62 protein-coding genes and 1 tRNA gene (2 of these 63 only partly in view) are annotated in these 54,344 nt (G+C 58.4%); 23 read left to right on the forward strand and 40 right to left on the reverse strand.

Translation table 11 applies throughout. The annotated features are described in order from the left end of the window. On the forward strand, window positions 1–85 hold the 3' portion of the coding sequence (locus tag JJD74_RS20480) for a peroxiredoxin (RefSeq protein ID WP_200616667.1). It extends 389 nt beyond the left edge of the window; 85 of the gene's 474 nt are visible here — the last part of the coding sequence; its start codon lies off the left edge, out of view; its stop codon occupies window positions 83–85. Between the two features lie 109 nt (window positions 86–194). Here the strand turns inward: JJD74_RS20480 and JJD74_RS20485 are convergent, their stop codons facing one another. Beyond that, window positions 195–1,265 carry an AI-2E family transporter gene (locus JJD74_RS20485; RefSeq protein ID WP_042558072.1) on the reverse strand — a complete coding sequence of 357 codons (1,071 nt, stop codon included), beginning with the start codon at window positions 1,263–1,265 and terminating at the stop codon, window positions 195–197. 31 nt (window positions 1,266–1,296) lie between these two features. After that, window positions 1,297–1,536, reverse strand: a complete 240-nt coding sequence (locus tag JJD74_RS20490) for a sulfurtransferase TusA family protein (RefSeq protein ID WP_042558071.1) — start codon at window positions 1,534–1,536, stop codon at window positions 1,297–1,299. A 99-nt stretch (window positions 1,537–1,635) separates the two neighbouring features. On the opposite strand from JJD74_RS20490, the gene JJD74_RS20495 reads away from it, so the two are divergent. Continuing rightward, window positions 1,636–3,069, forward strand: a complete 1,434-nt coding sequence (locus JJD74_RS20495) for a M48 family metalloprotease (protein ID WP_200616668.1) — start codon at window positions 1,636–1,638, stop codon at window positions 3,067–3,069. A gap of 80 nt (window positions 3,070–3,149) precedes the next feature. On the opposite strand, the gene JJD74_RS20500 is transcribed toward JJD74_RS20495, so the two are convergent. The 4 genes from JJD74_RS20500 to rpoE form a co-directional block, all read right to left on the reverse strand. Further along, a complete protein-coding gene (locus tag JJD74_RS20500) occupies window positions 3,150–4,580 on the reverse strand; it encodes a DegQ family serine endoprotease (protein ID WP_042558069.1) in 1,431 nt (476 codons plus the stop codon). 207 nt (window positions 4,581–4,787) lie between these two features. Continuing rightward, entirely contained in the window at window positions 4,788–5,753 is a 966-nt protein-coding gene (locus tag JJD74_RS20505; RefSeq protein WP_047300072.1) for a MucB/RseB C-terminal domain-containing protein, read from the reverse strand. Between the two features lie 8 nt (window positions 5,754–5,761). Next, complete coding sequence (locus tag JJD74_RS20510) at window positions 5,762–6,349, reverse strand: sigma-E factor negative regulatory protein (RefSeq protein ID WP_042558067.1); 588 nt, start codon at window positions 6,347–6,349, stop codon at window positions 5,762–5,764. Window positions 6,350–6,379: 30 nt separating this feature from the next. Further along, complete coding sequence (rpoE, locus tag JJD74_RS20515; RefSeq protein ID WP_003172477.1) at window positions 6,380–6,961, reverse strand: RNA polymerase sigma factor RpoE; 582 nt, start codon at window positions 6,959–6,961, stop codon at window positions 6,380–6,382. 558 nt (window positions 6,962–7,519) lie between these two features. Here rpoE and nadB point away from each other — a divergent pair. Then, window positions 7,520–9,136: an L-aspartate oxidase gene (nadB, locus tag JJD74_RS20520; protein WP_042558066.1), complete on the forward strand. Its 1,617-nt coding sequence runs from the start codon at window positions 7,520–7,522 to the stop codon at window positions 9,134–9,136. Here the strand turns inward: nadB and JJD74_RS20525 are convergent. Continuing rightward, complete coding sequence (locus JJD74_RS20525; RefSeq protein ID WP_115147704.1) at window positions 9,105–9,557, reverse strand: protein YgfX; 453 nt, start codon at window positions 9,555–9,557, stop codon at window positions 9,105–9,107. The two genes, nadB and JJD74_RS20525, sit on opposite strands and share 32 nt — an antisense overlap. Next, window positions 9,541–9,795: an FAD assembly factor SdhE gene (locus tag JJD74_RS20530; RefSeq protein ID WP_042558064.1), complete on the reverse strand. Its 255-nt coding sequence runs from the start codon at window positions 9,793–9,795 to the stop codon at window positions 9,541–9,543. The genes JJD74_RS20525 and JJD74_RS20530 overlap by 17 nt, the downstream gene beginning before the upstream one ends. A 150-nt stretch (window positions 9,796–9,945) precedes the next feature. Here JJD74_RS20530 and ygfZ point away from each other — a divergent pair, with 150 nt between their 5' ends. Next, entirely contained in the window at window positions 9,946–10,887 is a 942-nt protein-coding gene (ygfZ, locus tag JJD74_RS20535; protein ID WP_200616669.1) for a CAF17-like 4Fe-4S cluster assembly/insertion protein YgfZ, read from the forward strand. Window positions 10,888–10,922: 35 nt separating this feature from the next. Further along, a complete protein-coding gene (locus JJD74_RS20540; protein WP_200616670.1) occupies window positions 10,923–11,744 on the forward strand; it encodes an HDOD domain-containing protein in 822 nt (273 codons plus the stop codon). Window positions 11,745–11,853: 109 nt separating this feature from the next. On the opposite strand, the gene JJD74_RS20545 is transcribed toward JJD74_RS20540, so the two are convergent. Next, window positions 11,854–13,239, reverse strand: coding sequence for a sensor histidine kinase (locus JJD74_RS20545; protein ID WP_042558061.1), 1,386 nt, complete (start codon window positions 13,237–13,239; stop codon window positions 11,854–11,856). Continuing rightward, a complete protein-coding gene (locus tag JJD74_RS20550; RefSeq protein ID WP_042558060.1) occupies window positions 13,232–13,903 on the reverse strand; it encodes a response regulator in 672 nt (223 codons plus the stop codon). Before JJD74_RS20550 ends, JJD74_RS20545 begins: the two co-directional genes overlap by 8 nt. Window positions 13,904–14,139: 236 nt before the next feature. On the opposite strand from JJD74_RS20550, the gene JJD74_RS20555 reads away from it, so the two are divergent. The 5 genes from JJD74_RS20555 to JJD74_RS20575 all read left to right on the forward strand — a co-directional run bounded on the left by JJD74_RS20555 (window position 14,140) and on the right by JJD74_RS20575 (window position 19,583). Further along, window positions 14,140–15,432 carry an OprD family porin gene (locus tag JJD74_RS20555; protein WP_042558059.1) on the forward strand — a complete coding sequence of 431 codons (1,293 nt, stop codon included), beginning with the start codon at window positions 14,140–14,142 and terminating at the stop codon, window positions 15,430–15,432. Between the two features lie 113 nt (window positions 15,433–15,545). Continuing rightward, entirely contained in the window at window positions 15,546–16,523 is a 978-nt protein-coding gene (locus JJD74_RS20560; RefSeq protein WP_200616671.1) for a Bug family tripartite tricarboxylate transporter substrate binding protein, read from the forward strand. A gap of 58 nt (window positions 16,524–16,581) precedes the next feature. Further along, the gene (locus JJD74_RS20565; protein WP_047300067.1) at window positions 16,582–17,040 is read left to right on the forward strand and encodes a tripartite tricarboxylate transporter TctB family protein; all 459 of its coding nucleotides are present in this window, start codon (window positions 16,582–16,584) and stop codon (window positions 17,038–17,040) included. A gap of 1 nt (window position 17,041) precedes the next feature. After that, window positions 17,042–18,556 (forward strand): tripartite tricarboxylate transporter permease, encoded by a 1,515-nt coding sequence (locus tag JJD74_RS20570; protein WP_042558056.1) that lies wholly within the window; start codon window positions 17,042–17,044, stop codon window positions 18,554–18,556. After that, on the forward strand, window positions 18,549–19,583 hold the full coding sequence (locus JJD74_RS20575) for an AbrB family transcriptional regulator (RefSeq protein ID WP_200616672.1): 1,035 nt from the start codon (window positions 18,549–18,551) through the stop codon (window positions 19,581–19,583). Before JJD74_RS20570 ends, JJD74_RS20575 begins: the two co-directional genes overlap by 8 nt. A 126-nt stretch (window positions 19,584–19,709) precedes the next feature. On the opposite strand, the gene ung is transcribed toward JJD74_RS20575, so the two are convergent. Continuing rightward, window positions 19,710–20,402, reverse strand: coding sequence for a uracil-DNA glycosylase (ung, locus tag JJD74_RS20580; RefSeq protein WP_042561972.1), 693 nt, complete (start codon window positions 20,400–20,402; stop codon window positions 19,710–19,712). Between the two features lie 132 nt (window positions 20,403–20,534). Between ung and JJD74_RS20585 the strand changes: the two genes are divergently transcribed. Then, window positions 20,535–21,647: an enoyl-CoA hydratase/isomerase family protein gene (locus JJD74_RS20585; RefSeq protein ID WP_200616673.1), complete on the forward strand. Its 1,113-nt coding sequence runs from the start codon at window positions 20,535–20,537 to the stop codon at window positions 21,645–21,647. Window positions 21,648–21,704: 57 nt separating this feature from the next. Here JJD74_RS20585 and JJD74_RS20590 read toward each other — a convergent pair whose 3' ends face one another. Next, on the reverse strand, window positions 21,705–22,091 hold the full coding sequence (locus JJD74_RS20590) for a hypothetical protein (RefSeq protein WP_042558053.1): 387 nt from the start codon (window positions 22,089–22,091) through the stop codon (window positions 21,705–21,707). A 358-nt stretch (window positions 22,092–22,449) separates the two neighbouring features. Here JJD74_RS20590 and JJD74_RS20595 point away from each other — a divergent pair, with 358 nt between their 5' ends. The 9 genes from JJD74_RS20595 (at window position 22,450) to JJD74_RS20635 (ending at window position 29,569) form a co-directional block, all read left to right on the forward strand. Further along, the gene (locus tag JJD74_RS20595) at window positions 22,450–23,937 is read left to right on the forward strand and encodes a sensor domain-containing diguanylate cyclase (RefSeq protein WP_200616674.1); all 1,488 of its coding nucleotides are present in this window, start codon (window positions 22,450–22,452) and stop codon (window positions 23,935–23,937) included. Continuing rightward, on the forward strand, window positions 23,930–24,160 hold the full coding sequence (locus tag JJD74_RS20600) for a cysteine-rich CWC family protein (protein WP_042558051.1): 231 nt from the start codon (window positions 23,930–23,932) through the stop codon (window positions 24,158–24,160). The genes JJD74_RS20595 and JJD74_RS20600 overlap by 8 nt, the downstream gene beginning before the upstream one ends. Window positions 24,161–24,193: 33 nt before the next feature. Continuing rightward, window positions 24,194–24,886, forward strand: a complete 693-nt coding sequence (locus tag JJD74_RS20605; protein ID WP_200616675.1) for a pseudouridine synthase — start codon at window positions 24,194–24,196, stop codon at window positions 24,884–24,886. Window positions 24,887–25,202: 316 nt separating this feature from the next. Then, entirely contained in the window at window positions 25,203–26,087 is an 885-nt protein-coding gene (locus JJD74_RS20610) for an alpha/beta fold hydrolase (RefSeq protein ID WP_047300062.1), read from the forward strand. 157 nt (window positions 26,088–26,244) lie between these two features. Next, window positions 26,245–26,318, forward strand: a tRNA-Gly gene (locus tag JJD74_RS20615). Between the two features lie 276 nt (window positions 26,319–26,594). Beyond that, window positions 26,595–26,774 (forward strand): type II toxin-antitoxin system HicA family toxin, encoded by a 180-nt coding sequence (locus tag JJD74_RS20620; RefSeq protein ID WP_042558048.1) that lies wholly within the window; start codon window positions 26,595–26,597, stop codon window positions 26,772–26,774. Window positions 26,775–26,808: 34 nt separating this feature from the next. Next, entirely contained in the window at window positions 26,809–27,216 is a 408-nt protein-coding gene (locus JJD74_RS20625; protein WP_042558047.1) for a type II toxin-antitoxin system HicB family antitoxin, read from the forward strand. A gap of 235 nt (window positions 27,217–27,451) precedes the next feature. Further along, window positions 27,452–28,180: a class I SAM-dependent methyltransferase gene (locus tag JJD74_RS20630; protein ID WP_200616676.1), complete on the forward strand. Its 729-nt coding sequence runs from the start codon at window positions 27,452–27,454 to the stop codon at window positions 28,178–28,180. 144 nt (window positions 28,181–28,324) lie between these two features. Continuing rightward, complete coding sequence (locus JJD74_RS20635) at window positions 28,325–29,569, forward strand: VWA domain-containing protein (RefSeq protein WP_200616677.1); 1,245 nt, start codon at window positions 28,325–28,327, stop codon at window positions 29,567–29,569. Window positions 29,570–29,739: 170 nt separating this feature from the next. Here the strand turns inward: JJD74_RS20635 and JJD74_RS20640 are convergent, their stop codons facing one another. The 16 genes from JJD74_RS20640 to tam form a co-directional block, all read right to left on the reverse strand. Then, window positions 29,740–30,699 carry a lysozyme inhibitor LprI family protein gene (locus tag JJD74_RS20640; RefSeq protein ID WP_200616678.1) on the reverse strand — a complete coding sequence of 320 codons (960 nt, stop codon included), beginning with the start codon at window positions 30,697–30,699 and terminating at the stop codon, window positions 29,740–29,742. Between the two features lie 42 nt (window positions 30,700–30,741). Continuing rightward, window positions 30,742–31,683, reverse strand: coding sequence for a hypothetical protein (locus tag JJD74_RS20645; RefSeq protein ID WP_200616679.1), 942 nt, complete (start codon window positions 31,681–31,683; stop codon window positions 30,742–30,744). 122 nt (window positions 31,684–31,805) lie between these two features. Next, window positions 31,806–32,384: a TerD family protein gene (locus JJD74_RS20650; protein ID WP_200616680.1), complete on the reverse strand. Its 579-nt coding sequence runs from the start codon at window positions 32,382–32,384 to the stop codon at window positions 31,806–31,808. 27 nt (window positions 32,385–32,411) lie between these two features. Then, the gene (locus JJD74_RS20655) at window positions 32,412–32,987 is read right to left on the reverse strand and encodes a TerD family protein (RefSeq protein WP_200616681.1); all 576 of its coding nucleotides are present in this window, start codon (window positions 32,985–32,987) and stop codon (window positions 32,412–32,414) included. A gap of 31 nt (window positions 32,988–33,018) precedes the next feature. Continuing rightward, window positions 33,019–34,017, reverse strand: a complete 999-nt coding sequence (locus JJD74_RS20660; RefSeq protein WP_200616702.1) for a TerC/Alx family metal homeostasis membrane protein — start codon at window positions 34,015–34,017, stop codon at window positions 33,019–33,021. A 44-nt stretch (window positions 34,018–34,061) separates the two neighbouring features. After that, entirely contained in the window at window positions 34,062–34,511 is a 450-nt protein-coding gene (locus JJD74_RS20665) for a tellurite resistance TerB family protein (RefSeq protein WP_200616682.1), read from the reverse strand. Window positions 34,512–34,556: 45 nt separating this feature from the next. Continuing rightward, window positions 34,557–35,726, reverse strand: a complete 1,170-nt coding sequence (locus tag JJD74_RS20670) for a TerD family protein (RefSeq protein WP_200616683.1) — start codon at window positions 35,724–35,726, stop codon at window positions 34,557–34,559. After that, window positions 35,726–36,310, reverse strand: a complete 585-nt coding sequence (locus tag JJD74_RS20675) for a TerD family protein (protein ID WP_200616684.1) — start codon at window positions 36,308–36,310, stop codon at window positions 35,726–35,728. The genes JJD74_RS20670 and JJD74_RS20675 overlap by 1 nt, the downstream gene beginning before the upstream one ends. Window positions 36,311–36,312: 2 nt before the next feature. Next, the gene (locus JJD74_RS20680) at window positions 36,313–37,068 is read right to left on the reverse strand and encodes an HAD family hydrolase (RefSeq protein WP_200616685.1); all 756 of its coding nucleotides are present in this window, start codon (window positions 37,066–37,068) and stop codon (window positions 36,313–36,315) included. Continuing rightward, window positions 37,065–38,015 carry an HpcH/HpaI aldolase/citrate lyase family protein gene (locus tag JJD74_RS20685; protein ID WP_200616686.1) on the reverse strand — a complete coding sequence of 317 codons (951 nt, stop codon included), beginning with the start codon at window positions 38,013–38,015 and terminating at the stop codon, window positions 37,065–37,067. Before JJD74_RS20685 ends, JJD74_RS20680 begins: the two co-directional genes overlap by 4 nt. Further along, the gene (locus tag JJD74_RS20690; protein ID WP_200616687.1) at window positions 38,015–39,109 is read right to left on the reverse strand and encodes a cysteine protease StiP family protein; all 1,095 of its coding nucleotides are present in this window, start codon (window positions 39,107–39,109) and stop codon (window positions 38,015–38,017) included. The genes JJD74_RS20685 and JJD74_RS20690 overlap by 1 nt, the downstream gene beginning before the upstream one ends. Further along, window positions 39,102–39,860: a trehalose phosphatase gene (locus JJD74_RS20695; protein WP_200616688.1), complete on the reverse strand. Its 759-nt coding sequence runs from the start codon at window positions 39,858–39,860 to the stop codon at window positions 39,102–39,104. The genes JJD74_RS20690 and JJD74_RS20695 overlap by 8 nt, the downstream gene beginning before the upstream one ends. Continuing rightward, complete coding sequence (locus JJD74_RS20700; RefSeq protein WP_200616689.1) at window positions 39,850–40,977, reverse strand: phosphoribosyltransferase domain-containing protein; 1,128 nt, start codon at window positions 40,975–40,977, stop codon at window positions 39,850–39,852. The genes JJD74_RS20695 and JJD74_RS20700 overlap by 11 nt, the downstream gene beginning before the upstream one ends. A gap of 71 nt (window positions 40,978–41,048) precedes the next feature. Then, window positions 41,049–42,188 carry a trypsin-like peptidase domain-containing protein gene (locus tag JJD74_RS20705; protein WP_200616690.1) on the reverse strand — a complete coding sequence of 380 codons (1,140 nt, stop codon included), beginning with the start codon at window positions 42,186–42,188 and terminating at the stop codon, window positions 41,049–41,051. Between the two features lie 93 nt (window positions 42,189–42,281). Then, window positions 42,282–43,283 (reverse strand): ATP-grasp domain-containing protein, encoded by a 1,002-nt coding sequence (locus JJD74_RS20710; RefSeq protein WP_200616691.1) that lies wholly within the window; start codon window positions 43,281–43,283, stop codon window positions 42,282–42,284. A gap of 166 nt (window positions 43,284–43,449) precedes the next feature. Next, window positions 43,450–44,223, reverse strand: a complete 774-nt coding sequence (gene tam, locus JJD74_RS20715; RefSeq protein WP_200616692.1) for a trans-aconitate 2-methyltransferase — start codon at window positions 44,221–44,223, stop codon at window positions 43,450–43,452. A 164-nt stretch (window positions 44,224–44,387) separates the two neighbouring features. Between tam and JJD74_RS20720 the strand changes: the two genes are divergently transcribed. Next, window positions 44,388–44,798 (forward strand): low affinity iron permease family protein, encoded by a 411-nt coding sequence (locus tag JJD74_RS20720; protein WP_200616693.1) that lies wholly within the window; start codon window positions 44,388–44,390, stop codon window positions 44,796–44,798. An 83-nt stretch (window positions 44,799–44,881) separates the two neighbouring features. On the opposite strand, the gene JJD74_RS20725 is transcribed toward JJD74_RS20720, so the two are convergent. The 7 genes from JJD74_RS20725 to JJD74_RS20755 all read right to left on the reverse strand — a co-directional run bounded on the left by JJD74_RS20725 (window position 44,882) and on the right by JJD74_RS20755 (window position 49,272). Then, window positions 44,882–45,385 (reverse strand): DUF4142 domain-containing protein, encoded by a 504-nt coding sequence (locus JJD74_RS20725; protein WP_047300058.1) that lies wholly within the window; start codon window positions 45,383–45,385, stop codon window positions 44,882–44,884. A gap of 75 nt (window positions 45,386–45,460) precedes the next feature. Beyond that, window positions 45,461–45,619 (reverse strand): KGG domain-containing protein, encoded by a 159-nt coding sequence (locus JJD74_RS20730; protein WP_080762009.1) that lies wholly within the window; start codon window positions 45,617–45,619, stop codon window positions 45,461–45,463. Window positions 45,620–45,744: 125 nt separating this feature from the next. Beyond that, entirely contained in the window at window positions 45,745–46,383 is a 639-nt protein-coding gene (locus JJD74_RS20735) for a LysE family translocator (protein WP_047300057.1), read from the reverse strand. A gap of 60 nt (window positions 46,384–46,443) precedes the next feature. Further along, entirely contained in the window at window positions 46,444–46,860 is a 417-nt protein-coding gene (fos, locus tag JJD74_RS20740) for a fosfomycin resistance glutathione transferase (protein ID WP_200616694.1), read from the reverse strand. A 4-nt stretch (window positions 46,861–46,864) separates the two neighbouring features. Continuing rightward, window positions 46,865–47,581, reverse strand: a complete 717-nt coding sequence (locus JJD74_RS20745) for a hypothetical protein (protein WP_042558040.1) — start codon at window positions 47,579–47,581, stop codon at window positions 46,865–46,867. A 38-nt stretch (window positions 47,582–47,619) separates the two neighbouring features. Next, complete coding sequence (locus JJD74_RS20750; RefSeq protein WP_200616695.1) at window positions 47,620–48,339, reverse strand: hypothetical protein; 720 nt, start codon at window positions 48,337–48,339, stop codon at window positions 47,620–47,622. A 21-nt stretch (window positions 48,340–48,360) separates the two neighbouring features. Next, a complete protein-coding gene (locus JJD74_RS20755) occupies window positions 48,361–49,272 on the reverse strand; it encodes a LysR substrate-binding domain-containing protein (protein ID WP_191624483.1) in 912 nt (303 codons plus the stop codon). 77 nt (window positions 49,273–49,349) lie between these two features. Between JJD74_RS20755 and JJD74_RS20760 the strand changes: the two genes are divergently transcribed. Then, window positions 49,350–49,838, forward strand: a complete 489-nt coding sequence (locus tag JJD74_RS20760) for a DMT family transporter (RefSeq protein WP_200616696.1) — start codon at window positions 49,350–49,352, stop codon at window positions 49,836–49,838. A gap of 148 nt (window positions 49,839–49,986) precedes the next feature. On the opposite strand, the gene yiaY is transcribed toward JJD74_RS20760, so the two are convergent. After that, the gene (gene yiaY / locus JJD74_RS20765; protein ID WP_200616697.1) at window positions 49,987–51,135 is read right to left on the reverse strand and encodes an L-threonine dehydrogenase; all 1,149 of its coding nucleotides are present in this window, start codon (window positions 51,133–51,135) and stop codon (window positions 49,987–49,989) included. 155 nt (window positions 51,136–51,290) lie between these two features. Between yiaY and JJD74_RS20770 the strand changes: the two genes are divergently transcribed. Continuing rightward, a complete protein-coding gene (locus JJD74_RS20770; RefSeq protein ID WP_200616698.1) occupies window positions 51,291–52,310 on the forward strand; it encodes a DUF4917 family protein in 1,020 nt (339 codons plus the stop codon). 142 nt (window positions 52,311–52,452) lie between these two features. On the opposite strand, the gene JJD74_RS20775 is transcribed toward JJD74_RS20770, so the two are convergent. The 4 genes from JJD74_RS20775 to JJD74_RS20790 form a co-directional block, all read right to left on the reverse strand. Next, a complete protein-coding gene (locus tag JJD74_RS20775; protein ID WP_200616699.1) occupies window positions 52,453–52,797 on the reverse strand; it encodes a YegP family protein in 345 nt (114 codons plus the stop codon). Between the two features lie 192 nt (window positions 52,798–52,989). Then, complete coding sequence (locus JJD74_RS20780) at window positions 52,990–53,295, reverse strand: ribbon-helix-helix domain-containing protein (RefSeq protein WP_200616700.1); 306 nt, start codon at window positions 53,293–53,295, stop codon at window positions 52,990–52,992. 13 nt (window positions 53,296–53,308) lie between these two features. Continuing rightward, window positions 53,309–53,890: a DJ-1/PfpI family protein gene (locus JJD74_RS20785; RefSeq protein WP_150603088.1), complete on the reverse strand. Its 582-nt coding sequence runs from the start codon at window positions 53,888–53,890 to the stop codon at window positions 53,309–53,311. A gap of 248 nt (window positions 53,891–54,138) precedes the next feature. Then, window positions 54,139–54,344: the end of a class I SAM-dependent methyltransferase gene (locus JJD74_RS20790; protein WP_200616701.1), read on the reverse strand. Its footprint extends 1,021 nt past the window's final position; the window shows 206 of its 1,227 coding nt (coding positions 1,022–1,227); its start codon lies off the right edge, out of view; the stop codon is at window positions 54,139–54,141.

A 54,344-nucleotide genomic window follows, 5' to 3' on the forward strand; every position in this document is an offset into this window, starting at 1 on the left:
GCTGCGCCAGGAATGGCGTGGCGTGAAGGTACCGGGGCATGTCGATGCAGTTTTGGCTGCTGCTCAAGCGCTGAATAAAGCCTGAGGATCAAGAGATCGCAGCCTGCGGCAACTCCTGCATGTTCGATGTTCGATCGCATATTGTGCGGTGACACCGAAAACTGTGGAGCTGCCGCAGGCTGCGATCTTTTGTTTTAAAGCAACGGCGCCACCACGGGTTCCTTACGCGGCCAGGCATCGAGCACTGCCTTGAACAGCGTCGCCAGAGGAATCGCAAAGAACACACCCCAAAAACCCCACAACCCGCCGAACAGCAGCACCGCGCAAATAATTGCCACCGGGTGCAGGTTGACCGCTTCGGAAAACAGCAACGGCACCAGTACGTTGCCATCCAGTGTCTGGATGATTCCGTAGACCGCCATCAGATAAATGAATTGATCGCTCCAGCCCCACTGGAACAGCGCAATCAGCAGCACTGGCACGGTCACCACTACCGCGCCGACATACGGCACCACCACCGATAAACCGACCAGCAACGCCAGCAGCGCGGCATAGTTGAGCCCGAGTGCGACGAAAGCGATGTAAGTCACACCGCCGCAAATCACGATCTCGATGCCTTTGCCACGAATGTAATTGGCGATCTGCCGGTTCATTTCCTGCGCCACTCGCGTGATCAGCGCCCGCTCACGCGGTAGATAGCCGCGCACCCACTCGCCGATCATTGCCCGATCCTTGAGGAAAAAGAACACCAGGATCGGCACCAGCACCAGATAGATCATGATGTTCACCAGCAGCGGCAGACTCGACAGCGAAAACGTCAACGCCCACTGGCCGAACTTGCCGATCTCGCCACGCGCCGCCTCGATCGCCTGCAACACTTGCTCATCGGAGACCAGATGTGGATAGCGCTCCGGCAGCAACAACAGCAAAGATTGCCACTTGGCGAGCATGCCCGGCAGCTCATTGAACAGCGTAATCAACTGGTGCCAGAGCAGCGGCAACACCACGACAATGAACAGCATCAGCGCGCCCATGAACAGCGCAAACACCAATCCCACCGCGACAGCGCCTGGTACGCGCAGACGCTCCAGCGTCACCACCAGGCCCTGCATCAGGTATGCCAGCACCATCCCGGCCAGTACCGGCGCCAACATGCCGCCGAGGGTGAGCACCGCGGTAAACGCCAGCACCAGCAGCACGGCAAGTACCACGGCTTCTTCATCGGAGAAGTAGCGCTGAATCCAGTCGCGTAACACTTTGAACATCAATAATCCTTAGGTTTTGGCGCTGTCGGTTTCAGGCTTTTTTCAACCAGTAACGGTAGACGCCCGCTTCGTCTTCTTCGCGCAGCAGCGTATGACCGGCCAACCTGGCAAAGGTGCGAAAGTCGCGCTGGGAGCCCGCATCGGTAGCGATCACCTTGAGCACCGCGCCGCTTGCAAGCTTGTTGAGTTCCATTTTTGCCTTGAGCAACGGTAACGGACAATTCAGGCCGCTGGCGTCCAGCTCTGCGTCATGGGCTAAAGCGTCAGTCATTGCTTCACTCCGGTTCAGGTCAGTCGAGCAGCCTAGAATATCTGGTCGCAAGCCCGGTGTCCGGCTACAGTAAGGTCTTTGTCTTCTAAGGCTTTGTGCATGACTTTTCTGCGCCCTACCCTGCTGACGCTCGCTTGCCTGCTCGCCTCACCAGGCTTTGCCGACGATCTGCCGTCACTCGGCGACGCCAGTTCTGCCATCGTCTCGCCACAACAGGAATACCAGCTCGGTCGCGCCTGGCTGGCCATGTTGCGCAGCCAGGTTTCACAGCTCAATGATCCGCAACTCAAAGACTATGTCGAATCCAGCGTTTACAAGCTGGTGGAGACCAGCCAGGTCAGCGACCGACGCCTGGAGTTCATCCTGATCAACAGCCCTCAGCTCAACGCCTTCGCGGCGCCGGGCGGCGTGGTCGGGGTCAACGGTGGTTTGTTCCTCAACGCACAGACCGAGGGCGAATACGCTTCGGTGCTGGCTCACGAATTGGCTCACTTGTCGCAGCGCCACTTTGCCCGCGGCGTCGAAGCTTCCCAGCGCATGCAAGTGCCGATGATGGCGGCGCTGCTGGCCGGCATCGTGATTGCAGCGGCCGGCGGCGGTGACGCCGGGATCGCGACCATTGCCGGTACTCAGGCAGCGGCGCTTCAGGAGCAGCGGCGTTTCTCCCGCCAGAACGAGCAGGAGGCCGACCGTATCGGCATCCTCAATCTGGAAAAGGCTGGATATGACCCACGCTCGATGCCAACCATGTTCGAGCGCTTGATGCGTCAATACCGCTTCGACGCCAAACCACCGGAATTCCTGCTGACTCACCCGGTGACCGAATCACGGATCGCCGACACCCGCAACCGCGCCGAACAGGCCCGGCCCGGTGGCATCGAAGATACCAAACGTTATCAGCTGATCCGCGCCCGCGTGCAGTTGGTCTACGAAGAAACACCAGGACTGGGCGCCAAGCGTTTCCGTGCGCAACTGGACGAGAACCCTCAAAACGACGTGGCCCGCTATGGCCTGGCCATCGCGCAGATCAAGGGCGGTCAGTTGAACGAGGCTCGGGAGAACCTCAAACAGTTACTGGCCAAAGCGCCGAACGAGATCATCTACAACCTCGCCCAGGTCGATCTGGACATCACCAACAATCGCCTGCCCGATGCCCAGTCGCGGGTTGATCGAATGCTCACGCAATACCCCGGTAACTATCCACTGAATCAGGTTCGAGTCGATCTTCTGCTCAAGCAGAACCGCGCGGCGGATGCCGAAAAAGCGCTGGAAGGATTGCTCAAGACTCGCCCGGATGATCCGGATGTCTGGTATCAGGTTGCCGAAACCCGTGGTTTGTCTGGCAACATCATTGGCCTGCACCAGGCGCGTGCCGAATATTTTGCCTTGGTCGGCGATTACCGTCAGGCGATCCAGCAACTGGATTTCGCCAAGCGCAAGGCTGGCAGCAACTTCCCGCTGTCCTCGCGGATCGATGCCCGCCAGCGCGAGCTGATGGAGCAGGAGCGCATGGTCAAGGACATGATGGGCTGACGCTTCTTCGCGATTGAAATGCTTCAGGCATAAAAAAACCGCCTCTTTCGAGGCGGTTTTTATTTACCGCTCAATCCGGATTATTCAGCCAGCTTGAAGGTGATGAAGCTCGCACGGCCTTGACGCAGAACGCGCATCGACACCGAACGGTTCTTCGGCAGCGCTTTGGCGATCTCGGCGAACTCCTTGCTGGAGCCGATGGCCTGGTTGTTCAGGTGAGTGATGACATCACCCGGTTGCAGACCGATCAGGGCGGCAGGACCGTCCTGCACTTCCTTGATTACCACACCACCTTTGAGGTCGTAGGTTTTCTTCTGCTCAGCCGTCAACTCGGCCACGGCAACGCCGAGACGGTTGCTGCTGGTTTCAGCGCCGGACTTCGGCAGCGCATCCAGCTCTTTTTCTTCATCCGGGATAGCGCCAACCGTCAGCTCGACGTTTTTGCGCTTACCTTCACGGATCACTTCCAGATTGGCTTTCGCGCCAGATTTCAGTGCGCCAACCAGATGCGGCAAATCGGCAGACATGACGATCGGTTGACCGTTCATGCTCAGGATCACGTCGCCCACTTGCAGACCACCCTTGGCTGCCGGACCGTCATCCTGAATCTGTGCGACCAGTGCACCGGCCGGTTTATCCAGCCCGAACGATTCGGCCAGATCCTTGTTCACTTCCTGGATGACTACGCCCAGCCAGCCGCGGCTGACCTTGCCACCACTCTTCAATTGATTGGAAACGTCCATCGCCACATCAATAGGGATCGCGAACGACACGCCCATGAAGCCGCCGGAACGGGTGTAGATCTGCGAGTTGATCCCGACCACTTCACCGTTCAGGTTGAACAGCGGGCCGCCGGAGTTGCCCGGGTTGATCGGCACGTCGGTCTGGATGAACGGCACGTAGTTTTCGTTCGGCAGGCTGCGACCAACGGCGCTGACGATGCCTTGGGTAACGGTGTGGTCAAAGCCGAATGGCGAACCGATTGCCACTACCCACTGACCAGCTTTCAAATCCTGGGATTTGCCGAGTTTGAGTACTGGCAGATCCTTACCTTCAATTTTCAGCAGGGCCACGTCGGAACGCGGATCGGTGCCGACCAGTTTGGCTTTCATTTCGCTGCGATCAGCCAGACGGACGAGAATCTCGTCTGCATCGGCAATCACATGGTTATTCGTCAGGATGTAGCCATCCGGGGAAATGATAAAACCCGAACCCAACGACTGCGCTTCACGCTGACGATCGCCACGCGGTGAACGCTGCTGAGGTGGCATGCCGCGTTCGAAGAACTCGCGCAGCATTGGCGGCAAGCCTTCAAGGTCAGGCATCTGCTGGTTGACTTTGCGATCCGGCAGTTTCTGCGTGGTACTGATGTTCACCACCGCCGGCGAAGCCTGTTCGACCAGTTGGGTGAAATCAGGCAGATCGGCCGCTTGCGCAGCAGGGATCGCCTGACCGAGCAACAGCACGGTGGCGAAAATGGAGAGATAAGACTTCAAGCTAGGTATCGACATACAGCTCCCGTTACGACGAGCAGGGTTAAGCGATATGGAGCAAGGAACACCGGAAACCACCGTCCGGCATTTTTGTTCCGGGAACAACAAACAAGGCCAGAGCCGTGAGGCTCTGACCTATAAAAAACTTTTGGAGTATTTGCAAATGAAAATGCTCAGCAAACATTTCCAGCTCTCGACGACGAAGTGGAAATGAATGTAATCAGCTCACTGCTTGCTGGTTGCAGAGACATCTTGATTACGCATCGACAGCGCGATTCGTTCGGCGGTGCCAATCGGAATCTCGCCGACAACCGTCACCATTATTTCGCCTTCGGGTGTCGTCAGGCGTCGGGATACCGCGACAGTCGGGCCTAACTGGGTCCGGGTGTCGGTAACGGTAGCGCCGTTCAAAGGCTCGAGGAAAACCGAAAAACGCGCCAGACCATCGTCATACATCAGGCTGTTAACCTGAACCTTGGTTTTGGGGTCTTTGTGCGACGTGCTGCTGGTCAGTTCGAACCCGGGCGGTAGCCAGTCCGAATGCCACACCTGAGCAGTCTTGACGGCAGAAGCCTTGTCACTGTCGAGGGTAATAACCTTGCAGTCGGCATCTGCCAGCAAGTCCTTATCCGTCGGGACATTATCAGTATCGAGGCTGGTGAACTGGAAACGTTCGAGCAATTGCCCCTTGTCGTTCAACAGCAACGATTTCAGCGGCAAACCGGTTTGCTTGTCCAGGTGCAACTCAAAGCCATAACGGTGCTGGTCACGAGGCGTCAGCGATACGATCACTGCGTCTCGACCAGCCACACGCGACTTGCCAACAACGGCAAGTTCATACCAGTTTTTCAGCTTTTTGGGATCGAGAGGACGAGCGGCAGCGTTCGGAGAGTCTCCCAGCCCTGCAATCAGGGTGCCGCTGACGCATTGAGTATGTCCATCAATGCGCACGACTTCCTGTGCCGAACCGTCGAGCTGAAGCAAACGCTCGCGAACCTGACCATTCTGGACACGATGCCAGATGTTATGGGTAGAAAAACTACCGTTACGCTCGTAAACGAAAGTACCGTGAAAGCTTTGCTGCTGCTCGGCCTGGCCCAGACGGATCAACCAGTCCTGGGCCTCATCAGCGTGGGCTGGAACAACGAACCAGCCACTGAGCAGAAGCGAAAGTAGAGGTATGGCGCGCATGATCCTCCTTATTGGTTTTCCAGGCTTGCGGCACGTGCATAAGGCAACGCGCTTTCAGTACCCTTGAGCGCAGCTTGCTGAGCATGCTGGCGCAGGTAGCTTGGCAGACGCTGATCATGCCAACCCGGTTGACCTTGCAATACACCGTTGGCCATAGGGCCGGTGGCTTCGGAGCTCTCACTGTAGCCTGCCAGAACAGCCGGGCCTTTGACCTGCGGAGTGGCCAAGGTTGGCTGGTTGGACTGTTGGGCCAGTTCAACACCGGCAATTTCGTCCTGGTTGTACAGGCGAACACCAGCCAGAACGGCAACAGTTACCGAGGCTGCAACAGCCAGACGACCGAGGTTGCGCCATGGGCTGCGAGATACTTTGGCCGGAGCCGTTTCGTCTTCCAGCGCAGCAGACACTGCCGCAGCGATATCCAGACGTGGCAGCAGCAGATCCTTGTGCATGGCTGCCCGAGCGATCTGGTAACGAGCCCAGGTTTCACGGGTTTCAACGTCGTCCAGCGCATTGATCACTCGACGCAATTCCAGTTCGTCCGCTTCGTTATCCATCACTGCGGACAGCGATTCCTGCAGGGCTTCACGACTCATGGCGTTCCTCTCTTGGCTGTCGCCGCTGTCTCAGTTTTCCTGCAACAACGGCTGCAGGGCTTTATCGATGGCTTCCCGAGCGCGGAAAATCCGGGAGCGCACGGTACCCACCGGACACTGCATGACGCTCGCAATGTCCTCGTAACTCAGACCGTCGAATTCACGTAAAGTTAAAGCCGTACGCAAATCCTCTGGTAGTTGCTGAATGGTTCGATGGACGGTGCCTTCGATCTCATCCCGCAACAGTGCTCGTTCTGGTGATTCGAGATCCTTGAGGCCATGATCGCCGTCGTAGAACTCTGCATCCTCAGAACTTACATCGCTATCCGGCGGCCGACGGCCGCGTGAAACGAGGTAATTCTTTGCCGTGTTGATGGCAATACGGTACAGCCACGTATAAAACGCACTGTCACCGCGAAAGTTTCCAAGTGCTCGATACGCCTTGATAAAGGCTTCCTGAGCTACGTCCTGGGCTTCATGGGTGTCGTGCACAAAACGCACGATCAACCCGAGAATTTTGTGCTGATATTTCAGCACCAGCAGATCGAAAGCTCGCTTGTCGCCACGTTGAACGCGCTCGACCAGCTGCTGATCCTCTTCCTGGGTTAGCATGAACACTCCTCGATAGGCCCGGAGGAGACTTGCATAACTAAACGACCAGACTTGCAAACATAGACTCGGGCTTTTCGCAAAAGTTCTCCCCCTCCAAGCAAGTTTCCTGCGGGCTCTGATTTGGCACGCACGAAAAACGCAGCGCGGGATAAACCGGCTGCGCGAATAATCTTGTCATCGATTTCGCCGGTAGAAACCCAGATCGCAGATTCCTCACTGAAACCGACACTGTCCCTTTTTCTGGCACGGTCTATTGATCTTGGGCCTTTGGCAAAAGTTCCAATTATTTATAGCCGCACCTGCCCGACATTGGGCAACACTGGACGGAAAAAGGCTGTTTCAGCGCCGATACAGTCGCCTTCCCCCGAAACCGACGAAAAATTCTTCCGACGAAGTACCCGGCTTTTTCCGTCACAGTAGTTTCACAATGCCATCTGGGCACGGCTATTGTGCCGACCTGCCCCTCTATATACTAGTGGGCTGTGTGGCTGTCTTGACTCGCCGATCCAGGTGTCATGCGCCAACCCCGACCCGGGTCGCTTTGAGCGGAATGCTGAAATGAGCCAACAGTTCCAACACGATGTTCTGGTCATTGGCAGCGGTGCTGCCGGTCTGAGTCTTGCGCTGACCCTGCCAGGTCATTTGCGCATTGCCGTATTGAGCAAGGGCGATCTCGCCAACGGTTCGACGTTCTGGGCCCAGGGCGGAGTCGCTGCCGTGCTGGACGACACCGACACTGTCGAATCCCACGTCGATGACACCCTGAATGCGGGCGGCGGCCTGTGCCATGAGGACGCCGTACGCTTCACAGTCGAACACAGCCGCGAAGCCATCCAGTGGCTGATCGACCAAGGCGTGCCGTTCACTCGCGATGAACAGTCCGGCACTGAAGACGGCGGTTTCGAATTCCATCTGACCCGCGAGGGCGGCCACAGTCACCGGCGCATCATCCATGCAGCCGATGCGACCGGCGCTGCGATCTTCAAAACCTTGCTGGCCCAGGCCAAAGAGCGCTCGAACATCGAACTGCTGGAACAGCGGGTGGCGGTCGATCTGATTACCGAACGACGTTTGGGCATGGACGGCGATCGCTGCCTCGGTGCCTATGTGCTCAACCGTGCGACCGGCGAAGTCGACACCTACGGCGCGCGCTTCGTGATTCTGGCCTCTGGTGGTGCGGCCAAGGTTTACCTCTATACCAGCAATCCCGACGGCGCCTGCGGTGATGGCATTGCCATGGCCTGGCGCTCGGGCTGCCGGGTGGCGAACCTGGAATTCAACCAGTTTCACCCCACCTGTCTGTATCACCCGCAGGCCAAGAGCTTCCTGATCACTGAAGCCCTGCGTGGTGAAGGCGCGCATTTGAAGCTGCCGAACGGCGAACGCTTCATGTATCGCTTCGACAAACGCGCCGAACTGGCACCGCGCGACATCGTCGCCCGGGCCATTGACCATGAAATGAAGCGTCTGGGTGTCGACTGCGTCTATCTCGACATCAGCCACAAACCCGAAGCGTTCATCAAGACTCACTTCCCGACTGTTTATGAGCGCTGCCTGGGCTTTGGCATCGACATCACCAAACAACCGATTCCGGTCGTTCCCGCCGCGCACTACACCTGCGGCGGCGTAATGGTCGATCAGCATGGCCGCACCGATGTGCCGGGCTTGTACGCCATCGGCGAAACCAGCTTCACCGGCCTGCACGGTGCCAACCGCATGGCCAGCAACTCGTTGCTGGAGTGTTTCGTCTACGCCCGCTCGGCGGCGGCAGATATTCTGGCGCAACTGGATGACGTCACAGCGCCAAGCACCCTGCCCGTCTGGGACGCCAGTCAGGTGACCGATTCTGATGAAGACGTAATCATCGCGCACAACTGGGATGAACTGCGGCGATTCATGTGGGACTACGTTGGCATCGTGCGGACCAACAAGCGCCTGCAACGGGCTCAACATCGCGTGCGTCTGCTGCTGGACGAGATCGACGAGTTTTACAGCAACTATAAAGTCAGCCGCGATTTGATCGAGCTGCGCAATCTCGCGCAAGTGGCGGAGCTGATGATCAGCTCGGCCATGGAACGCAAGGAAAGTCGCGGCCTGCATTACACCCTCGACTACCCTGACCTGCTGCCCGAAGCGCTCGACACTATTCTGGTGCCGCCCACCTACGTCGGCTGAACTTGAGCCGCACTCGCAGGCGTCGATGCAAATCCGTCGCCTGCGAGTCACGTGGCACGCAGATCGATCTGACGCGCCACTCACCGCGCAAACGAAAACGCAGCACCACGATCAGCGGCAGTGCAAGGCTGTCCGGTCGCAACTGCACCGCTTGCCAGCCATCAGCCTGATTCCACAATTGCCAGCCGTCGCCGTCTCGACGCAAACCGCGCATTGCCTTGGGATGACTGAGCAGAATCTGCCGCGGCAACACCCAAAACCCGTGAAGCAGGCAAACGAAAGCCCCGAGCAAGCTCGCCCATAAGGGAATGGAAAGCACAAACAAGGCACCCAGAGCGAATGCCTGGGCCAACAGATACGCCGCCAGCAACTGCCGTGAGGCATGCCAGCGGCATTCGAACGTATTACTTGGGCTGAACACGATCCAGGATCATGCGAACCATGCGTTGCAGCTCCGGATCTTCGGACTCGTTGCGCTCCATGAACCAGCCGAACATGTCCTGATCCTCGCAAGTCAGCAGACGGACATACAGATCGCGATCGACTTGATTCAGGTTTGCGTAAACCTCCTGAACAAATGGCACCAGCAACACGTCAAGCTCAAGCATGCCGCGACGGCTGTGCCAAAAGAGGCGATTCAGTTCAACTTGTTCGACCATGGGGCCCTCCTCAAATTTGGCGGCAAGTATACAGCCCCAATGCCGCTCGCACAGTCGGCTTTGGTCGGGCACCACCGATCCTTTATCAACTACCCATTTCAACAACGCGCCCTTATGATGTGCCCCAGTCTATTTACCCTGCGAAGACCCATGGCCGATTCTGCTTTTTTCTGCACCCTGTCTCATGAAGGCGTTCTCGCGGTCCGCGGCGCGGATGCCGGAAAATTCCTGCAAGGCCAGTTGACCTGCAATATCAATTACCTGAGCGAAACAGCGTCCAGCCTGGGCGCTCGCTGCACGCAAAAAGGCCGGATGCAATCGAGTTTCCGCATTCTGCTCGAAGGCGATGGTGTGCTGCTGGCGATGGCCAGCGAATTGCTTGAGCCGCAACTGGCGGACCTGAAGAAGTATGCGGTGTTCTCCAAGTCGAAACTGACCGACGAAAGCGCCGCCTGGGTGCGTTTCGGGCTGAGGTCGGGCGATGCAGCGCTGAGCAGTCTCGGCCTGGATCTGCCCATTGAGACCGACAGCGTGGTACGCAACGACGGCATGATTGCAATTCGCGTCTCGCCGGATCGTGCCGAACTGTGGGTACCCGCCGATCAGGCGCAAACCATCAAACAAACGCTGTCGATAACCCTGCCTGAAGGTGAACTGAACCAATGGCTGCTCGGCCAGATCCGCGCCGGTATCGGTCAGGTCATGCCCACCACCCGCGAGCTGTTCATCCCGCAGATGCTCAACCTGCAGGCCGTCGGCGGCGTGAGTTTCAAGAAGGGTTGCTACACCGGCCAGGAAATCGTCGCGCGCATGCAGTACCTGGGCAAACTCAAGCGCCGTCTGTATCGCTTGAGCCTCGACGCCACACAATTGCCGGAACCCGGCACGCCATTGTTCGCGCCGAGTCACAACAGCTCAATCGGCGAAGTCGTACTGGCTGCTGGCGCCGGGCAAAACATTGAACTCCTGGCAGTGTTGCAGGCCGAAGCTGCAGAAGCGGGTGATCTGCATCTGGGCACCCTTGAAGGGCCTGCGCTGCATCTGCTCGATTTGCCCTACGAACTGGATCGCGACCGCGAAATCCAGCGCTGATCGCAGCATTTGTTGCAACACCCTAGAGAGCCTAAATGAACGAACTGGCGGATAAGATCCAACAGGATTTGGTTGAGGCCATCGATAAAGATGAGCTGGTTCTGCCAACATTGCCGGAAGTCGCCTTGCAAATTCGCAAGGCTGCTGAAGATCCGGAAATCAGCGTCAGCGAGCTGAGCGAAGTCATCGGCCGTGACACGGCGCTGTCGGCGCGCCTGATCAAAGTGGTCAACAGCCCGCTGCTGCGCGCGGCGCAGGAAGTCACCGACCTGCATACCGCCATCACTCGCCTGGGCATCAACTACAGCAGTAACCTGGCGATCGGCCTGGTGATGGAGCAGATTTTCCACGCCAGTTCCGAAGTGGTGGAACAGAAAATGCGCGAAGTCTGGCGCAAGAGCCTGGAAATCGCCGGGGTCAGTTATGCGTTGTGTCGTCGTTACACCCAACTCAAGCCGGATCAGGCGGCGCTGGGTGGACTGGTGCATCAGATCGGCGTGCTGCCGATTTTGACCTACGCCGAAGACCACTATGAACTGCTCTCGGATTCGGTCAGCCTCAACCATGTAATCGATCACCTTCATCCGTTGCTCGGCGACAAGCTCTTGCGCGTCTGGGATTTTCCGGAACGACTGGTGGAGCTGCCGGGGCTGTATCAGGATCTCAAACGCGACTCGGTACAGATCGATTACGTCGATCTGGTGCAGGTGGCGAGCCTCTATTGCCACAAGGGCACTGACCATCCGTTTGCGCGGATTGATCCGCTGAGTGTTCCGGCGTTCAGGAAGCTTGGGATTGATCCGGAGAACAAGGCGCTGTGCGCGGATCTGGAAGAATCGCGCTCGATGTTTTACTGATCGAGAACCGCGACGCGCCCTTCGCGAGCACCTCGCTCCCACATTGGAGTGCATTCCCCCCTGTGGGAGCGAGCCTGCTCGCGAAAAGGCCGGCAAGAACACCGCAGAATCACCCGGCAATAAAACTCACCCGCACCTTCAGCCCCGCCTGTTCACCATCATGCAGCGTGATCTGCGCCAGATGTGCCCGGCAGATCTCGCCGACAATCGCCAGCCCCAACCCCGATCCCGCCACCTGCTGATTACGCCGGTAGAAGCGCTCGAACACTCGATCGCGCTCTTGCAGCGGAATCCCCGGCCCGTCGTCTTCAACCTCAAGCACTGCCGGGGTCAGCACGCGCAAGATCACGTTGCCGCCCGGCGGCGTATGCGCCAAGGCGTTATCCACCAGATTGCTCAATAACTCATTCAGCAGCGTCGGCTCGCCGCGCAGCCACACCGGTTCATCGGCCTCCAGCGCCAGCGCCACCCCGCGCTTGTGCGCCAGTGGCGCCATGGCCATGCCCAACTCGCGGGCCAACTGGCTCAGATCGAGCAACTGCGCACCGCCCTCGGCAATCGCTCGGGCGCCATTTTCGACGCGCGCCAGCGACAGCAATTGATTGGCCAGATGAGTCAGGCGATCGGTGCCTTGGGCCGAAGATTCCAGCGTCGTCCGCCAGACCTGCGGGTCATTTGAACGCAGCCCCAATTCCAGCCGCGCCTTCAACGCCGCCAGCGGTGTGCGCAACTCATGCGCCGCATCGGCGATGAACTGCGCCTGGCGCTCGAACTGACCCCGCAGGCGCTCGGTGAAATGGTTGAGCCCGCGCACCAGCGGCCAGAGCTCATGTTGCACTTCCACCAGTGGCAATGGCCGCAAGTCATCGGGTTGGCGTTCCTCGACTGCCGTGCGCAAGCGCTCCAGCGGACGCAGTGCGGCGCTGACGGCAAACCAGACCAACAGCAAGGCACCGATCGCCAACATGCCCAATCGCAACAACGTATCGGCCGCCAGACTGCGCGCCATGCTGACGCGGGCTTCGTCGGTTTCGGCCACGCGGATTTCCGCCATGCCATTCATGTTCGGCTCGCTCACCGCTTTGAGCAGACTGACCACACGCACGTTCTGTCCTTTGTAAGTGGCATTGTAGAAACGCGCCAGCGCCGGATAGCTGTCAGTTCTTGGTGTACCGGGCGGTGGCCCGGGTAGGTTTTCGTAGCCGGAAATCAGCTTTTGATGGATGTCGTTGACCTGGTAGTAAATCCGTCCGGCGCTGTCGTAAGCGAAGGTATCGAGGGCCACATAAGGCACGTCGGCACTGAGGCTGCCATCACGTTGCGACAGGCCAGCGGCGATGGTTCGCGCCGACGCCAGCAACGTGCGGTCGTACGCCGTGTCAGCCGCCTCGCGTCCATTCCAGTAAGCACTCAAGCCGCTGGCGAGCATCAACACCACCAGCAACAACGCCAGGTTCCACAGCAACCGCCAGCGCAGGCTGCTGGGCTTATGCATCGCGGCTTTCCAGCAGATAGCCGAGGCCGCGGAAGGTCACGATCGCCACCGGTTGACCGTCGAGTTTCTTGCGCAAGCGGTGCACGTAGATTTCGATGGCATCGGGGCTGGCCTCTTCATCAAGACCAAACACCTGCGCGGCCAGTTGCTCTTTGCTCATGACTCGCCCCGGCCGGGCGATCAACGCTTCGAGTACGGCTTGTTCGCGGGACGTCAACGTGAGCAGTTCCTCACCGAGGGAGAAGCGTCGGGTGTCCAGATCATAGGCCAGCACCCCGCAGCGCTGCTGGCGTTCACCACCCAACACACTGCGTCGCAACAGCGCTTTGACCCGGGCTTCCAGTTCGGTCAGTTCGAACGGCTTGGCGAGGTAGTCGTCGGCGCCAAGATTGAGGCCATGCACCCGATCTTTCACATCGCTGCGCGCCGTCAGCATCAGCACCGGCAGATTTTTCCCGCGAGCCCGCAGCCGCGCCAACACTTCAAATCCGTCCATGCGCGGCAGGCCGACATCGAGGATCGCCACGGCGTATTCCTCACTGCCCAGTGCCAGATCGGCAGCCACGCCATCGTGCAACACATCCACGGTCAGACCGGTGCTCTTGAGCGCCTGGGCGACGCTTTCGGCCAGTTGCAGATGGTCTTCGACGAGCAGAACACGCATGGATTTTTACCTCGTTCAGGGATGGCCGACGCCACTCTTTGCCGCGGAGTTTACAGCCGCAACCGCCACTGTGAAGCCCGAAAACATTGAAAGTCAGCTGAAAGGTTAGCGAAAGGTTAGGCCGTTAGAGTCGGGTTACGGACAGTTTCGACTGCCGTCGCTGCTGCCACACAGCGCTACGAAAAACGCCACGAAGCGTTTTCGACCAATAAGAACAATAATCGGAGTACACCCGCATGCCGTCCATGCAGCCCCAGGTCCTTGTGCCTGTTCGCCGTTCCCGTATCAGCCACACCGCCCTCGCCAGTGCAGCCGCCCTCGCGGGTTTTTCGCCGTTGAGTTTTGCTGACTTCATTGAAGACAGCAGCGCCACCTTCGAAACCCGCAACATGTATTTCAACCGCGACTTTCGCGATGGCACCAGCGCCCAGCAATCCAAACGCGATGAATGGGCTCAGGGCTTCATGCTCAATCTGCAATCGGGCTATACCGACGGCACCGTGGGGTTCGGTGTCGATGCGTTGGGCATGCTTGGTGTGAAACTTGATTCGAGCCCGGACCGCACCGGCACCGGCCTGTTGCCGACCCACGACGACGGGCGCGCAGCGAACGAATACTCGAAAGTCGGCCTGACCGGCAAAGTGAAAATCTCTGCCACGGAACTGAAAATCGGCAGCCTGATTCCCGAACTGCCGATCCTCAAGCCCAACGACGGACGCATCCTGCCGCAGACGTTTGAAGGTGGCTTGCTGACCTCCAAAGAAATCAGGAATCTGACCTTCACCGGCGGCCGTCTGGAGAAAGCCAAGGACCGCGACAGCACCGATTTCGAGGACATCGCCCTCAACAACAAGAACAGCCGCTTCGCCGGCACCGCTGCCGGCAAGCACTTTGACTTTGGCGGCGTTGATTACAAGTTCACCGACAAGATCACCGGCAGTTACCACTTCGCGCAACTCGACGAAGTCTACAACCAGCACTTCTTCGGCCTCGTTGCCTCGCGCCCGATGGGCCCCGGCACATTTGCCACCGACCTGCGTTTTGCCGTCAGTGACGATCAAGGTGCGGCCCGTGGCGGCGAGATCGACAACCGCTCGCTCAACGGCTTGGTCAGCTACGCCCTGAGCGGCCACAAGTTCAGTGCCGGTTATCAGCACATGTCCGGCGACAGCGCCTTCCCCTATGTCGATGGCAGCGACCCGTACCTGGTCAACTTCGTGCAGATCAACGACTTCGCCGGCGCCGAAGAACGCTCGTGGCAAGCGCGCTACGACTTCGACTTCGGCAAACTTGGCATTCCCGGCCTGAGCTTCATGAGCCGTTACCTGAGCGGTGACAACATCAAGCTCAAAAGCGGTGAAGAAGGCAAAGAGTGGGAGCGCAACACCGAGATCAAATATGTAGTACAAAGCGGCGCCTTGAAGGACGTCGCTGTGCGCCTGCGCAATGCCACTTACCGCTCCAATTACTCCGCTCGCGATGCAGACGAAGTGCGTCTGCTGGTGAGCTATAGCGTTGCCCTTTGGTAATTGATTGAAACGCCGGGGTGCTGTGATCGGAAGATCAAAAGATCGTCCGATCGCGGCCCGAGCCTGCGGCAGCTCCTACATAAAGCCTTACAACAAGAACCGTGGAGAATCGAATGAAATTGTCACTGCGTAAAGTTGCACTCGCCGCCAGTTGCGTGTTGTTCGCTGGCCAACTCATGGCCGAACCGAAGCGTCCGGAATGTATCGCACCGGCGTCGCCCGGCGGTGGTTTCGACCTGACCTGCAAACTTGCGCAGAGCGCGCTGGTCAACGAAAAACTGCTGTCCAAACCAATGCGCGTCACCTACATGCCCGGTGGTGTTGGCGCGGTGGCGTACAACGCAGTGGTTGCGCAGCGACCAGCCGATGCCGGCACGCTGGTGGCGTGGTCGAGCGGTTCGCTGCTGAACCTGGCGCAAGGCAAGTTCGGGCGCTTCGATGAGAGCAACGTGCGCTGGCTCGCGGCAGTCGGCACCAGCTACGGTGCCATCGCGGTGAAAAGCGATTCGCCTTACAAGACTCTCGACGATCTCGTTCAGGCATTGAAGAAAGATCCCGGCTCCGTGGTCATCGGTTCCGGCGGTACCGTCGGCAGCCAGGACTGGATGCAAACCGCACTGATCGCCAAGGCTGCCGGGATCAACCCGCGCGAACTGCGTTACGTCGCCCTCGAAGGTGGCGGCGAGATCGCCACCGCCCTGCTCGGCGGCCACATCCAGGTTGGCAGCACCGACATCTCCGACTCCATGCCGCACATTCAGAGCGGTGACATGCGCCTGCTCGCAGTCTTCTCCGACAAGCGTCTCGACGAACCGGAAATGAAAGACATCCCGACCGCTCGCGAACAAGGCTACGACATCGTCTGGCCAGTGGTTCGCGGTTTCTACCTGGGGCCAAAAGTCAGCGATGAAGACTACGCCTGGTGGAAAGATTCGTTCGACAAACTGCTGGCCTCCGACGAGTTCGCCAAGCTGCGCGATCAGCGTGAACTGTTCCCGTTCGCCATGACCGGCCCGGAACTGGACACCTACGTGAAGAAGCAGGTTGCGGACTACAAAGTGCTGGCCAAAGAGTTCGGCCTGATTCAGTGATCGCCTCTGTCTAGCGGCCGCAGCCCCCGTTCGCGGGGCCGCGGCACAGGAGTTTCCCATGCTCTTACAACGCATTTTCGCTTCGGTGCTATTGCTGGCCTGTGTCGGCCTGGCACTGATGGCGTGGCCGTACCAAGCGGCTTTTTCCTACGAACCGGTGGGCCCGCGCGCCTTCCCTCTGCTGATGCTCGGCCTGATGGGCACAGCGCTGCTGTACATGGTGTTCCGCCCGACGCCGATCGAACACACTGAAGACGAGCCGCCACTGGATCGCCAGACCCTGACCAAGATCAGCATCTGCGTCGTGCTGTTGCTGGTGTTCGCCGGCCTCTTCGAACCGCTGGGCTTCATTCTCAGCAGCATGCTGATCGGCATTCCGATGGCGCGCCTGTACGGCGGTCGCTGGATGCCAAGCGTCGTGGTGACCACCCTGATGGCCATCGGTCTTTACCTGCTGTTCGACCGTGTGATGGACGTTCCGCTGCCCCTCGGCCTGCTCGACGTTCTGGAGAACTGATATGGATACTCTTGGCTATTTGGGTCAGGGCTTCGGCGTCGCGCTGAGCCCCTACAACCTGGTGACCGCGCTGTGCGGCACGCTGATCGGCACCGTTGTCGGCCTGTTGCCGGGCCTGGGCCCGATCAACGGCGTGGCGCTGCTGATCCCGATCGCATTCGCCCTCGGCCTGCCGCCGGAGTCGGCATTGATTCTGTTGGCGGCGGTGTATCTGGGCTGCGAATACGGCGGCCGGATCAGCTCGATCCTGCTGAACATTCCAGGCGAAGCTTCCACCGTGATGACCACCCTCGACGGCTACCCGATGGCCCGCAAAGGCATGGCCGGTGTGGCGCTGTCGTTGTCGGCGTGGAGTTCGTTCATCGGCGCCTTCATCGCCACCTGCGGCATGGTGATGTTCGCCCCGCTGCTGGCGAAATGGGCGATTGCCTTTGGCCCGGCGGAATACTTCGTGCTGATGGTGTTCGCGATTGTCTGTCTCGGCGGCATGGCCGGTGATCGACCACTGAAGACGTTTATTGCGGCGTTGATCGGTTTGTTCCTGTCGACGGTCGGCATCGACGCCAACAGCGGCGTGTACCGTTTCACCGGCGATAACATTCACTTGACCGACGGCATTCAATTCGTCGTGCTGGTGCTGGGCCTGTTCTCGATCAGCGAAATTCTGTTGCTGCTGGAGAAAACCCATCGCGGCCAGGAAGCAGTGAAAGCCACCGGTCGAATGATGTTCAACTTCAAGGAAGCGGCGTCGGTGTTCACCGTGAACATCCGTTGCGGCCTGCTCGGGTTCATCATGGGCGTGTTGCCGGGTGCCGGTGCGACGCTGGCCAGTGCCGTGGCCTACATGACCGAAAAACGCATCGCCGGTACCAGCGGCAAATTCGGTGAAGGCGATGCCCGTGGCCTGGCCGCCCCGGAAACCGCCATTGGTGCTTCGGCTTGCGGCGCACTGGTGCCAATGTTGACGCTCGGCGTTCCGGGTTCGGGTACCACGGCGGTGATGATCGGCGCGCTGTCGCTGTACAACATCACTCCGGGGCCGCTGCTGTTCCAGCAACAACCGGACATCGTCTGGGGCCTGATCGCTTCGTTGTTCATCGCCAACATCATGCTGGTGATCCTCAACATTCCGATGATCCGCATCTTCACCCGCATCCTCGCCGTGCCGAACTGGGCACTGGTGCCGGTCATCGCGATCATCACCGGCATCGGCGTCTACGCGGTACACGCGACCACCTTCGATCTGTTCCTGATGGTCGGCATCGGCATCTTCGGTTACATCCTGCGCAAGCTCGACTTCCCGTTGTCGCCGGTTCTGCTGGGGTTCATCCTCGGTGGTCTGATGGAGCAGAACCTGCGTCGCGCGCTGTCGATCTCCAACGGCGCACTGGAAATCCTCTGGTCGAGCCCGATCACCTTCGGGGTCTGGGTACTGACCGCGATCATGTTGCTCGTGCCGCTGCTGCGCATCTGGCGCAAACGTTCGGTCGCTCGGCGCGCTATCGCCGATGTTTGATCGGCTGTCGCTAAAGTCCTGGTGGGGAACCCCGCTGGTCGGTCTGCTTGGCGGTTACCTCGCCAGCCAGATCGGCTGGCCGTTGCCGTGGATGGTCGGCTCGTTGCTGGCGATCATCCTCGTGCGCTGCCTGACCCCGTGGCAACTGACGGAAATCCCAGGCGGGCGCAAATGCGGCCAGTGGATCGTCGGGATCGGTATTGGCCTGCACTTCACCCCGGTGGTGATGGAGCAGGTGCTGAGTCATTTCGGTTTGATCTTCTTCGGTGCGCTGGTCACCAGTTTGTCGGCGGTGGTTGGCGTGTGGTTGATGCGCCGCACCGGTGAGGACCGCGCCACGGCGTTTTTCTCCAGCATGCCCGGTGGCTCCGGGGAGATGGTCAACCTCGGCGCACGCAACGGCGCGATGCTCAGCCATGTCGCGGCGGGGCAAAGCTTGCGGGTATTGGTGGTGGTGCTGTGTGTGCCAGCGGCGTTCAAGTATTTGCTTGGCGACGGGACGCCAATTTCTCATGCCGGCAGCGTCGATTGGCGCTGGCTGGCGATTCTGTTTCCGGCGGGCGCCCTGCTCGCCTGGATCTGGCAGCGTCTGCGTCAACCCAACCCGTGGTTGTTCGGGCCGTTGCTGGTGAGTGCGACGGTGAGCATCGGCTGGGATCTGCACATCGGCTTGCCCGATGGCGGCAGTCAGATTGGCCAATGGTTGATCGGCAGCGGATTGGGTTGTCACTTCAACCGGCAGTTTTTCAGGCGTGCGCCGTCATTCATGGGCCGCACATTGATCGGCACGGCACTGACCATGTTGATCGCAACCCTGGCGGCGTTGGGACTGAGCGCTTTAACGCATCTGGACCTGCGTTCGCTGACGTTGGGCATGATGCCCGGTGGTATCGCCGAGATGAGCCTGACGGCGGAAACCCTGCAACTGTCGGTGCCGCTGGTGACGGCGATGCAGGTGATGCGGCTGTTGTTTGTGCTGTTTCTGGCGGAGCCGTTGTTCAAGTACTGGAATCGTAATCCCGAGTAAGACCGCGTCGAACTTTTCGCGAGCAGGCTCGCTCCCACAGGTTCTTTTGGGTGCCACAGATTCTGTGTACACCCTAAGACAGGGTGGGAGCGAGCCTGCTCGCGAAGGGGCCGGCCCGATCAACCATCAAACCGGCGGCAACCGCCACTCAATCGGCGTCTCGCCATTCTGCTCAAGAAACTTGTTGGTCCGGCCGAAGTGCCCGCATCCCAGAAAGCCACGATAAGCCGACAGCGGCGACGGATGCACCGAGGTCAGCACCAGGTGCTTGGTCGCATCGATCAACTTCTGCTTGCTCTGCGCATGAGCGCCCCACAGCATGAACACCAGATGCGGCTGCCGCTCGCTGACCAGTTCGATGATCCGGTCAGTGAAAAACTGCCAGCCCTTGTCCTTGTGCGCATTGGCGTTGGCGCGCTCCACGGTCATGGTGGTGTTGAGCATCAACACGCCCTGATCCGCCCAGCTTTGCAAGTAACCGTGGCTGGGGATGTCGATGTTCAGGTCGCGCTTCAACTCTTTATAGATGTTGACCAGCGAGGGCGGCGCTGGCACGCCCGGTTGCACCGAGAAACACAAACCGTGGGCCTGGCCCGGGCCGTGATAGGGATCCTGGCCGAGGATCACCACCTTCACTTTATCCAGCGGCGTGGAGTTCAGCGCATTGAAAATCAGCGGGCGTGGCGGATAGATTTCCTTGCCGGCCGCCTGCTCCTGCTGCAGAAAGTTGCGCAACTCTGCCATGTAAGGCTGGTCGAATTCAGCACGCAGTGCCTCCTTCCAGCTCGGTTCGAGTTTGATACGGTCGTCAGCAGTCATGGTCATACCCGGCAAAAACAATGGGGCGAACCCTAGGAAAGCCGGCCACGCTTGTCAATTGATCTGACGCAGATCCGGCACTTTCCCACGCAGCGATCATACTGATCGTTCAAATTTCCGATCGAGGTCACGATGAATCTGCACTTCGAAGAACTCTGCGGCACCGCCGGCGCCCGCATCGGTATCGCCAGCCTGGATGCTGAAAAATCGCTCAACGCGCTGTCGCTGCCGATGATCAACGCCCTTAGCGACAAACTGAACGCCTGGGCCAAAGACCCGCAAATCGTCTGCGTGCTGTTGCGCGGCAACGGCGCCAAAGCCTTCTGCGCTGGCGGTGAAGTGCGCAGCCTGGTGGAAGCCTGTCGCGCGCATCCCGGCGAAGTCCCACCGCTGGCAGCACAGTTTTTTGCGGCCGAATACCGATTGGATTACAGCCTGCACACCTATCCGAAACCACTGATCTGCTGGGGCCACGGTTATGTGCTGGGCGGCGGTATGGGTTTGTTGCAAGGCGCCAGTACGCGGATCGTCACGCCGAGCAGCCGTCTGGCGATGCCGGAAATCAGCATTGGGCTGTATCCGGATGTCGGCGCCAGTTGGTTCCTGGCACGGTTGCCGGGCAAGCTCGGTCTGTTCCTCGGATTGACCGGCGCGCACATGAACGGCCGTGACGCGATCGATCTCGATCTGGCCGACCGCTTTCTGCTCGACGAGCAACAACCGGAGCTGATTGAAGGCCTGCTGCAACTCAACTGGCAGGAACAGACCGCCATGCAACTCAACAGCCTGCTCAAGGCCTTGCAGCAGGAAGCTGCGGCGCAAATGCCCGAGGCGCAGTGGCTGCCGCGTCGTCAGCAGATCGACGAACTGCTCGACGTCAGCGACGTGACCTGCGCCTGGAAAGCCATCAGCCTGCAGCGCGACAGCAGCGATCCGCTCATCGCCCGGGCAGCAAAAACGCTTAGCGAAGGCTCGCCGCTGACCGCCCATCTGGTCTGGGAACAGATTATCCGCGCACGGCACCTGTCGCTGGCTGAAGTCTTCCAGATGGAATACACCCTGAGCCTCAATTGCTGCCGGCATCCGGAGTTCAGCGAAGGGGTTCGGGCGCGGTTGATCGATAAGGATCAGAAACCGCACTGGCATTGGCCGGACATCAGCAGCGTGCCGGATGCGGTGGTTGAGGCGCACTTTCACAAGGTGTGGGAGGGGCGGCATCCGTTGGCGGATTTGACGGCTTACTGACTAAATCGCAGGCACAAAAAAGCGGCGCATCATGCGCCGCTTTTGTTGGCGGGTCAGTTACCAGCGATTGCCACGTCCGTTGTGGTCGCGCCGACCGCTGTGGCGGTCGTAATTGCCGCGACCGCGGTGGTCGTTGTCCCAACCGCCGCGACGGTGGCCGTCCCAGCGACCCCGATCATTACCGTGCCAGCGACGGCTCTCGTAGTACCGCGGGGCCGGTTGATAATAGCGCGGCGCCGACTGGTAATAACGTGGTTGCTGATAGTAACGCGGCGCTGGCTGGTAGTAGCGCGGGGCCGAGTAATACGTGCCGCCAGTGTTGTAGTACGCCGGTGCGGGTGATGTGTAGACCTCAGACCTGTAATAAGTGTCCGCGTACGAATACGGGGCACAACCGGTGACGGAAAACATCAACGCAGCAAGCAGAAGAATTCGTCGATACATGGCGGCCTCCTGGACCGCGGGTAGCCACACCAGCGACGCTGGCAGGCGTCAGTCTTTTATTCGGTGACTGACGAAAGATCAGACATCGATTTCCGAATCTGGTGCGATTCCGCAACAAGTTGAAACAAGTGATTATTAAACGCCACTATCCCCTTCAGGAGTGAATTTCCTCGCGATAGCGATTCACCGGCCAAATCGACATTGACTGACCTGCTGCATTCGCGAGTAAGCTCGCTCCCACAAGGCCCTGCGCAATTTGCACGACTACAGGAACGAACATTCGCGCCGCCCATGGAGCAGTTATTTCCGCACAGTGCCACTAGAATGCTGCCATCGGGCCATTATCAACGGAACTGCCATGCCGCTTCGTTCTCCGCTGTACTCCCAACGTTCGTTGGTACTGACGCTGATCGCCCTGCTCGGCGCTGGCTTCCTCGCCACCTCGCTGCTGAGCTACTACGCCTCGCGCGCCTCGATCCGCGACAACATCGTCAACACCGAGTTGCCGCTGACTTCCGACACCGTCTATTCGGAAATCCAGAAAGACCTTGTCAGACCTATCCTGATTTCCTCGATGATGTCCCGCGACACCTTCATGCGCGATTGGGTGGTGAACGGTGAGCAAAACCCCGAGCAGATGACCCGTTATCTCAATGAGGTCATGACCCACTACGGCGCCTACACCGCGTTTTTCGTCTCCAATACCACCCTCACTTACTACCACGCCAAAGGTGTGCTCAAGCAGGTCAGCGTCGATGAGCCGCGCGACGCCTGGTACTTTCGCGTGAGGGACATGGAAGATCCGTACGAGATCAATGTCGACCCGGATCTGGCCAACAAGGACAACCTGACGTTCTTCATCAATTACAAGGTCTACGACTACCACAACCGCTTCATTGGCGCAGCCGGCGTCGGTCTGACCGTGGACGCGGTGATCAAACTGATCGACAAGTATCAACAGCGCTATCAACGCAGCGTTTACTTCGTCGACACCTTCGGCCGACTGGTACTGACCGGTGCCGAAGGCGGGCCTGAAGGCGCGCATATCGGGCAAAGCCTCGCTGAAGTCGACAGCATGAAAAGCCTGGTCAGCCTGTTACCCAAACCCCACAGCGGCAGCTACGAGTATTCGACCCATGGCCAGGGGCACTTCCTCAACGTGCGGTTTATTCCGGAACTCAACTGGTACCTGTTTGTTGGTAAACGCGAGGATGGCGCGCTGATTGAAATCCGCCAGTCGCTCTATCTCAATCTGCTGATCTGTCTGCTGGTAACGTTGATCGTGTTGGCGCTGCTCAATCGCGTGATCAAACGGTTTCAATCGAAGATCCAGGCCCAAGCCACCCTCGACAGCCTTACCGAACTGCCGAACCGCCGCGGTTTCGACCTGCTTGCCGCTCAGGCATTGCACGAAGCGCAGCGTGAAACCAAACCGCTGACGGCGCTGCTACTGGATCTCGATCACTTCAAGGTGTTGAACGACACTTATGGTCACATGGCCGGCGATCAAGTGTTGATCGGGTTTGCGCGGGATCTGCAAAGTTGCCTGCGCCATGCCGACATCGTTTGCCGCTGGGGCGGCGAGGAGTTCATCGTTTTGCTCAAGGACACCGACGGCGACACCGGCCAGAAAATTGCCGAGAAGATTCGCCAGCACATCGAACAACAGGAATATGCCTACAACGGCCATGCCCTAAATCTGACGGTGAGCATCGGCGCCACCACCCTGCAGCGCGATGACACCTTGCACAGTCTGCTGTCGCGGGCCGATCATGCGATGTACCGGGCCAAACAAACCGGCCGCAACCGCACCTGCGTGGAAACGCCTCACTCGACCTATGCCTGAATCTGACGTTAAACCCGACCTCTGCCCGGCCTGCGGCGCCCGCAACGATTGCAGCCTGGCTGACCCGCGCACCGCCGACCGCGCCTGCTGGTGCTACGGCGTGAGCATTGATCCGGCGGTGCTCCAAGCCTTGCCGCCAGCACTGCGCGACAAATCCTGCCTGTGCCCGCGATGCGCGCAGGTCGAGGCGCAACTGCAAGCGGCCGGTCAGCCGATCCCGTAAGATGCGTGCCCCTTGATCCGTTGAAACCTGAACATGCGCGTCGACCGCTTCCTCAGCAATCTGCCCCGCTACAACCGTAAGCAGGTTCGCCTGTTGCTGGTGGAAAAGCGCGTGCGCGTTGACGGAAAAGTCGTCAGTGACCCGCACAGTGAAGTTCTTGAATTCAGCCGTGTCGAAGTCGATGACGAAGTGTTGCAACTCGGCAAACCGGCGCGCTACTTCATGCTGCACAAGCCACCGGGCTGCGTCAGCGCCACTCGCGATCCGCAACATCCGACCGTGCTCGACCTGATCAACGAACCGGACAAGGACGAACTGCACATCGCCGGGCGCCTGGACTTCAACACCACCGGGCTGATGCTGATCACCAACGACGGCGCCTGGTCGCGGCGCCTGACCCAGCCGCAAACCAAATTGCCAAAGGTCTATTACGTCGAGACCGAGCAGGAAATCGGCGCGCAATATGCGAGCACGTTTGCCGAAGGCATCTACTTCGCCTTCGAAGACCTCACCACGCAACCTGCGCAGCTGGAGCTACTCGGACCACGCTCGGCACGCCTGAGCATCGTCGAGGGCCGCTACCATCAGGTGAAGCGCATGTTTGGCTTTTTCAACAACAAAGTGCTGCGCCTGCACCGCGAATCCATGGGCCCGCTGCGGCTCGATGACGCGCTAAAACCGGGCGAGTATCGCGCTTTGCGCACTGAAGAGATTCATTTGTTCTAAGCACCCGACCGCTCAGCAGAAGTTGTCGAACAATTTACCTGCGGCACTTGCGCGATCCTGCTCCCCCTGCTTGAATCAGGACGTCGGCCGAAATGTGACCGATGAGTCACACCATACCTCTAAGAAACTTTTTGCCGGTCGTCAGCCCTAAGGGCTGCGCCTCAGCCGGCAGACTGCCCGCCAATAACAATACCCGTCGACCGTAGTCATGGATCGACATGGGCCAAGCAAATTCCAGGCGTATGCCTACCTGTCACAAAGCTCGTGCAATGTCTATTTGCGCGCATACCCGCTTGCTTGCCAGGAGTCTTATGACATGAGGCCAGAAATCGCTGTGCTGGATATACAGGGTCAGTATCGGGTTTACACGGAGTTCTATCGCGCAGACGCCGCAGAAAAAACCATCATTCTGGTCAACGGCTCGATGGCCACGACTGCGTCGTTTGCACAAACCGTGAAAAATCTGCACCCGCAATTCAACGTGGTCTGCTACGACCAGCCCTACGCGGGCCGGTCAAAAGCCCACAACCGTCACGAGAAACATCTGACAAAGGACGTTGAAGGGCAAATTCTGCTGGAGCTGATCGACCACTTCGCCGCCGAACACGTCCTGTCGTTCTCCTGGGGCGGCGCCGCGACACTGGTTGCCCTTGCTAACCAGCCAAGACGCATCGAAAAAGCGGTGATCAGCTCGTTTTCGCCGGTGATCAACGCGCACATGCTTGATTACCTCGAGCGCGGCGTCGATTACCTCGGCCAGCGTGACGGTGATCGAGTCGGGCATCTGGTCAACAGCACTATCGGCAAACACCTGCCGTCATTGTTCAAACGCTTCAACTATCGCCACGTCAGCAGCCTGGCCGAGCACGAATACGGGCAGATGCACTTTCACATCAGCGACGTGCTGCACAGCGATCGTCAGTGCTATTTAAACGCGGCGAAGAAGATCAACGTGCCGGTACTGTTTCTCAACGGTGAATGGGACGAATACACCGCCGCCGAAGATGCGCGTCTGTTCGGCAACCACGTGGCACAGAGTACCTTTACCACCGTGCAAGCCACCGGGCATTTTCTCGACATGGAGCACAAGGCTGCGTGCCGGGACAGCCAGAACGCCTTGCTGGGCTTTTTGAAACCGGCACCGCAGGCCAGCCGAACGCGGTACTCGTTTGTTCAGGATCACCATGCACTGGCCATTTGAAAGAGCGTCATCGCGAGCGAGCCTGCAGGGCTAACCGTTTTTTTAAGCCCCCCGCAGTGCTCGCTCGCGATTGACCGATTCAGCGCTGTAATGCCTTGCGCAAAAAAGAAAAACTTCAAATTCCCCGCCGAGTCTGGTACAAAGTCAGCCGCTCTGAGCGGGTATAGTTTAATGGTAGAACAGTAGCTTCCCAAGCTTCCGACGAGGGTTCGATTCCCTCTACCCGCTCCACTAAAATTTTGTCTCACGTTGTTTTTTGACGGGGGATGCAGAACAGAAAAAACCGGCCTTGATGGCCGGTTTTTTTGTGCCCGAGAAAAGGTTACATCTGACATCTGAAACAACGCAAAAGCCTGCAACACACTCTCCATGCCTTCGTCGCCTCCCTATCTAGACTGCTTCAAACCACTGAGCGGATTAGCCGCGGATGACCGCTCGGTGAATACATTGTTGCCCCCAGATCACCGGTAGGTATAGTACCCACCAAAGACACCACAAGGAGGTGTTGTGAATAGCCGTTTTTTAATCGGTCAGCTCGTCGCAGACGGTTGGTATTTAGTGAGGATCAGAGGCAGTCACCACCACTTCAAGCATCCGACCAAGCCTGGACTGGTCACGGTGCCACATCCGACGAAAGATCTGCTGAAGAGAACGGCCATCAGTATTTTGAAGCAGGCGCTGCTTTGACTGGCTCAGTCAGTAACCATGGAGATCAACAAATATGCTCTATCCGATCGCGATTTCAATAGGCGATGAAGAACACGCCTGGGGCGTAGAGGTGCCGGATATTCCCGGCTGTTTTTCGGCTGGCGACGATCTGGATGATGCCGTCGCCATGGCTCGCGAAGCCATCGAGGGGCATTTCGAGATTCTGGCCGAGGACGGCGCGCCCATTCCGGCTGCCAGTAAACTGGGGCTGCATGTGGCCAATCCGAAATACGCCGGATGTGCGTGGGCAGTGGTGGATATTAATGTCGTGAAGTATTTGGGAAAAGCCCAGAAACTCAACATCACGCTGCCTGGGCATTTGCTCAACCGTATTGATGAGTATGTCCTGCATCACCCGGAGGAGAAGAGTCGTTCAGGGTTTCTGGCTTCGGCTGCCTTGAAGGTGTTGCAGCAGGGCTGAGACGGTGATCGAGGCCGCCATTGGCGGCGTCGTGAATTTACAATGAAATCGTGCGCCAACATTACAGTTCTCCAACACTCAATCGGTTCTCACCTTGCGTCCGCGCCGCTAGCATTTCCCCATCGACCACCACCCTCCCCCTGCGCGGCCATCGACGAATACGCGTCATCACTTTCGAGGGAACCCCATCGCGGCCACTTTGCCGCTGACGACCGAACTCAAAAGAGCACTCCCAATGACTCAAAACATCTACGACGATCCCGAATTCTTTCAGGGCTACAGCCAGATGAACCGCTCCATCGGTGGCCTCGATGCCGCGCCGGAATGGCCTGCGCTCAAGGCGTTGCTGCCCTCCATGCATGGTTTGCACGTGGTGGATCTGGGCTGCGGCTATGGCTGGTTCAGCCGCTGGGCCAGCGAGCACGGCGCGGCCAACGTGCTGGGGCTGGACGTTTCGGAGAAGATGCTGGAACGCGCACGCGAAACCACTTCGGCGACGAACATCCGTTACGAGCGCGCCGACCTGGAACAACTCGACTTGCCCGCGTGCAGTTTCGACCTGGCCTACAGCTCGCTGGCGTTGCATTACATCAAGGATCTGCCAGGACTGTTTGCTCACCTCTACGCAGCGCTGAAGCCGAGTTCGCATTTTGTGTTTTCCATCGAACATCCGATCTTCATGGCACCGCGCAATCCCGGCTGGCTGATCGACAGCGAAGGTCGCAAGCGCTGGCCGCTGGACAGTTATCAGATTGAGGGGGAGCGAGTGACCAATTGGCTGGCCGACGGTGTGATCAAGCAGCACCGTACTGTCGGTACGTTGCTCAATTCACTGATTGGCGCTGGATTTACTATTCGTCATGTCAACGAGTGGGGGCCAAGCGATGAAGAAGTGGCGGCGCAACCAGCGCTGGCTGAAGAGCGGGAGCGGCCGATGATGATGCTGGTGGCGGTACAGCGCTGAGTTCAACCCCTTCAACCACAGTTCGCAGGTTTAGGGGGATAATGCGCGAGCGAATCAAACGCCCGCACTCCATCAGATAGCAGATTATCCGGCGCGCGCCCAGGCGTTGCGCCGAGGCCGCACCTCATCATTCAAGGAAGCAAAATGCAAATCACCCAGGGACAACGGCTACCACTGTCAAACATTCTTCAGGGGCAATCACTCACACTCGCGGTACAGATTCAGTCCAGCGACGTCATCGATTTCGTGTGCTTCGGCGTCGATGCGCAAGGCAAACTTTCCGATGATCGATACATGGTCTTTTTCAATCAGCCGACCACGCCGTGCTTCAGCGTAAAAATCGAAGATCAGGGCCGTTTCCAGATCAACCTTGCGCAGTTGCCTGCGTCGATTGACCGTTTGGTGTTCACGGCCTCCATCGACGGCGCCGGGGCGATGAGTACAATCGGTGCCAGTCAGTTCACCGTGTCCAATCCGGCCGGCCAGTCTGTCGCCCAGTGTTCGTTCTCCGGTGCAACCTTCAGCGCCGAGAAAGCCATCATGGTCGCCGAACTGTATCGCAAGAACGGCGAGTGGCGCCTGCTCTCGAACCTGCAAGGTTACGCACAAGGCCTGGATGCACTGGTGAATCACTTCGGCGGCGAAGTCGCGGAAAGTCCTGCGTCGACCCCAGCCCCTGCAAAAATCTCTCTAGAAAAAAAGATCGCAGCGGCCGCACCGCACCTCGTCAGCCTGGCCAAGAAAGCACAGATCAGTCTGGAAAAAGCAAATCTCACCGAAACCAAAGCCCGCGTGGTGCTGGTGCTCGATGCATCCGGTTCGATGAACCATCAATACGCCAAGGGCCGGGTGCAGGAAGTCGTTGACCGACTCCTGCCGCTGGCGGTGTCGTTCGATGAGGACGGCGAGCTCGATTGCTGGGCGTTTGGCGCCAAGCCTTTACGCCTCTCGCCGGTGACGCTGAGCAACCACAAGGGATTCATCGACAACGACAGTCGTGGCTGGCGAAACTGGGAACTCGGCAGCCGAATCAACGATGAGCCCAAGGTCATCGAAAAGGTTCTGCAGCAATTTCAGCTGACCGATGACGGTACGCCGATGTACGTCCTGTTCATCAGTGACGGCGGTGTGTCTGAAAGCCGCAAGATCACTCGACTGATGGTCGAAGCCGCCAGTTTGCCGATCTTTTGGCAATTCGTCGGTCTCGGCGGAAATGGCTACGGAATTCTCGAGAAGCTCGATACGCTGCCAGGGCGCGTGGTCGACAACTGCGGCTTCTTCGCCCTGGATGATCTGCACGACATCAGCGAGGAACAGCTCTACGACCTGTTGATGGCCGAGTTTCCTGTCTGGCTGAAAGATGCCAAGGCCAAGGGCATTGTTCGCTGACAACAACCCGCGAATCCCGCGCATGGCATTGCGCCTGCGCGGGGTCACTTTTCAGTCAGGATCAGACATCTGCAATGTTGCAATCTCGGCAACGAGTTAATCCGCCTGTTGAACCGCCCCCCTGACGACTCCTTGCATTCTTGTTGGCTGAAGTCAGTGCCGCCATGCCATCAGGTTCGCCCAGCGATGTAGTCATCGATGGAGGAGAACTGACGATGCCGACACATCCACCCTGAGACAAAGACGAACGCGGTAGTCGCAGCCACGGCCCACCCGCGCTTGCGCCGAGCGTCGCGTTTTTTGCTGGCGTTGCTGGCGAACAACAGCAACATCATCAGGCAGTAGAACGTCATCAAGGCCATTTTTGCGAACAGCGCGAGCAGGAAGTACAACGACACACCGTTGCTGCGGTAAGTCTGCACAATCACCTGTACGGCCATGAGCGACGCCAGAGCAACCGCGAAAATCGCTGAATAGCGCGTGGGGATCTCCAACCAGGCACTGCAGACAAAATAGGTGCCGATGCCCAAGATCGGCGTGAGGCTGGTCCACAGCGCGTCGGTGTAATCCTGATAGATCGTCATCGCCCCCCGGTGGTGCAGCCAGACGCAGATCAGCAGCAGAACCGCCATGACAAACAAAGCGATCTTCAGATTCAGCACCACTTGGTGATCATCCGCCGCACTGCGCACGGGCGCTGATGGATTGGCCACTGCCGAGGAGTGTGCCGGCACTGCACTGGTTTGAGCACTGCCTGAAACAGAGGGAACGGGCGATTTGTTCTCTGTATTGGCAGCAGGCTTCGCAGGTGACGATAGCTGTTGAGTCAGCTCGCCGAGCCTTTGTGACAGGGATGCAGACAAGCATTGGCCGGTCGTGCAGTTATCGCGCAGACGCAACCAGTCGCGCTGCGCTTGGCGGACATCATTCGGGTTCGCGTCACTTTCCAGTACACGAACATATTGGGCGCTCAACTGTTCATCCAGCAGACCGAGAGCGCCTTCCGCGCAGATCGTGTTTTCAGCGAAACTGACGGCTTTGGAACAATCGAAACTCGCTGCCGGTGCCGGGTTACCGCATAGCGCCAGCAGCAAACCAAAGAGGCTTGAGCCGAGATGCAAGCGTGACATGGTCGAAGTCCTTTCTTATGAGTGCTAAATCCATGCGCCAGACTAGGCACTTGGCAACTGGATGAAGGTCGAGCCATCCCATTTGTACTGTTCGGTGCTCTCAACGCTCGGGCAGCAATTGGCATCTTCAGGACCAACGGAAAGCACTTTCAAAGCCAGTTTTTTTGAATCCACTACCTGTACGTTCTGCACGCCCGAACCTACGACGATTGCGCCGCGATAGTTCCAGCCCTTGTTATCGGCATAGAACGTGGCCAAGGACTGGAAATAGCTGTTACTACCCCCTTGACCTTCGATGGTGTAAAGCACGATCGCGTCTTTTACACCGTCGTCATTGAGGTCCTCGAAAACTACCTTGCGACCTTCTTTGAATTCATCGCCGCCGTCCTTTGCCAACTCCTCGGCAATCATTCGGTCTACAGCGCCGTCGAGTGCTGCAACTGGCACTTCATCAGTTGTAGCGGCGGGTGCAGCGGATGCCGACGGGACAGGGGTTTGAGGTGCTGCGGGCGCAACTTCCTTAACGAGCGGAACGGCTGCTGCAGGCGACATGGACGCTGTCGATTCAGCACGAACTTGAGCACGGATTTTTTCCAACACAACAGACCTCAGTTCCTGCATGTCGGAGATGTTGAAGAGTTGATTTCGCGTATCGCCGAACGGCTGTGCTTCGCCGAGGAAAAAGCGTGCGAAGAAGCCTGGGCGCTTGCTTTCCTGTTGCTCGATCAGACCATCAATCACCTCATTGGCAGTGCTGGCAAAGCGTTCGTAATTGGCTTTGCCAACGGCTGTGATCAGCGTGTCTTTCTCGCGATCGACATTGCTGCGGGCCAATTCAAGCATGATGATGTTGGTATCGACCAATTTGCTTTCACATTCATTCGTGTAATTGCCCATACACGCCATCCGGTATTCCTCCACGGCATTATTGGCCTGGAATTCGTTATAGGCGCCACAGCCCGCCAACGTTGCCAACACACCCACTACCCACGCTCCACGAAACATTCCCTTCTCCCTCTCCATTTTTTGCTTTTAGACGCAGCCACTGTTTGAACGACAGGCAAGAAAAAGCCCCCTCTCGAGGGGGCTTTCTCAACCCTTTCGGGTTAGCCGATGCTCACACCGTGGGCCTCAGCCAGAGGCTTCAAGCCGCCAGCGAAACCCTGGCCGATCGCCTTGAACTTGAACTCTTCACCGCTACGGTACAGCTCACCGAAAATCATTGCAGTTTCGGTGGAAGCGTCTTCGCTCAGGTCATAGCGGGCCAATTCTTTGCCGTCAGCCTTGTTCATCACACGGATGTAGGCATTCGACACCTGACCGAAGCTTTGCTTGCGGGCGTCGGCGTCGTGGATGGTTACCGAGAAAACCAGCTTCTTTACAGCGGCAGCCAGACCGTTGAGTTTGACGGTGACTTGCTCATCATCACCTTCGCCCGCGCCCGAGCGGTTGTCGCCCATGTGCTCTACCGAACCATCGGCTGACGTTTTGTTGTTGTAGAAAATGAAACTGTTGTCGTCTAGCACTTTGCCGTTTTCACCAACGATGAAAATCGAAGCATCCAGGTCGAATTCGGTGCCGTCGGTGACACGCGGATCCCAACCCAGGCCCACGATCACTTCGGACAGGCCCGGAGCTTCTTTGGACAGCGAAACGTTGCCACCTTTGGACAGACTTACAGCCATGTTCACATTCCTTTTGTTGGGGGTTGGTTAAAAATTCATGCCGTAGTTGTTTGCCAGAGCGCGCAGGCCACCGGTGTAACCCTGACCCACGGCGCGGAACTTCCACTCGCCGTTGTTGCGATAAAGCTCAGCAAACACCATCGCCGTTTCGGTCGAGGCGTCTTCAGCCAAGTCGTAGCGAACCACTTCTGCACTGGTCATGTCATTGACGACGCGGATGAAGGAACCACCCACCTGACCAAAGCTCTGCTTGCGCGATTCAGCGTCATGGATAGTGACGATAAAGACAACCTTGTCCACGTCAGCCGGGATACGACTCAGATCAACTTTGATCACTTCGTCGTCGCCGTCGCCGGCACCGGTGCGGTTGTCGCCAGCGTGCTCAACCGAGCCATCCAGACTTTTCAGCTGGTTGTAGAAAATGAAGTCGGCTTCGCTGCGCACCTTACCGTTCGCACCCAGCAGAAGAGCGCTCGCGTCCAGATCAAACTCTGCGCCGTCAGTTGCACGCGGATCCCAGCCCAGACCAACCAGAATCTTGCTCAGGCTCGGATCGGTTTTGGTCAGGGACAGGTTTGCACCCTTTTGAAGAGTCAGTGCCATGGGTATTACTCCTTGTGGTGAAGACGTTTACTCATTGATTTTCAGGCAGCGCTTCTTCCTTTGCGGGGAAGATCAGACTAGCGACGACGCCAATGGCCAAGACAACCATCACGATCAGCAAACTGGTGTTTGCATCGATGGTGTAGCCGTGATGAAACATGTGATCCGTTGCATTCAAGCCCAGCTTGACCGCAATGAAGAACAGCAATGCGATAACCGATTTTTCCAGATGGACTAGATAGCGTTTAAGCGCTTCAAGTACGAAGTACATGGTTCGCAGGCCGAGAATGGCGAAGAGCATGGCCGAGTAAACGATCAGCGGCTCGCGGCTCACAGCGATAACGGCTGGAACAGAGTCGAAAGCGAAGAGGATGTCGGACACTTCCGCCACCACCAGGCACAGGAACAATGGTGTGGCGAAAAGTGTGCCCTTCGCCGCCAGTGTCATGCCTTGGTTCTCTGGCTTCTGGAGTTCCACTTCCAGTTGCTTGCGGGACACGAAGAAGTTGTGGCCATACAACTTTGGCCATACCGGGAAGAGCTTCTGCGCAAAGCGATAAGCCATGTGCTTGGAGTAATCTTCCTCTTCTTCATCATCACCGCCACTGCGCAGCATCATGACGGCAGTCCAGGCGACGATCACGGCGAAAACGACCTCGACCCACGGGCCGAAAGCCAACAGACCCGTACCGATAGCAACGAAGATCCCACGGAACACGATCGCGCCAATGATGCCCCAGTACAGCACCCGGTGACGCATGCCATCAGGCACTTTGAACCAGGCGAAAATGGCCATGAACACGAAAAGGTTGTCGACGCTGAGAACTTTTTCCAGCGCATAACCGGTGACGAACAGCGTCGCGACATCCGGCCCGTGCTGAACATACAAAAAGCCTGCAAACGCCAGCGAGATCGCAATCCAGAAAATCGACCAGATCGAGGCTTTAGCCAGCGAAATGGGCTTGTCGCCACGGTGGGTAACCATGTCGAGCAGCAGCGCTCCCAGTGCGATCCCGACGAAGACCGCCATGGTCAACGGGGGGAATCCTATTTGACTGTCCAAGGTACCGCTCCTTAAAGTTCGAAATCAGCCGGATTCAAACCCAGCTCAATGCAAATCAGACGGCAAGCCGCTTTTTCTTTGTCGTCAAAGTTGCCATCCGAAGCGCCGATGGCGCAGGCAACGCGGACCAGCAAGCGGCCAGCACCAGCATCGTTCTTGATTTTGCCGATGGTTTTCAGCGCTTCCGCTTGACCGATCTGGAAGTCGAATTCGAACTTTTCGCAGTGACCGTTGAAGGATTTGATGACGTCGGCCATGTTGAAAACCTTCAATTCCGACGAGTTATTGATAAAACCGGCCATTTTGGTTTTCTCGGCGGAGGAGATCTCACCGTCTGCAGCGGCAACCACTGCGCATGCTGCTGTTGTGGCATCCATGAATTTCTGGTTTTTGAACTTGCTGACCTCAGTGGTCAGTTTGTCTCGTGCCGATGCAGCGTTTTCTTTAAGCCATGCAAGCATTTTGAGGTCCTCTAAGAGGGCGGGGCACAAGCCCCGCCAAGGTAACTATTTCGAGCCGGCGCGCCAGTTCATGCCCCAGCCGTAAGCTTTGTCCACTGCCGAGTGCCCGCGGTGGAAATCCACCCGCCGGGAAACCTTGACGGCGCCGTTGACGTTTTCGAGCATCGCAATGGCGCACATACCATCGCGCCCGCCCTCTTCGTTGAGGCGCACTTCGATTTCCGGCTGGTTCGGGATGTAGATGGTCACTACACCATCCGTCTCTCGCCAGTTCGGAGCACCTTCGTAAATAAACGCGAAGATCAGGATGCGGCGCACTTCAGCCCACTTGGCGCCATTGATGTGCAGCCATTCGCCACCGGCAACGGAGCCGGTACGATCGTCACCCATCAGTTGGATGTAAGGCTCCTGATTCAAGCTGCCGAAGCAGTTGCCGAGGGCTTGTACAACCCCCTTCTCACCATCCTGCAATTCGTAAAGGCAACCCACGTCCAGGTCGATCGAACTGCTGCTTTTGAAAAAACCGCCGGAACCGCGTTTGTTCCAGTTCAGGTTCACCTTGATTTCACCGAAGCCGGCTGCAGTCTTCTCCAGACTGATCGAGCTGCGTGTCTTGTCGAGGGTGACCTTGCTCAAGCTGATCGAAGACTTCGGCGCCGCAGGTGCAGGAACTGGAACGGGCGCTGGAGCCGGTGTTGGCGCAGCTGCCGGGGCAGCGATATCAACCCCGAAATGGCGGGCCAGCGGCTCAAGTCCACCGTTGAATCCCTGCCCGACACAACGGAATTTCCACTCGCCCTGGCGACGATAAAACTCGCCCAGGATCAGCGCGGTTTCCTTCATGCCACTGGTCGGGATCTGCGCTTCAATGCCACTGGACACCACCACTGACAGCTGCGAAACACGCTCGAAACTGGCTTTGTTTTCGTGGATCGTGGCGGTCAGTGCGACCTTTTCCACGGCCGGTTCAAGTCGGCTCAGATCCACTGTGAACACTGCACGACCGGCCGAGGAGTCGGAAAGGGTAACCGCCCCGCCCAACACACTCGGTTGACCGTAGAAGCACATATCACCATCGCCGCGAACCTTCGCCGTGGTTCCCAGAACGAAGGCCGAGACATCAATGTCGGCACCAGGAATCGGCGAATAATTGATATCGATACGAAGTGGGCCACTAGTAACTGGCGCATTGCCGCCCGGTGCAAGGGACGCCATTAGCGCAGCGCCTGAACGGCCAGGTTCACCAGATCATCCGCAGTGCGGCCATTGGTGGTTTCGCCGATAGCGGTGAACTTCCAGCCATCGTTTTCACGGGACAGGCTGGCCATCACGATGCCGGTGTGGGCGCCGCGCTCGGACAGATTGAAGCGTGCCAGTTCGTTCTTGTTACCGGCATTGATAATGCGGCAGTAGGCATTTTCAACTTTTTCAAAGTTCTGTCCGGTAAAGCTGTTCACCGTGAACACCAGATGCTGAACAACCGCCGGCAGACGCTGCAGATCAACGTGGATGGTTTCGTCGTCACCACTGCCTTCGCCGGTGCGGTTGTCGCCGGAGTGCTGGATCGAACCGTCCTGAGATTTCAGTTGGCGGAACCAGACCAGGTCGACAGGTTGCAGGCTGCCGTCGAGCAGGATGCAAGAAGCATCCAGGTCGATTTCACCGCCACTGCCCATCAGTTTGCCCAGAAACCCGGCCTTTACCGGGTCCCAACCCAAGCCGAGGCTGACGCTGGACAATGCAGTGCCGGCGGTTTTCTCCAGGGAAATAGACTGTTTTTTGCTCAGGGTAAGTGCCATCGTTACGCTCCTTGTTGGTCATCGGTATTCATGTGGCGCTCGGAAGTCGGCGCCGCATGTGGGTCGGCTTGCGCAGCGCGCACGCCCGGGTTTCTTCCATTGGTTATGCGCAGACGTCCACGACGCCATGCCGGATGAAAATGCCGCCAGTGGGGTTCTTCAGCGGCCGCAAGCAACTCATGATCGCCGCGGGTATCGCCCCAGGCCTTGATCCGGAACTGTTGCAACCCCCCATAAACCGCCTCCAGCCTCATGACTTTGTCCGCGCATCGGCAGTTGGCTCCGGTGATGTGCCCGGTCAAAACGCCGTCCACCACTTCGAGTTCAGTACCGATCAACTTGACGCCCAGACGCTCAGCGAAAGGCTGCAATACCAACGCAGGTGAAGCGGAACACAGCGTCACTACGGCGCCGGAGCTGATTTCGGCTTCGATCGCCAACAGTCCTGAGGGACGCATCAATCGCGGCCAGACCTGCGCGCAATAACTCGCGGCTTGCTGTTGTAGCCACTCAAGTTTCACACCGGTCAGAAACGTTCGGATCAATTGCGCCTTGAGCTCGTCACGGTTCATTCGCCGGACGACGAATCGCAGGCTGGGCAACGCCAGGCGGAGCAGGCGCCGATTAAAATTGCGCGTGCCGAACGCAAACTTCAAAAACGGCACGAAACTGTCGTGCCGGGTCAGCGTGCCGTCGAAGTCGAACACCGCAAGGACTGGCCGTTGCTGCACGGTTGAATTGTCTAACTGCTCTCTCATCCTGCAGCCTCGGCGAGACGAATCGAGACTTCACCGACGCCGGCCTCCGCGTGGCGGACCCCGTGCCACTGCGCGCGCTCAAGAATCCGCGTGGCCCACTTGTAGTGGGTGGCGGGCTCACACATTGCGTCGTTGTGCCGGAATACGGCAGGGGCGACGTCACTCACAATCAGCTTGGCGCTGTTGAAGTCCTCAAGGCTGACGCGCAACGTGTCCTGGATGATCTCGATCTGACTGGGGTGAATGGCGGTTTTGCCGACCAGTCCGTGGGCGATATCGAACTCCAGTTCTTCCTTCAGCAATTGCGGCGACGCCAGTTGTTCGAACACCGGCGCCGTCAACGCAAAGCCTTGCGATCCCATGACACCCGCCAACATCGGAATGACATATCCCATTGGTGTGCTGTAAAGCGTGGTGGCCGGGTTACGACGAAGGCCGAGGCTGCCCATCAAGTCGTTGCCACCAATACGCAGCGCGATGATTCTCTGGTCGAGGCTAGCCTTGAGCGCTTGCCCCAACTCGACCATGGCACCTGGATTGAAGACGTCACTGGTTTCCAGCGTCGGCATCAGGAACAGCGCAGGATTGGTCACTGCCAATTCCCAGGCACGCAGATTGGCAAGGGTCAGTTTCGGGATGACGAATCCATCGACATGCGCCATCAACGGCCAGTCGTTGAGTACGGCGGCCATCTGCGAGTCGCGCGGGCGCACGAACAACAAAGGGCCACCCTCGGGGCGCCCACCCCGTTGTTCGATAACCGTCAGCAAGCCATGCAGGTTGGCCAGTGCTGTCTCGATATCGATGTCCGCGACCGCATCCTCCAGGCACACCACCAACGAACGAAGCTCCGGCAGTTTGCTTCGGAACACCACATCAAGCAGATCCGCGCGGGTGGCGGGCATGTAGAGCGTGGCCCCTAGGGCATAAGGAGAAAGGTTTTTCATCAGCCCAGACTCCGAATGATCGTCACCGCACGGTAAGGGCCCAACTGCGCACCGACCTCTTCGACCGGCACGCCGGCTGCTTCCGTAAGATGCATTAGCAATTGCACATCGCTGTCTCTACGGTCGCGGATCAGCACATGGTGCGGGACACGGCGCAAAACCGCGCGGGTAGCCTCGGCGATGCCCGGCTTGACCCGATTTAAATTGGTCACGTCAAAACGTGCCGCCAGCGATTCAACAACGTGGGTGGCCGCGCCTTGGAGTTCAAGGCGCTGCTCAGCAGTCCACGGCGTGGCTTTGGCAACCACACCCAAAGTTTTGCGTCGGGCTTCGATCTGCTCGATGAACGCCTGTGTCACGTCGTGCTCGCGCAAGTGGTCATAGACAACGCAGCCATGCAGTCCGCCGTTTTCAGGCCAGATCGAACGAGAAACGAGACCGGAAACAGTGGCACCGAGTATCCCGGATGGAATGACCCAATCCTCTGACGAAGCCGCCATCCAGGCTCGACCGCAAGGGTCCGCCAGCACGACCAACCGAGGAGATTTCGGGAAGCGCGCATCAGCGCCAAGACTGCGCTGAATTTCGCCGCAGATCGCGCCCTTGCCGGTCCAGCCATCGACAAAAACGATGTTCTCGGCTCCGTGGGTCTGGATGATTGCTTCGAGAGCAACCGTATCAATGCCACGATCACGGACGATGCTGATGCCGTAATGGAAAACTTCGCGCCCCCTCTCAATCAGCGCACGACGCAACAGCACACCCAGCGGGAGCCCGGCGCGCACGAACGACACCAGCACAATCGAAGAGCCGGTACAGGCCTCATTCACACCCAGCGCCAGCGCTTGCACATCCGCCGCCATGCGCGCGCCGTTCTGCGTCAGGACACGCTCGTAAAGTGCCTTGTGGATATCGCTCGGCGCGGTTTCCAGACTGATCATTTCGGAATAGTGCTTCTGCTTCGTTTGAATCAGGCGCTCTTTTTCCTCGACGTCCGTCACGTCCATCTGCACGGCTTGCAGCAGAAAATGAACGTCATCCGGCGCATAGCTCGCGCTGCCCACCGTGGTCAGGTTGGAGATTGCATCACTCATGAATCGAAGCCCATGCGCGCTTGGCCAATTGGCTGCGCGTCGGGGTCGCCCACAGGTGGCACTCCTCCATGAAAGCCAGATCAGTGATGCTGTCACCGAATCCCAGCACAGGGCGCTCACCGTTGATTTCGCGATCACGGCGCAACCACTCTTGAACCGCTACCTGCTTGGATAACCCCTGCGGCAGGAACGCCAGATTGTTGCTATTGGCATGAACATGCATGCCTTCCAGCAGTCCCTGGGCCTGCACTTCAGCCAGCACCGCGTCAAGAACTTCGTCATTGGTTTCGTTGTGCTTGGTCACCACGTAGTGGCGCAACTCCTGCTCTTCGACCACCCAACCGCGCAGGGAAATACCCATTTGTTTGCCAATGGCGAGCGTGGCTTCACTCAACTCCGGCAGGCGGCTCTGATAGGCTGCCAAGACGTCGCTCATGCGCGCCTGCCAGGCCTCATCGAGCGTGCCGTCGGCACCGAGGATCACACCGCCATGGGAACAGATGGCGCCATGCCGGAATGGCAGCTTGACCCGGCTGAACGCTTCGACACTGCGTGCCGTGACCGCAACTACATCGGTCGTCGCCAGCAGCCACTCAACCATCGATTTCTGCACCGAGCTCATGTAGCCGTTGGGCTGACCTTCGACATCAAGTGTCGCAGGGTGGCGTGGCGAACCTTCTTTCATTTTGCGGGCGGTTTGAAACAACGTGTCGTCGAGATCAACCAGAGTCAGTGGGCGGTTACTTGGCATCGACGATCACCTGCGCATTCAAGGTTTTCAGCAAATCGGCAGAAACCGCCTGCTGTGGGGTTTCCGAACAGATCAGTACCCGGTCGAACTGACCCGGGCGCACGTTGTAGAGGAAGTTGGGAATGCCCAGGCCGTAGTTGTCGGCAAACGACAAGGCGTGCTCGATTGCATGACCCAGCGCAATGGGCGACCTGCTGGTCGAACTGAAATGGACATCGGCGCCGGCACGCTCCAGACGTTCGGCCAGCAGGAACGGTCGCCAGACAAACTCGCTGGTGCCCACCACCAGAATCCGCTCGCCGGGTTGCACATGAAAATCGGCTGCTAACGTATCCGCGACAGCACGTACGCCGAGCCGTCCCCAGTCGTTGTCCGCATTCACCGGCCAGTCACCAGCGGCGACGGTGCCTACCGCTGGCATGTCGGGCAATGGCGCATCAGTGTCTTCAGAAAAATGATACGAGCCCTGCAACAGAGACACCTGATGCACGCATTCACCCAGCGCATCACGCACCGCGCCGCCGGACCAATCCGTTAGTACACAGGTAACGACTCGTTCGACTTTATCCAGACCGGCATCGACCAGCGCTCGATGAAGATTGATGAACGTCTTTCCCGTCGAAGCTTCGTCATCCACCAGCACCAGCGAACGGGCGTTGAGCATCTGCTCACGCACTTGAGAATCGACAGGCAAGTGAATCAAATGCGCACTGGCGTGACTGTGCTCTTCTTCGAAACGGGTGAACAATTCAGTGCCCGTAGGATGACGGGTGCTGACCATGTAGACCGTATCGGAGCGAGTGGCGCTATACGCGCGGTGAACGCCAGCACCAAGACCGACAGCAGTCTCGGCCATGCCGATGACCAGGACCGGGCCGGGCAGATCCGCCGGAATTTCTGCCGCCAGACGTTCAAAACTTGCAGCCATCGTCGACGGACGAACTGGAATATGTCGCCCGAGTACTTTGGACACGAACAGGAATGCCCGCTTCGGATTGCGACGTTCGGCAAAGCCAAACAATGAGTCGGGGGCAATGACAGCATCATCAACAATGACGTCCAGGCGCCCACGCATCAGTCGTGCGCTCAGCGTTTTGGTTGCTGTACCAGATTCCATTAAAAATTTCCTGCCTTGGCGCGGGATCAAAAATCCAACGCCTCTTCCATGGGTTTCAATTCAAAGATGAATCAGAGATTTGTGGCTTCCACCCGCCACATCGATGCTTGTGCTTCGCGCGCCAGTTGCGCTGCAGTAAACGTCTGACCAGACGGATTTTTTTTGCCGTCGACACGACAGGCGTCTAGGAAAGAAATCAGCAGCGATGCTTTCACCGCAAAATTCATGTTCTGTGCATCGGGTACCGATGAGGTGACGAGACCGATCACAGCTCCGGAAAAATCAAATAGCGGGCTCCCGCTGGAACCCGGTTGAATGGGGGCCGTGAACTGCAACAGACTGGCATCGTTGTGCAAACCGAACAGCGCCGACACGCCACCTTGAGTGACGTGGACGCCACCACCAGCAAATCCGGCCAAAGGAAAACCCAACGCGACGATGTCTTCACCCAGATCGCAACCGAACCCGGACTTGAAGGCCACTGGCCTCAACGCAGGAGAGTCGATCACCCGTAAAAGGGCGATATCGTTGCGCCGATCAACCACCACGGGGTCGACACGATAGCGCCCCTCAAACGAGGCGATGTGAATCTCGCGCATGCCTTCGATGACATGAGCACAGGTCATGACATGGTTGGGAGATACGGCAAAAGCAGTCCCGGTGGCGCTGTCCGCGGATCTGCCGGAACCTGGCGCGTTCGGCCGCCCTTTAGGATGGGCTTCGTCGATATCGAGGCCGATACGCCGGCCGAGTGCAGCCAGACCGTAGGCAGAGCCTTCGGCCAGCGCGCGAAATTTCCACTGCTGATTGCGATTGTAAAACTCGCCGATGATGATGGCGGACTCGCCGTTTTCGCGAAGATCCAGAGAATGCTCGATGTGACCATCCACCTGCAGGCGCAGGTTTTTGAGCTCGCTGACAGGGCCAACCGAGGAAAAAGTGTAAACCACCAGAAGTACGCGGTCGCTGCCCGCCGGAATCTCATCCAGGTTCAGCTTGCAGCCGACTTTTTGCTGATCCCCTACCCATTCCATCCACGCGCGTGGCGTCTGAAAAAGGGCGGGATCACCTTTCGGACGGCGTTTTTCGTCAACCGGCAATATGGCAACCGCGGCGTACTCCCCAAAAGCCGAGGAGTTTCCACATTCCAGAGTCCATTCACTCCGGGCGCTTGATACTGCGGTGTTTGCGCCAGGCGCGAGCACCATCATTCCTTGAAAACTCCTTGTATTGCATCCTGCATTGGGGTGTATCGAAAGACACAAACGCGCAAATGGTAACAGACTTAATATGTCTATTTAACATCAGGGTGATGCTACGGCTGCAACGGTAATCCCTTTTACGCGCATATTTGGCCGCCAAACGCCCAGCGGCTCGGGGAAACCCAGGCGACGAGTGGCAAATATGCCGGCCAGGTTCAATCCAGCCGCACGGGTGTAACCGATACCACCGGAATAGCGAGCGTTGATCTCCAGCAGATACGGTTTGCCTTCTGCATCATCACGGGTCTGGACATTGACGATGCCATCGCATTGAAAATGCTCAGCTGCCTTGAGGGCGAGCTCCACGGCTGCGCCCTCGCGCTCACAAATCTGATGCAACCCTTTTTTACGGCGACTAACGAAAGCTATCGGGCGACCGGATTCACACACCATATCAACTGAACACTCGCTCCCAGGCATGTAAGGCATCACGAGCATTGGGGGTGGTGGCTGAAGTGCCGAACGATAGGCGTGCATATAGAGGTCAAAGCTTACCTCCCGCGCATCGGGGTTGGCGAAGCAACGGAACGGGTCGGCACTGGCGTTGAATCGCCAGAAGCCCTGCCCATAAATGCCCACTGCAGGTTTGATGCAGACTTCGCCCAATGCGCTAAGGGTCTGATAAGCCGCGAGCAACTCATCGGCATTGACGGCGGTGATCGCCGGCACACAGGCAAGTCCCGCTCGTTCCGCCTCAGCCGTGAATTGGCTTTTGTCATCGACCAGATCAAACGTATTCAAGGACAGCGCGCCAGTGACCAGCACAAGGCCCGCCCGTTCAAAACGCTCGCGAGCATGTTCGAACTCCCGGCCAATACGACCTGCCAGAACAACTTTGATCTTTTGAGTCAGCGCGGTGGCAATGACCCAATCGATGCGTTCCTGATTGTCAGCAGGTTCCACATAGCTGACGTCGGCGAGCGAGGTGATTTCGGGACGATCCTGTCGATGCGAGGCATAAATCTTCACGTCTGCAGGCAACGCTTCGCGCGCACCAATAATAATGTCCCGCTGACTGGACTGCCCTTCGAGAAACCAGATCACTATATTTACCCTCCCTTGTAGACACGCCGGACGCCGCGACATTTCCTGAGAAATTCCGCCATACCTCCGCTATGGGTGCGGACAGTACCGTCTTCCGGAGCAAACTCAAGGGGGAACGTTGCGAATTATTCTGGCGCCCGGCGAGCGCCATGGATGCTTTCAGTAGTTACTCTCGGGTGGCAACGATAAACAACCGCGGAAACGGCAACAGCACCGAGCCATCCGCCAACGCCGGATAAGCCTTCTCAACCTCAGCCAGATAACGCTCCAGATACTGTGCCCGCTCGCTTTCAGTCAGCGGACTCAGAAACGGAATCAGCCCACTGCCCTTGAACCACTCGACCACCCCGGCAGCGCCATCCGACAGCTGATGGTGATACGTGGTGCGCCACACATCGACCCTCGCGCAGTGCGGTCGCAGCATCGAGAAGTACTCGCTGGCGCTCGCCATGTCCGTACGCTGCCCGGCAGCGTCAGCGAGTTTGCTTGCCCACGGGCCATTCGCCGCGACTTCACGCATCAAGCGGTGGGAGGGTTCATTGAGATTATCCGGCATCTGAATTGCCAGACTGCCGCCCTCCGCGAGCTTGCTCGCCAGCGCCGGCAGCAACGCCGCGTGATCGGGTACCCATTGCAATACCGCATTGGCAAAGATCACATCGAAAGGGCCTTCATCGGCCCATCGATCAATCTCGGCGACATCGAACTGCAACTGCGGCAAGCGCTTGCGTGCGGCCGCGATCATGTCTGCCGAGCTGTCCAGCCCACTGACTGTCGCCCCAGAAAAACGCTGCACCAGCAACTCCGTCGAGTTACCCGGGCCGCAACCGATATCGACCACCGATCGCGCTTCAGCCGTGGGAATCGCCGCCAGCAGATCGCGGGCCGGGCGGGTGCGTTCATCTTCGAAAGCGACGTACTGTTTGGCGGACCAACTCATTGCGTTCTCCTGTCATGGCGAAAAGCGAGTGCTGACACGATACCGTTACCCACGAAAACTGGCTCCCCTACCAACGTCGCGCAGGCTTCCTGGATTTGTAAGTAGAATTTTCACCAAGCCGTCAGTGTCTGAATTTCAGGCACCACACAACAAGGAACACGGCTATGAAATTCGCGAAGATTTCCCAGAAGCTTGCCCTGTGGGCCGGCAGTCCCAAGACGTTTATGGGGGCGTTGATCCTGATCGGTCTGTGGGGGATGAGCGGGCCGATTTTCAGCTACAACGACACTTGGCAACTGATCATCAACACGTCGACGACGATCATCACGTTCCTGATGGTGTTCCTGATTCAGAACACGCAGAACCGTGACACCGACATCCTGCATTTGAAGATTGATGAATTGCTGCGGGTGACCAAAGAGGCGCAGAACGCGATGTTGGGGCTCGAGGCGCTGGATCTAAAACAACTGGAAGCCTTGCGCAGGCACTACCGGACGTTGGGCGAAGGTGAGGTTTTCAATCTTGAGGGGCTGGGCGAGCAGAGCAAGCCGAAGCAGGTTTTGAACGAGTGCTGATTTAAAAGCAAAAGATCGCAGCCTGCGGCAGCGCCTACACAAAGCACTGCCGAAGGCTGCGATCTTTTGATCTTTAACTCAAATCAGCGGCTGGCTTGCAGCGACCGAGCCATTTGCAGATGGTTTTGCAGTTTGGGCAAGGTCTCATCGGCGAAGGCTTTGATCTCCGGCACGGTGGTGGTTTGCGCCTCCTGCTGAATCTGCTGGATCGCCTCTTCAGTGGCTTTGACCTGACTGGCGGCGTACGCCTGATCAAAGGTTGCGCCGTCTTTCACTTCAGGAATCAGTTCCTTGGCCTTGTCGGCCATTTCTTCACGCGGGGCGACGGGCAGGTCGAGTTTTTTCGCAATCTTCGCCAAATGTTGATTGGCCGTGGTGCGGTCGTTGATGACGACGATGGTGAAATCCTTGACCTCTTTGGATTCGGTCTTCTGATGCGCCAAACGGCTGGCTTCGATGTCGGCCATGCCTTTGGCCGAAGCATCGTTGATGAATTCGGCAGGCGACTGGGCAAAAGCACTGCTGGCGAACAATCCCAACAGCGTGACAAAACTTATACGACGTACCTGGGTGGCCATCCGGCTCATGGTCGCGCCCTCCTTCTTGCTGAATTCAAGCGGGAGCTTGCGCCCCCGCCTCTCAATCAAAACTACCTTCACCGACTACTTCGATTTCTGAGCAGGCTTGCGGCCCGTTTCTGTTTTCGCAGGCTCTTTATCGACCGTCGTCGTGGTGGTTTTCCCACCTTTGCGACCGGCTTCAGAAGCCTTCGTTCGATCGTTGGCGAAGTTTCCCGAGTTCGAGTTTCTTGAATTAGGCATGATTCTCTACCTCTTGGTATTGATCGTGACGAGCAGGTGCCCGTCTAGATTGAGAATTTTCTGACCGGCAAAGGTTTAGAAAAATTGCCATCGCTGCGACGAACGGTGAACCCGCGGCGCGTAGATCAAGCCTTGTTCGGCATCAATCCCGGCAACGCATGCAGTAGCGCATTGATGGCGAAACCGATGAACATCACGCCGCACAACCGAGTGATGAGCAGTTCGTGACGCTGGTACACCGTGCGCACTCGCTGCGCGCCCACCACACCAATCAGAATCGCGTAGGCGAGCAGTCCACCAAGGAAACTCAGGGCGATCAGCGCTGGCAACATCGACCAGTTGAGCAGTTCGGCGCGGCTCGACAGCAGCGCGGTAAATGTCGCCACCGCCACCGGATAGGCTTTGGGATTGGTCAGGCCGAACAAAATGCCGTGCCAGAAGGGATTGCGCGCCGCGCCCTGCGGTTGATCGTCACTGCGCCGTTGCGCACGCACTGCACGCCAACCGAGCCAGAACAGGTACAAGCCACTCAGTACGCCAAGCACATCAAACGCAGTGCTGCCGATTTCCCGTGCACCGACAATCGCGATCAGTGCGGTGCTGCACCACACCACATCGCCCAGCAAATGCCCGCAGAGAAACCCCGCGCCAGCACGCCGCCCATGCGCCGCGCCGATGCCGAACACCGCGAGTACGCCCGGCCCGGGCGTGATGCCGTAAATGAAACCCGAGGCCAGCACGGCCATTAGCAACGATGGAGTCATGGGTTACCTGCAAACGCGAGAATACGTGGCGGCCAGTCTATATCAGCGAAAACGGTCTGTTCACGACGCGTCGTAAAAACGCATGCCGGCATACGGTTTTTGCCGACACGCCGCCAGCCGCGAAGCGAGATCGCCGACGTGAACTTCGAGCTGATGGCCGTCAGGATCGAGAAAGTAGAAAGAAGCACCTTCGCTGCGGTTATCCCGCCATTGCTGAACGTCTGCCGCTTTTAGTCTCTGTACCAAAACCGGGAAATCCGCCGCGCTGAGGCTGAAGGCGTAGTGGGTGTAATCGCCGCACGCTTGGGCACTGCGTTTCGAATCAAGCGAAAGGCACAACCACAGCCCCGGCAGCGACAGATAGGCGCCAGTGTCCCACGTCGCTTCGACGCGCAACTGCAGCACATCGCGGTAAAACGCCAGGCTGCGACTCAGGTCGCTGACGGCGAGGGTCAGGTGGTTGAGGCCGGTGAGCATCGCTTCAGTAACCTCTGAGATCTTCAGGGACGCCGTATTGCTGGCCGTCGTAGGTCAACGTGATCCGGGTTTTCTTCAGGTGAGTGGTTTTGGAAACGCACTCGTTGCCGGACTTGGAGTCGTTCATTTTGCTGGCGCTGGTGGTGATGATCAAATCGGCGAAACCATGGTGACTCGATGGACCGATCTCGACACTCCTGCGAACCTCATTGGTGTAGCCCTCGCAATCGCTCATGAATTCACCATTGTTTTTGTAGACCACCAAGCCTTCCAGAACCGGGCGCAGATTGTTGCCTTCGCGGACGTACAACGCCAGATCGGTTTTTTCGTAGGGAATGGCATGGGAGCTGTGCACGAACTTCGAGCGCAGACCAAACGCGCGAACATTCGGCGCCAGTCGGTAGCGACCAGTGTCAATGCGCAGATCATCGAAGCGCACGGCATCGGAGTTGTAAGCGCCGGGTTTGCGGTAAGTGGCGATAGGGTTTGCATTGCTGGCGTTGACGATCGACAGGTCCAGATCGAACACCCCGGCATCGTCGTCGCCGGGGTCGGCCAGGTACGTGGATTTGACCGCGATCGCCTGAGTCGGGAAGGCCGGCCAGACGATGCAGCGTGCCAGTGATTGGCCGTCGAAGGCCTTGGTGGTGCAGGCGGCCTGGGCTTGGGCGGTGATGGCCAGAATACCGAGGGCGATAAGGAGTCTGGTAGGGGTGAGCATGGTTCTTCCTTGATAAGAGTCGTGTTTCAGCAGGTGAATCAGAGCCCCTTGAGGCCTGGTGGCAGGACGTAATTCTTTCCGTCGTAATGCAATGTTGTCAAAACCGGTTGGCGTACAGTCGTCTTGTCTTCACACGCGTCGCCTTCAACCACACTTGTCGTGCCTTTTTCCTGGGTTTTGACGATTAAATCTGCATAGCCATAGGAGCTCGTTTTAGCGATATCGACGGTTCTTGAAATTTCAAAACGCTGTCCAGCGCAGTTGTCATCCCACTCGCCGCCATACTCATAAACCACCAACTGACGCAGGACAGGACGCAACGTCTCGCCCTCCTTCACGTAGAGCGACAGTTGATGTTCCTCCACGGGATTGAGACGAGAGCCGTTAGCGAGTGTTGCGCGGACACCAAAGGCTCGAAGTTCGGGAGCGAGTTTGTAGCGTGCCGTGTCGAGCGTCAGATCCTTCAAGTGGACGCCATCCATTACGAAAGCGGCGGCCTGGTGATAAGTCGCAATCGGAGTCGGTTGGCCATCCTGCAACACGGACACGTCCAGATCGTGGGTGCCGAGCGCTTCGGTGGTGCCGGGCTCAAACCGCGTCGAGGCGCTGATGGTCAGCCCCGCGTAGGCCGGCCAAACCTTGCAGGCAGAGACATTCTCCCCCGCAACCGCTGGCGGCGTGCAAGCGGCAAACACCTGCCCCGCCATCAACCACCCGCTCAACACCACACACCCGATCAATCCAGACTTCAGTGTCACTTCCCGCTCCTTGCTAACGTTTCAGCCGCGCACTATCCCCTGCTCAATCCTGCGATTCAACCAATTCAACGCCTGATCCCCGCCCCGGCGCTTATGCCACGCCAGCACAAACGTGAACGGCGGAATCTCGAACGGTGGCGGCACGACGACAAGCTCGCGCGGGTCGATGTCCCGCAAGCCCCGTGACGACACCGTAAGAATCAGATCCGTACCGCTGATGAACTGTGGCGCGACGTTCCAGTGCGGCAGGCTGATGGCGACGCGGCGGCGCTCACGCAGTGACGTTAACGCGCGTTCGATTTCCGGCGTGCCGCTGCCCCGCATTTCCAGCAACACATGCGGGCGAGACAGGTAGGTCGGCAGATCCAGAACGCCGTCGGCAGGCAAACTGGCGCGATCCAGCAGGCACACGTAGCGCTCTTCAAACAGCAGCGTGCTGCGCAATTCGTTGGGCATTTCCGGGAACACGCCGGCGGCCACGTCGATATCGCCGTTGAGCACCCCTTCCAGCATGCCTTCGCGACTGGCGTGGCTGATTTGCAAGTCGATGCCTGGCGCTTCGCGGCGCAAGGTACGGATCAGCGTGGGCAGGATGATCGCCGCGCCGTAGTCGGACATCGCCACGCGAAAGGTGCGGCGCGCACTCGCAGGATCGAAGGTATTGGGGGCCAGCAGCGACTGCACCTGGGCCAGCGCTTCGGCCAATGGCGCGACCAGCTCCAGGGCCCGCGCGGTGGGCACAAGGCCAGAGCCTGCGCGCACCAGCAATGGGTCACCAAGCAAGTCACGCAATCGCGCCAGCGCATGGCTGACCGCCGGTTGGCTGAGGTGCAGGCGCTCGGCGGCGCGGGTGACGTGTTGCTCGCTGAGCAAGGCGTCGAGGATCACCAGCAGATTGAGGTCGATACGGCGCAGATCATTCATCTGGTGCATGTACTTGATGACAAAACGGAATTTAAATCTGCGCGACGAATAGCCTAGAGTCCAGCAAAACCTGTTGGAGGATGATCATGAGTACGTTGCAGTGGGCCGGTCTGCTCGCCTTGGCCGCTTTCGCCGGCGCCGTGGTGCCGTTTCAAAGTGCGATCAACAGCAATCTGGCGCGAGGGCTGGGACATCCGTTGTGGGCGACATTGGCGTCGCTGCTGGTGAGTGTGCTGGTGTTGTTGCCGGTGATTCTGGCGTTGCGTTTGCCGTTGCCGTCAGTGGCGTTCATCAGCAAGGCGCCGTTGTGGATATGGGCCGGTGGCGCGTTCGGCGTGTGCTTTGTGGCGCTGGCAGTGATGCTTTTGCCCAAACTCGGCGCGTCGGGATTTGTCGCGCTGGCGTTGGCCGGGCAGGTCATTGCCTCGATGGTGCTGGATCACTTCGGGCTGTTTGGTTTGATGGAAAAGCAGCTGACATTGCCGCGAGTATTTGGCGGGTTGTTGCTGATTGCGGGGGTGGTGTTGATTCAGTTTGGTGGGGTTTTCGAGAGGAATGTGGCGGTTGTTGGGTAACCTGAGAACCCAATAGATTTGCAGTGCCTGAAATCAGTCTTCACGAGCAGGCTCGCTCCCACAATTGAAATGCGATTCACTGTGGGAGCGAGCCTGCTCGCGAAGGGTCCGGTTTGACTGGATCGAAATTATCAGGAAAGCACTGACCTCAGAACGCGTTGCGGAAAATCTCCTCGATCTGCCGCTGATCCGCCGCGCGTGGATTGGTCAGCCCGCAAGCGTCTTTCAGGGCATTGGTGGCGAGTATCGGAATGTCCGAGAGTTTCGCGCCCAGCTCCCGCAAGCCGCCCGGAATTTCCACGTCTCTGGCCAGGCAACGGATCGCCGTGATCGCCGCCTGAGCGCCCTCTTCCGGGCTCAAACCGTGAACATCGGCACCCATGGCGTGGGCGACATCGGTGAGCCGGTCGGCACACACCAGCGCATTGAACGTCTGCACATGCGGCAGCAGCACAGCGTTGCAGACACCATGAGGCAAGTCGTAGTAACCGCCCAACTGGTGCGCCATCGCGTGCACGTAGCCCAGCGACGCATTGTTGAACGCCATGCCGGCGAGGAACTGCGCGTAGGCCATGTTCTCCCGTGCGGCGAGGTCGCTGCCGTCACGCACGGCCAGACGCAGGTTGTTGCTGATCAGGGTCATGGCCTTCAGCGCACAGGTATCAGTGATCGGGTTGGCGGCGGTCGAGACGTAGGCTTCGATCGCATGAGTCAGGGCGTCCATGCCAGTGGCAGCGGTCAGGCTTTTCGGCATCGCGACCATCAGCGCCGGGTCGTTGACTGACAGCAGCGGCGTGACGTTACGGTCGACGATAGCCATTTTCACGTGACGCGATTCGTCGGTGATGATGCAGAACCGGGTCATCTCGCTGGCAGTGCCGGCGGTGGTGTTGATGGCGATCAGCGGCAGTTGCGGCTTGCTCGATTGATCAACGCCTTCGTAATCGCGAATCTGCCCGCCATTGGTCGCACACAGCGCGATGCCCTTGGCGCAGTCGTGAGGCGACCCACCGCCCAGCGACACCACGAAATCACAATGACTTTCCTTGAGCAGGCCCAAACCGCACTCGACATTGGCGATGCTCGGGTTCGGTTTGGCGCCGTCGAAAATCACTGAATCGATGTCCTGCTTCGCCAGTTTCTCCGCCACCATGCTCGCCACGCCGGCCTTGGCCAGGCCCACGTCGGTGACGATCAGCGCCTTGCGAAAACCGTAGTTGCGGATCGCGACCATGGCTTCGTCGAGGCATCCATTGCCCATGATGTTGACCGCCGGAATGAAAAAGGTGCTGCTCATCGTGTGACTCCTGACTGGGGCCGAATCGACAGCTGCGATCCGACGGGTAAGCACAGGATCGACCGATCGGTCACGGCGTATGTTGATCTGGCTCAATGTCCGCTCGTGATAAAGTCACCGCCCATCAGCCCCTTTGTTTTGAGATGTGCCAAGTAATGAGCGATTTTCTGGATGTCGACGCCACCCTCGAAGACTGGAATACCCTGCGCGCCGCAACCGGCTTCAACGGTTTGCTGGTGGGCAACGGCGCCAGCCGGGCCGTTTGGGATGACTTCGGCTACGACTCGCTGTTTGAAAACGCCCGTACCGTGGAAGAAAAACCCCTGAGCGCGTCGGAGTTGGCGGTGTTCGACGCGATGCAGACGCACAGCTTCGAGCAGGTCCTCAGCGCCCTCAAAACCACCAGCCGGGTGAACAAGGCGCTGGCCGTCAGCTCGGCCGCACCGCGCAACCGCTACTACGCGATCAAGGAAGCGTTGATCAACACCGTGCACGCCATTCACATTCCGTGGCGGCTGCTTCAGACCTCAACGCTCACCACGCTGAATGAAGAGCTGGCGCGCTATCGCACGGTGTTCACCACCAATTACGACTTGCTCAACTACTGGGCGATCCAGCATCGCAGCGAGGCCATCGACGATCTGTTCAAGGGCGCCAACGCCAGTTTCGATATCAGCGAAACCGCTACGTCCAAACCGCGTTTGCTGTACCTGCACGGCGGCCTGCACCTGGTACGCAATCAGGATGGCACCGCGCGCAAACTGACCTCGACCGAGGGCACGCTGCTCGGCAGTTTTGCGATCAACAACACGATCAAGACGCTGGATGACGTACCGCTGTTCGTCACCGAAGGGCCGAGCGCCGACAAGCTCAAGACCATTCGCAGCTCGGATTACCTGTCGTTCTGTTACGAGCAGTTATTGGGCCACAGCGACAGCCTGTGCATCTTCGGCCATGCCTTGAGCGAGCAGGACAACCACATCGTCCGGGCCCTGCGCCTGGCAAAACCGAAGGTTGTGGCGATCTCCATTTATCCGCGCAGCGCGGCGTTCGTTCAGCATCAGAAGCGCCACTACGCGAAGGTGTTTGAGGGGACGGGGGCGCAGTTGCGCTTTTTTGATGCGAAGACGCACGCATTGGGCAGTCCGAAGCTGTCGGTGCCCGTCGAGGTTTGATGTAGCCAGGACTGACGCCTTCGCGAGCAGGCTCGCTCCCACAAGGATTCTGGTGGGATCAGATCGTGTGGTGTGACCCATGACACTGTGGGAGCTGGCTTGCCAGCTCCCACAGGGATTTGTATTGGGTTGGAAAGTGGAATCAGAGGACCGGCAGGGTCTTGTCCTTGATGGTCCTCGTCGGGCCATTGGCCTTGACGCTGGCAATGCCTTTGTCACACGCCGCATCCGAGGAGTAGGCCTCGCTGTTGCCGATGACCTGATGATTGGCCGCTTTTAGATTGAAATACGGATGACCATCCTTGGTGGACTTTTTCTCATAGCGCTCATCCAGCGGACTGTTGGTCTGCACTGACGCAATGCCGCCGTCGGCTGCTGCGCGGGTGGTGTAGAGCTCGCTGGTTAGAATGGTTTCGGCGTTGGCAGCCTTGAGTACAAACCTGAACTGGCCGTTGCTGCTTTTACTCACTTCGTACCATCCGGACATGCTCGTTTCTCCTTGGCGGTTGAGAGGTTTCGCGCTTCAGAGTAAAGACCAACCTCAGGCTTCTGTCGCCTGTACTGACGCCATCGCTGGCAAGCCAGCTCCCACAGGTTCTGTGTGCTGTACAAAGATTCTGAGTACGACCCGGACTCTGTGGGAGCTGGCTTGCCAGCGATGGCAGCGACTCGGCATGAGTTATTTCACCACCGCCCGCACCACCGACAATGGCGACGAATCCACCCGCCGCTGACTCAGATACCGCGTACAACTCACCCGCAAGAACGACGCAAAATTGACCACCTCACCGCGGTAATCCATCACCTCTTCATACAGCTTGGCGATCAGTTGATTGGTGGTCATGCCGTCGATCTCGGCGATTTCGCCGAGGATGTCCCAGAACTGATTCTCCAGGCGCAACGTCGTCACCACCCCGCAGATACGCAGCGAGCGAGAGCGCGATTCATAGAGGATCGGGTCGGCCTTGACGTAGAGCTCGCACATGGACGAAACCTCGTTACAGGGTGATTTGGGTGCCCAGCAAACCGAGGAAACCGGCCAGCCAGTTCGGATGCGCCGGCCACGCCGGAGCAGTCGCCAGATTGCCTTGAACGTGGCCGTCCGTCACCGGAATGTCGATGTACGTGCCGCCCGCCAGTCGCACTTCAGGCGCGCAGGCCGGATAGGCGCTGCACTCGCGGCCTTCAAGAATGCCCGCCGCTGCCAGCAGCTGCGCGCCGTGGCACACCGCTGCAATCGGTTTGCCGGACTTGTCGAAGGCACGCACCAGATCCAGGACTTTTTCGTTCAGACGCAGGTATTCCGGAGCACGACCGCCAGGGATCACCAGCGCGTCGTAATCGGCCTCACTGGCACTGGCGAAATCGAAATTCAGGGCGAACAGGTGACCGGGTTTTTCGCTGTAGGTCTGGTCACCTTCGAAATCATGGATCGCGGTGCGCACGGTCTGGCCTGCGGCTTTGTCCGGGCAGACCGCGTGGACGGTGTGCCCGACCATTTGCAGGGCCTGGAACGGCACCATCACTTCGTAGTCTTCGACGTAATCGCCGACCAGCATCAGGATTTTTTTCGCGGCCATGGTGAGGACTCCTCTGGGAAATGCTTGGGAGTATTGAAGGTAGACCTTATCTGTCGGGGCGGGTAACAACCGGCTACTACGCCTGACGCGCCAAGCAGTTTGTACACGAACATCTGTAGGAGCTGCCGCAGGCTGCGATCTTTTGACTCTGGTTTTGTAGCAACAAGATCAAAAGATCGCAGCGTGCGGCAGCTCCTACAGGTTACGAGTCAAGCCAGACAACCGTGGGCGCGCAGCGGAGTTGCGATTCAGGCCAGGTAGCCGTCAGCGCGCAGCAAGGTTTCCAGGCAGTGCTCGCTGATGTGGTAGAACGCCTTCAACTCCTGGATTTTCACCAGCAGTTGAGCCGGGTCCACCGGCTCGGCGCGTTTCACTGCCAGAATCATCTTGTTCTTGTTGGTGTGATCCAGCGAGATGAACTCGAACACTTTGGTCTCGTAACCACAGGCTTCAA

The sequence above is a fragment of the Pseudomonas sp. MF6776 genome, from assembly GCF_016613125.1.
GTDB classification, from domain to species: domain Bacteria; phylum Pseudomonadota; class Gammaproteobacteria; order Pseudomonadales; family Pseudomonadaceae; genus Aquipseudomonas; species Aquipseudomonas iridis.

What these genes read in the sequence shown, in the direction of transcription:
- JJD74_RS20590 (WP_042558053.1), bottom strand. Translation starts at nt 22,091, where the DNA reads ATGTATCGACGAATTCTTCTGCTTGCTGCGTTGATGTTTTCCGTCACC.
- JJD74_RS20600 (WP_042558051.1), top strand. Translation starts at nt 23,930, where the DNA reads ATGCCTGAATCTGACGTTAAACCCGACCTCTGCCCGGCCTGCGGCGCC.
- JJD74_RS20775 (WP_200616699.1), bottom strand. Translation starts at nt 52,797, where the DNA reads ATGTCCGGATGGTACGAAGTGAGTAAAAGCAGCAACGGCCAGTTCAGG.
- JJD74_RS20595 (WP_200616674.1), top strand. Translation starts at nt 22,450, where the DNA reads ATGCCGCTTCGTTCTCCGCTGTACTCCCAACGTTCGTTGGTACTGACG.
- JJD74_RS20545 (WP_042558061.1), bottom strand. Translation starts at nt 13,239, where the DNA reads ATGCATAAGCCCAGCAGCCTGCGCTGGCGGTTGCTGTGGAACCTGGCG.
- JJD74_RS20635 (WP_200616677.1), top strand. Translation starts at nt 28,325, where the DNA reads ATGCAAATCACCCAGGGACAACGGCTACCACTGTCAAACATTCTTCAG.
- JJD74_RS20690 (WP_200616687.1), bottom strand. Translation starts at nt 39,109, where the DNA reads ATGAGTGATGCAATCTCCAACCTGACCACGGTGGGCAGCGCGAGCTAT.
- JJD74_RS20665 (WP_200616682.1), bottom strand. Translation starts at nt 34,511, where the DNA reads ATGCTTGCATGGCTTAAAGAAAACGCTGCATCGGCACGAGACAAACTG.
- JJD74_RS20735 (WP_047300057.1), bottom strand. Translation starts at nt 46,383, where the DNA reads ATGACTCCATCGTTGCTAATGGCCGTGCTGGCCTCGGGTTTCATTTAC.
- JJD74_RS20540 (WP_200616670.1), top strand. Translation starts at nt 10,923, where the DNA reads ATGAACGAACTGGCGGATAAGATCCAACAGGATTTGGTTGAGGCCATC.
- JJD74_RS20640 (WP_200616678.1), bottom strand. Translation starts at nt 30,699, where the DNA reads ATGTCACGCTTGCATCTCGGCTCAAGCCTCTTTGGTTTGCTGCTGGCG.
- JJD74_RS20485 (WP_042558072.1), bottom strand. Translation starts at nt 1,265, where the DNA reads ATGTTCAAAGTGTTACGCGACTGGATTCAGCGCTACTTCTCCGATGAA.
- tam (WP_200616692.1), bottom strand. Translation starts at nt 44,223, where the DNA reads ATGAGTTGGTCCGCCAAACAGTACGTCGCTTTCGAAGATGAACGCACC.
- JJD74_RS20745 (WP_042558040.1), bottom strand. Translation starts at nt 47,581, where the DNA reads ATGCTCACCCCTACCAGACTCCTTATCGCCCTCGGTATTCTGGCCATC.
- JJD74_RS20585 (WP_200616673.1), top strand. Translation starts at nt 20,535, where the DNA reads ATGAATCTGCACTTCGAAGAACTCTGCGGCACCGCCGGCGCCCGCATC.
- JJD74_RS20670 (WP_200616683.1), bottom strand. Translation starts at nt 35,726, where the DNA reads ATGGCGTCCCTTGCACCGGGCGGCAATGCGCCAGTTACTAGTGGCCCA.
- JJD74_RS20650 (WP_200616680.1), bottom strand. Translation starts at nt 32,384, where the DNA reads ATGGCTGTAAGTCTGTCCAAAGGTGGCAACGTTTCGCTGTCCAAAGAA.
- JJD74_RS20565 (WP_047300067.1), top strand. Translation starts at nt 16,582, where the DNA reads ATGCTCTTACAACGCATTTTCGCTTCGGTGCTATTGCTGGCCTGTGTC.
- JJD74_RS20630 (WP_200616676.1), top strand. Translation starts at nt 27,452, where the DNA reads ATGACTCAAAACATCTACGACGATCCCGAATTCTTTCAGGGCTACAGC.
- ung (WP_042561972.1), bottom strand. Translation starts at nt 20,402, where the DNA reads ATGACTGCTGACGACCGTATCAAACTCGAACCGAGCTGGAAGGAGGCA.
- JJD74_RS20505 (WP_047300072.1), bottom strand. Translation starts at nt 5,753, where the DNA reads ATGCGCGCCATACCTCTACTTTCGCTTCTGCTCAGTGGCTGGTTCGTT.
- JJD74_RS20560 (WP_200616671.1), top strand. Translation starts at nt 15,546, where the DNA reads ATGAAATTGTCACTGCGTAAAGTTGCACTCGCCGCCAGTTGCGTGTTG.
- JJD74_RS20490 (WP_042558071.1), bottom strand. Translation starts at nt 1,536, where the DNA reads ATGACTGACGCTTTAGCCCATGACGCAGAGCTGGACGCCAGCGGCCTG.
- yiaY (WP_200616697.1), bottom strand. Translation starts at nt 51,135, where the DNA reads ATGAGCAGCACCTTTTTCATTCCGGCGGTCAACATCATGGGCAATGGA.
- JJD74_RS20625 (WP_042558047.1), top strand. Translation starts at nt 26,809, where the DNA reads ATGCTCTATCCGATCGCGATTTCAATAGGCGATGAAGAACACGCCTGG.
- JJD74_RS20760 (WP_200616696.1), top strand. Translation starts at nt 49,350, where the DNA reads ATGAGTACGTTGCAGTGGGCCGGTCTGCTCGCCTTGGCCGCTTTCGCC.
- JJD74_RS20655 (WP_200616681.1), bottom strand. Translation starts at nt 32,987, where the DNA reads ATGGCACTGACTCTTCAAAAGGGTGCAAACCTGTCCCTGACCAAAACC.
- JJD74_RS20530 (WP_042558064.1), bottom strand. Translation starts at nt 9,795, where the DNA reads ATGGTCGAACAAGTTGAACTGAATCGCCTCTTTTGGCACAGCCGTCGC.
- JJD74_RS20550 (WP_042558060.1), bottom strand. Translation starts at nt 13,903, where the DNA reads ATGCGTGTTCTGCTCGTCGAAGACCATCTGCAACTGGCCGAAAGCGTC.
- JJD74_RS20575 (WP_200616672.1), top strand. Translation starts at nt 18,549, where the DNA reads ATGTTTGATCGGCTGTCGCTAAAGTCCTGGTGGGGAACCCCGCTGGTC.
- JJD74_RS20720 (WP_200616693.1), top strand. Translation starts at nt 44,388, where the DNA reads ATGAAATTCGCGAAGATTTCCCAGAAGCTTGCCCTGTGGGCCGGCAGT.
- JJD74_RS20780 (WP_200616700.1), bottom strand. Translation starts at nt 53,295, where the DNA reads ATGTGCGAGCTCTACGTCAAGGCCGACCCGATCCTCTATGAATCGCGC.
- JJD74_RS20510 (WP_042558067.1), bottom strand. Translation starts at nt 6,349, where the DNA reads ATGAGTCGTGAAGCCCTGCAGGAATCGCTGTCCGCAGTGATGGATAAC.
- JJD74_RS20500 (WP_042558069.1), bottom strand. Translation starts at nt 4,580, where the DNA reads ATGTCGATACCTAGCTTGAAGTCTTATCTCTCCATTTTCGCCACCGTG.
- JJD74_RS20755 (WP_191624483.1), bottom strand. Translation starts at nt 49,272, where the DNA reads ATGCACCAGATGAATGATCTGCGCCGTATCGACCTCAATCTGCTGGTG.
- fos (WP_200616694.1), bottom strand. Translation starts at nt 46,860, where the DNA reads ATGCTCACCGGCCTCAACCACCTGACCCTCGCCGTCAGCGACCTGAGT.
- JJD74_RS20675 (WP_200616684.1), bottom strand. Translation starts at nt 36,310, where the DNA reads ATGGCACTTACCCTGAGCAAAAAACAGTCTATTTCCCTGGAGAAAACC.
- JJD74_RS20660 (WP_200616702.1), bottom strand. Translation starts at nt 34,017, where the DNA reads ATGGCGGTCTTCGTCGGGATCGCACTGGGAGCGCTGCTGCTCGACATG.
- JJD74_RS20555 (WP_042558059.1), top strand. Translation starts at nt 14,140, where the DNA reads ATGCCGTCCATGCAGCCCCAGGTCCTTGTGCCTGTTCGCCGTTCCCGT.
- JJD74_RS20785 (WP_150603088.1), bottom strand. Translation starts at nt 53,890, where the DNA reads ATGGCCGCGAAAAAAATCCTGATGCTGGTCGGCGATTACGTCGAAGAC.
- rpoE (WP_003172477.1), bottom strand. Translation starts at nt 6,961, where the DNA reads ATGCTAACCCAGGAAGAGGATCAGCAGCTGGTCGAGCGCGTTCAACGT.
- JJD74_RS20495 (WP_200616668.1), top strand. Translation starts at nt 1,636, where the DNA reads ATGACTTTTCTGCGCCCTACCCTGCTGACGCTCGCTTGCCTGCTCGCC.
- JJD74_RS20725 (WP_047300058.1), bottom strand. Translation starts at nt 45,385, where the DNA reads ATGAGCCGGATGGCCACCCAGGTACGTCGTATAAGTTTTGTCACGCTG.
- JJD74_RS20570 (WP_042558056.1), top strand. Translation starts at nt 17,042, where the DNA reads ATGGATACTCTTGGCTATTTGGGTCAGGGCTTCGGCGTCGCGCTGAGC.
- JJD74_RS20705 (WP_200616690.1), bottom strand. Translation starts at nt 42,188, where the DNA reads ATGATGGTGCTCGCGCCTGGCGCAAACACCGCAGTATCAAGCGCCCGG.
- JJD74_RS20770 (WP_200616698.1), top strand. Translation starts at nt 51,291, where the DNA reads ATGAGCGATTTTCTGGATGTCGACGCCACCCTCGAAGACTGGAATACC.
- JJD74_RS20685 (WP_200616686.1), bottom strand. Translation starts at nt 38,015, where the DNA reads ATGAAAAACCTTTCTCCTTATGCCCTAGGGGCCACGCTCTACATGCCC.
- JJD74_RS20680 (WP_200616685.1), bottom strand. Translation starts at nt 37,068, where the DNA reads ATGAGAGAGCAGTTAGACAATTCAACCGTGCAGCAACGGCCAGTCCTT.
- ygfZ (WP_200616669.1), top strand. Translation starts at nt 9,946, where the DNA reads ATGGCCGATTCTGCTTTTTTCTGCACCCTGTCTCATGAAGGCGTTCTC.
- JJD74_RS20695 (WP_200616688.1), bottom strand. Translation starts at nt 39,860, where the DNA reads ATGCCAAGTAACCGCCCACTGACTCTGGTTGATCTCGACGACACGTTG.
- JJD74_RS20610 (WP_047300062.1), top strand. Translation starts at nt 25,203, where the DNA reads ATGAGGCCAGAAATCGCTGTGCTGGATATACAGGGTCAGTATCGGGTT.
- JJD74_RS20605 (WP_200616675.1), top strand. Translation starts at nt 24,194, where the DNA reads ATGCGCGTCGACCGCTTCCTCAGCAATCTGCCCCGCTACAACCGTAAG.
- JJD74_RS20700 (WP_200616689.1), bottom strand. Translation starts at nt 40,977, where the DNA reads ATGGAATCTGGTACAGCAACCAAAACGCTGAGCGCACGACTGATGCGT.
- nadB (WP_042558066.1), top strand. Translation starts at nt 7,520, where the DNA reads ATGAGCCAACAGTTCCAACACGATGTTCTGGTCATTGGCAGCGGTGCT.
- JJD74_RS20730 (WP_080762009.1), bottom strand. Translation starts at nt 45,619, where the DNA reads ATGCCTAATTCAAGAAACTCGAACTCGGGAAACTTCGCCAACGATCGA.